Consider the following 57,671-nt stretch of genomic DNA (forward strand, 5'->3'; position numbering starts at 1 on the left):
GCGACGGGATGCGCATCGCCGGCGCCTGGGCCTGGCGCGTCCTCGTCGTGGTCGCGGCGCTCGCGGTGCTGGTGCTGCTCGTCATCGAGCTGCGGCTGATCGTCATCCCGCTCCTGCTCGCGATCGTGATCGCCGCCCTGCTCGTGCCGTTCTCGAGCTTCCTCCAGCGCCACCGCTGGCCCAAGTGGGCCGCCGTCGTCCTGGCGGAGCTGGGGATCGTCGTGGTGATCGGCGGGCTCCTCTTCCTCGTCGTCACCCAGGTCTACTCCGGCTTCGACGATCTCAGCCGGCAGACGGTGCAGTCCTACGACGACTTCAAGGCCTTCCTCCTCGAGTCGCCGCTCCACCTCACCGAGACCGACATCAACCAGTACGCGCAGCAGGCGCTCACGGCCCTGCAGCAGGACTCGGGGATGCTGGTCAGCGGCGCGCTCAGCGTCGGCTCGACCGTCGGCCATCTGCTGACGGGCGTGCTGCTCACCCTCTTCTCGACGCTGTTCATCCTCATCGACGGGCCGAACATCTGGAGCTGGGTCGTCCGCCTCTTCCCGCGCCGCGCCCGCGGAGCCGTCGACGGCGCCGGTCGCGCAGGGTGGGTGACGCTGACCAACTTCGTGAAGGTGCAGATCCTGGTCGCCTTCGTCGACGCGGTCGGCATCGGCCTCGGCTCCTTCCTCCTCGGCGTCCCGCTGGCCATCCCGATCGGCGTGCTCGTCTTCCTCGGCTCCTTCGTGCCGGTCATCGGCGCCGTGGTGACCGGGGCGCTGGCCGTCTTCATCGCGCTGGTCTACAACGGACCGCTGATCGCGCTCTTCCTGCTGATCGTCGTCCTCGCGGTGCAGCAGCTCGAGGGCCACATCCTCCAGCCGCTGATCATGGGGTCGGCGGTCAAGGTCCACCCGCTGGCCGTCGTGCTCGCGGTGGCCGGAGGCTCGATCATCGGCGGCATCGCGGGCGCCTTCTTCGCGGTGCCCGTCGTGGCCACGCTCAACGTCATGGTCAAGTACGTCGCGAGCGGAGCCTGGCGCTCGCCGACCCGAACCCCCGAGAGAGTTGCCGCAGAGCATGCAGACTAGCCGCGTCGTCGGACCCGCCCTCCACGAGTTCGAGGCGGCCCGCGCCGTCCTCGCCCCCGTCATCGCCGCCACCCCCATGGAGACGAGCACCTTCCTCGCGCAGGTCCTCGGCTCGCCCGTGTTCCTCAAGTGCGAGAACCTCCAGCGCACCGGCTCCTACAAGATCCGCGGAGCGGTGTTCCGGATGTCGCGGCTCACCCCGGAGGAGCGGGCCCGCGGAGTCGTGGCGGCCTCGGCCGGCAACCACGCGCAGGGCGTCGCCTACGCGGCGCGGGAGCTGGGGATCAAGGCCACGATCTTCATGCCGATCGGCGTCGCGCTGCCCAAGCTCGCAGCCACCCGCGACTACGGCGCGGACGTGGTGCTGAGCGGCCACATCTTCAACGAGGCGCTCGCGGCGGCGGCGGAGTTCGCCGAGCGCACGGGCGCGGTCTTCGTTCCTCCCTACGACCACCCCGACGTGATCACCGGCCAGGGCACGGTCGGCCTCGAGATCCTCGAGCAGGCCCCCGCCGTCGAGACCATCGTGGTGCCCATCGGCGGCGGCGGCCTCATCGCCGGGGTCGCCTCGGCGGCCAAGCAGAAGGCGGCCGAGGAGGGGCGCACGCTCCGCGTCATCGGCGTGCAGGCGGCCAACGCGGCGCCGTACCCCCTCTCGCTCGCGAGCGGCGAGCCGACCGCGATCACGATCTCTCCGACGATCGCCGACGGCATCGCCGTGGCGAAGCCGGGGCAGCTGAACTTCGCGATCGTCCGCGAGATGGTGGACGAGGTCGTCACCGTCGAGGACGACGACATCGCCCGGGCTCTGCTGGTGCTGCTGGAGCGGGCGAAGCTCGTGGTGGAGCCCGCGGGCGCGGTGGGCATCGCGGCGATCCTGACGGGGAAGATCCGCGACGCCGGAGCGACCGCGGTCATCCTGTCGGGCGGCAACATCGATCCGCTGATGATGGAGCGGGTGATCAGCCGGGGCCTGGCCGCGTCGGAGCGCTACCTCAAGATGAGCATCGGGCTGCCGGATCGTCCGGGGCAGCTGTCGCGCATCGCGGAGCTCATCTCGGAGGCGAATGCGAACGTGGTCGAGGTGCTGCACACCCGGCACGGCCGGGGCCTGCAGATCAGCGAGGTCGAGATCGAGATCAGCGTCGAGACCCGCGGCCCCGAGCACGCCGACCGGGTCATCAAGGTCCTCACCGACGCCGGCTACGCCCCCCGCATCTCCCGCAACTGACCGCCTGTGGGCGCCGCGGTGTTCTCCGCAGAGCGGAGGACAAAGCCGGTACCGGCGATCTCGCGCCCTCGCCGTCGCCGCGAAGCCGGCGCGGCGCGCCCGTTCGGAGAGGGCTGATCGTGCGTCGCGGCGTTCTCCGCAAGGCGGAGGAGGAAGCGGTACCGGCGGTGTCGCGCCCGACGCTGTCGCCGCGAAGCCGGCGCCCCCCGTCTGGAGAGGGCTGATCGTGTGTCGCGGCGTTCTCCGCAAGGCGGAGGAGGAAGCCGGTACCGGCGGTATCGCGCCCGACGCTGTCGCCGCGAAGCCGGCGCCCCCCCCGTCTGGAGAGGGCTGATCGTGCGTCGCGGCGTTCTCCGCAAGGCGGAGGAGGAAGCGGTACCGGCGGTATCGCGCCCGACGACAACGCCGCGGAGAGCGCCGCGACGTGCGATCAGTGGCCGGACCAGGTCTCGACGTTGGCGACGCGGACCTCGATCTCCCGCCCGTTGGGTGCCGTGAAGCGGGCGGTGTCGCCGACGTTCAGGCCCATGATCGCCGATCCGAGGGGGCTCTGGGGGCTGTAGACGTCGAGGTCGCTCTCGCCCGCCATCTCGCGGTTGCCGAGGAGGAAGCGGGACTCGTCGCCGGCGATCTCGGCGGTGATGATGGTGCCGGCCTCGACGACTCCGTGGCTCTCGGGGGGCGTGCCGATCTCGGCTTCGCGGAGGAGCGAGGTCAGCTGGCGGATGCGGGCCTCGATCTTGCCCTGCTCGTCCTTCGCGGCGTGGTAGCCGCCGTTCTCCTTCAGGTCGCCCTCCTCGCGGGCGACCTCGATGCGCTTGGCGATCTCCTCGCGTCCGTTGGTGGACAGCTCGGTGAGCTCCGCCTCGAGGCGGTCGTACGACTCCTGGGTCATCCAGGTCACCTGTGACTGGTCGGCCATGGTGGGCTCCTGCTCTGCGGGCCGCGCTCGCGGCGCCCGGCAGCACCGTGCGGAGGTGTCCGCGTCCGGCGGTGGGGACGGCCGGCGTCAGGCGGCGGTGGGAATGGCGAGGCCCCGACGAGTCCGTCAGGGCTTCGGGCAAGCCTACGGGAGCCAGCAGGAGGAGATCAAACCTGTGTTCGCGAGCTCGGTGGTGCGGACCGTCTCCGTGTAGGAGCGGAAGCGCTCCGTCGAGGCGGGGTACTCCACGACCAGCCAGCCGACCACGGCGGACTGCTCGTTGAGGGCCTGGACCGCGCAGGCGACCTCGCGGCCGACGGGCGCGGTGAGGTCGAAGGAGACGGTGACGGTGCGGTCGTCGACGACCTGGTGCGCGGTGTCCTGGACGTCCACTCCGCCGCGTGCTCCGTCGAGTCCGGCCCAGACGACCCAGGCGGCGAAGACGGCGACGAAGGCGAGCGCGACGCCGCCGAAGAGCCAGCGGTTGCCGCGGCGGGTGCGCGTCGTGCGGCCGTAGCGGGTGGCGAGGGGTCCGGCGGCGCGGACCGCGTCCGGATCGTGCGCGGGCGCGGCGGCTCCCTCGACGCTCTCGGACGTGCGGGCGGCCACGGAACTCCCTGGGTGATGCGTCTACTCTGGACGGGTGGCGCGCGTCCTTCGCGGACGGGAGCGCCGATCCCATTAAACCCCGAGGAATCGAGCGATCGTGTCCCAGGCCGTCGAGGTCTCCGTCGATTCGGAGGTGCGGGACACTCCGCGCCTCCTCGCCGTGCACGCCCATCCTGACGACGAGTCGAGCAAGGGCGCGGCGACGCTGGCCGCCTACGCCTCGCGGGGCGCCGAGGTCATGGTGGTCTCCTGCACCGGAGGCGAGGCCGGCTCCGTGCTGAACGAGGGCCTCGAGGCCCGCGCGCACGCCGAGCGCGACATCGGCGGCCTCCGCCGGTACGAGATGGCGGCCGCTCGCGAGGCGCTCGGCGTCGAGCACGCCTGGCTCGGCTTCGTCGACTCCGGCATGCCCGAGGACGGGAAGGTCGACGCCGCCTCGTTCGCGGGCCTGCCGCTCGCCACGGCCGCCGCTCCGCTCGTGCGCCTGGTCCGCCGGTTCCGGCCGCACGTGATCATCAGCTACGACGAGAACGGCGGCTACCCGCACCCCGACCACATCCGCGCCCACCAGGTCGCCGTCGAGGCGTACCGCGCGGCGGGCCTCGCCGAGGAGTACCGGGGCACGGGCGCTCCGTGGTCGATCTCGAAGCTGTACTACGACCGCGTCTTCAGTGGCCAGAAGCTGCGGGCGATCGCCGAGCACCTGCGCTCGATCGACCCGGAGGACCCGCGCCTGTCGGTCTTCGAGGAGATGAAGCGCTGGAACGAGGACACCCCGTACCTCGCGACGACGCGGGTCGTGATCTCCGGCTTCCACGATCGGCGCGATGCGGCCCTGCTGGCCCACGCCAGCCAGGTCGCTCCGGACAACGCCTTCTTCTTCCTCCCGCACGAGGCGATCGACGCCGCCTGGCCGACCGACGACTTCCAGCTCGTCGAGAGCCGGGTCGACGCGCCGACGCCCGAGACGGATCTCTTCGCCGGTCTCGACCTGGCCGAGCTCGCCCCGGGCCCGACCGCGGTCGTCCCGCCGATCGCTCCCGACCCCGAGCCCTCGGGGGACGCCCCGGTGTCCCCGGAGCCCGACGGCTCCGGCGTCGTCGTCGCCGACGAGGTGCGCGCGTGATCGCCGGGCTGCTCGAGGGCGCCCAGCGCGCCGTCGTCCTCGCCTCCACGACGGTGCCGACCCCGGGTCCCGAGTTCAACGAGGACACGGTCACGCCGGGCCTCTTCGGCTTCATCACGATGCTCGTGATCGCTCTGGCCGCCGTCCTCCTCGCGCTCGACATGGTCCGGCGCGTGCGGCGCACCACCTACACCGCCCAGGTGAAGGAGCGGCTCGACGCCGAGGAGGCGGAGCGCAGCGAGGGCTGAGCCCGGCCCGCACCGGTGGGCCCGGGCCCCGCTAGGCGTTGTAGGCGGGGTGGAGTGAGACGATCAGCGCCGCCGTCCAGTGGCAGAGGAACGCCACGGCCGTGAGCGCGTGGAAGATCTCGTGGAAGCCGAAGACGCCCGGGACCGGGTTGGGCTTCTTGATCCCGTAGATCACGGCTCCGGCGGAGTAGCAGAGCCCGCCGACGAGGACGAGCACCATCATCGTCGCGCTGGCCTCGAAGAGCGGACCGAGGTACATCACGGCCGCCCAGCCCAGCAGCAGGTAGAGCGGCACGTAGAGCCAGCGCGGCGCCCCGATCCAGAAGACGCGGAAGCCGATCCCGAGCAGCGCCCCCGCCCAGACCAGGACCAGCAGGAGCGTGCCCTGCGCGGGCGGCAGGGCGAGCACGGCCAGCGGCGTGTAGGTGCCGGCGATCAGCAGGAAGATGTTGGCGTGGTCGATCCGCTTGAGGATCATCTTCGTCCGCGGCTTCCAGTCGAAGCGGTGGTACAGAGCGGAGTTCCCGAAGAGCAGGAGCGACGTGGTCGCGAACACCGCGGCCGCCCACTTCGCCGCGGTCCCCTCCGCGACCACGATCAGCACCACTCCGGCGACGATCGCGAGCGGGAAGAGGCCGGCGTGGATCCAGCCGCGCCAGGTGGGCCGGACCTCCGCCGAGGAGTCGTGCTCGATCGCGTCCTCGACGAGGGGGAGGGCGGGCAGGTCCGGGCCGTCCGCTCCGACGGCGTCTCCGCCGCGGTCGGTGCGGGCGCGGGGATCGGACGGGGGAGGCGTCGGCCGCTGGCTCATGCCGGACAGACTACGACGCCGTCCCGGGCCGACGCCGAGCGCCGCCGGGCTTCGAGGAGCGCCCCGGGTCGACTACCGTGTCACTGTGCCGAAGCCGAGACTGCCTGTGGGAAGGGACCTCCTCTACGGCGTCTACAAGAAGCGCCTCCGCTCGAGCCTTCCCCCCGACTCCCTGCCGAACCACGTCGCGATGATCATCGACGGCAACCGGCGCTGGGCGCGGCAGCGGGCCCTCGAGACCGCCGCGCACGGCCACCGGGCCGGCGCCGCCAAGGTGCACGAGTTCCTGCAGTGGTGCGACGAGCTCGGCGTGCGCCATGTCACCCTCTACCTGCTCTCGCAGGACAACCTCGTCGGCCGCGACAGCAGCGAGCTGACCGAGCTGATCGCGATCATCGCCGACCTCGCCGAGGAGGTCTCGCAGCAGCCCGACTGGCGCGTGCAGCACGTCGGCTCCGACGAGGGCCTCCCGCCCTCGCTCGTGGCCGCGCTCGACACGGCGGAGGCGCGCACCGCCTCCCACACGGGCCTGCACGTCAACCTCGCGGTCGGCTACGGCGGGCGGCACGAGATCGCCCAGGCCGTGCGGAGCATCCTGGAGGAGCACGGCAAGCGCGGCTCCTCCATCGAGGACGTCGCGGGCCTGCTGACCCCGGAGCTCATCGGCGAGCACCTGTACACCAGCGGGCAGCCCGACCCCGATCTGGTCATCCGCACCTCGGGGGAGCAGCGCCTCTCCGACTTCATGCTCTGGCAGAGCGCGCACAGCGAGTTCTACTTCATGGAGGCGCTCGGCCCCGACATCCGCGAGGTCGACTTCCTCCGCGCGCTCCGCGACTACGCCGGACGGCACCGCCGCTTCGGCAGCTGACCTCGCGGCTCCTGCCGCACCACCGACCGGAAGGGCCGGCATGAGCTCGAACGAGGCCACCTCCACCACGACCGAGGACTACCTCGCCGGCTTCGGCGAGGAGACCGGGTACCTCGACTTCGGCCGGGTGGGCCCGCTCTCGGCGACCGTCGCCGCCGAGCAGGAGGCGGCCGTCGAGCTGCTGGTGCGCGCGCGCAGCGGCACCCTCGACGAGCTGTTCCGGCAGGACGAGCGCGTCCGGGAGGCGGCGGCGGCGCTCGTGCGCGTCCCCGCCGACAGCGTCGTCTTCCAGCCCAACACCTCGACCGGCCTCCTGCACGCGCTGTTCGGCGCCTCGGGCGCGGTGCTGCTGTCGGCCGCGGAGTTCCCGAGCCTGCCGTTCGCGGCGGTGCGCTCGGCGCAGGCTCTCGGCTCGGTGGAGCCCCGCTGGCTGCGGACCGAGCAGGGACGGGTGACGCCGGAGGCGGTCCGCGAGCAGCTCACGGACGACGTGACGACCGTCGCGGTGAGCCTGGTCGACTCCCGCACCGGCTACCTCGCGGACGTCGCGGCGATCCGCGACGTGATCGGCGACCGGATGCTCGTCCTCGACGCGATCCAGGGCTTCGGCATCGTCGACGCGCCCTACGAGCTGGCGGACGTGGTCGTCACCGGCGGCCAGAAGTGGCTCCGCGCCGGCTGGGGGACGGGCTTCCTCGCGCTCAGCGAGCGGGCGCTGTCGCGGCTGACCCCGGTGCTCTCCGGCTGGACGGGATCGGAGCAGGCGGAGCCGTGGGACGAGGTGGCTCCGCCGCGCGGCGACGCCCGCGCCTTCAGCATCAGCAACCCGGACCCGATCGCCCAGGCCCGGCTCGCGTCGGCGCTGGAGGAGGTCGCCGCGGTCGGGCAGTCGACGATCGCCGCGCTCGTGGCGGAGCGGGTCAGCGCGATCGTCGACCTCGCGGACGAGTTCGGACTGGCGGTCGTGGGCTCCCGCGGCGAGCACGAGCGCGCCGGCATCGTGGTCGTCGAGCCGGGGCCGGAGGAGCTGGCCCCGCTGGCAGCCTCCCTCGCCGCGCACGGCGTCACCGCGCGCGTGCGTCCGAGCACCGTCCGCTTCAGCGCGCACGCCGGCACCACCGACGCGACCCTCGCGCTGCTCCGCGCCGCCCTGATCTCGTCGGCCACGAGCATCGACTACTAGGCCGGATTCCGCGCGTTCACACACTGGTTACACATTCGTAGCGGTGAGAAGCACACGGATGTCATTCGCCGGGTTAGGTTCGAGTCATCAGGTACAGCGCCTGGTCGAGACGGCCACAGAAGTACGGCTCGACATCGCGCAGACGCCGAAGGGACACTGCGCGGTGCACGACACGCACCGATGAGACCGGCTCGAGGACATGAGCCGGGGGCTCCGGCCCCCGGAGTGTGGAGAGTCGTCGTGACAGTTCCCCAGGGCATGGATCCGCAGACCGGGACGCAGGGCGGCGTCCACCGCCGTGTCCAGCACGGCTCCTCGGATCCGGCCGATCAGCTCCTCCGCACCTACGTCCTGGACACCTCGGTGCTGCTGTCGGATCCGTCCTCGATGTTCCGGTTCGCGGAGCACGCCGTCGTGCTGCCGATCGTCGTCATCAGCGAGCTCGAGGGCAAGCGCAACGATCCCGAGATCGGCTACTTCGCCCGGCAGGCCCTGCGCCGCCTCGACGAGCTGCGCGTGCAGCACGAGCGCCTCGACTTCCCCATCGCCGTCGGCCGCGGCGGCACGCTCCGCGTCGAGCTCAACCACTCGAACATGTCGGTGCTGCCGAGCGGGCTCCAGATGGGCGATAACGACGCGAGGATCCTCGCCGTCGCGCTCAACCTGCAGAGCGAGGGCGCCGTGGTCACCGTCGTGTCCAAGGACATGCCGATGCGCGTGAAGGCCGCCTCCATCGGCCTCGCCGCGGAGGAGTACCTGGCCGAGCAGGCCCCCGAGTCCGGTTGGACCGGCATGGACGACGTGACGCTCGGCGGCGACGCGATGAGCGAGCTCTACGACCGCGAGCGGCTCTTCACGGACGTCGTGGCCGACATCCCGGTCAACACCGGGCTCGTCGTCCACTCCGACCGCGGCTCCGCTCTCGCGAGGGTCACCGGCAAGCGGCAGATCACGCTGGTCCGCGGCGACAAGGACGTGTTCGGCCTGCACGGGCGGTCGGCGGAGCAGCGGCTCGCGATCGACCTGCTGCTCGACCCGGAGGTCGGCATCGTCTCGCTCGGCGGCCGGGCCGGCACCGGCAAGTCGGCGCTGGCGCTCTGCGCGGGCCTGGAGGCGGTGCTGGAGAAGCGCCAGCACAAGAAGATCATGGTCTTCCGGCCGCTCTACGCGGTGGGCGGCCAGGACCTCGGCTTCCTGCCCGGCGACGCGGCCGAGAAGATGAACCCCTGGGCGCAGGCGGTCTTCGACACGCTCGGGGCGCTGGTGTCGCAGAACGTGCTCGACGAGGTGATCGAGCGCGGGATGCTCGAGGTGCTGCCGCTCACGCACATCCGCGGGCGCTCGCTGCACGACGCGTTCGTGATCGTCGACGAGGCGCAGTCGCTGGAGCGGAACGTCCTGCTCACGGTGCTCTCGCGGGTCGGGCAGAACTCCCGGGTGGTGCTGACCCACGACGTGGCGCAGCGCGACAACCTCCGGGTCGGCCGGCACGACGGGGTCGCCTCCGTGATCGAGACGCTGAAGGGCCACCCGCTGTTCGCGCACGTCACGCTGACCCGCTCCGAGCGCTCGGCGATCGCCGCTCTGGTCACCGAGATGCTGGAATCGAACGAGCTCGCCTGACGGGCTCGCTGTGCGTCCGGTCCGTGGGATCCGAGGATCCCCGGGCCGGGCGCGTCCCTGCAGGGCACCGGGGCGTAGCGTGGACGGGTGAGCATCCTCGACGACGCGCTCCTCGAGCGCTTCCGCACCCGCGCGGCCGACTACGACGAGCGCAACGCGTTCTGCGCGGACGACCTGGAGGAGCTGCGCTCGATCGGGTACCTGGCGCTGCTCGTCCCCGAGGAGCTCGGCGGTGCCGGCCTCGGCCTGGAGCAGGCGGCCGCCGAGCAGACGCGCCTCGCGACCGCCGCGCCCGCGACCGCGCTCGCCGTCAACATGCACCTGGTCTGGACCGGGATCGCGCGAATCCTGCTCGAGCGGGGCGACGACTCCCTCCGCTCGGTTCTCGTCGACGCCGCGACGGGTCACGTCTTCGCCTTCGGCAACAGCGAGGCGGGCAACGACCTGGTGCTCTCGGATTCGCTGACGCGGGCGGAGCCGCTCGGGGACGGCGGCTACCGCTTCACCGGCACGAAGGTCTTCACCTCCCTCGCGCCCGCTTGGACGCGGCTCGGCGTGTTCGGTCGCGACAACAGCGGGTCGGAGCCGCGGCTCGTGCACGGCTTCGTGCACCGTGAGCGCCCGGACTCGCCGGTCGCCGGGCTCGAGGTCCGCGACGACTGGGACACGCTCGGCATGCGGGCGACCCAGAGCCGCACGACGGTGCTCGACGGCGTCGTCGTCCCGGCCGAGCGGATGATCCGCTCGCTGCCCGTCGGACCGACCGCCGACCCCTTCGTCTTCGCCGTCTTCGCGGCCTTCGAGGTGCTGATCTCCTCGGTCTACCTCGGTGTCGCGCAGCGCGCGCTCGAGCTCGCCGTCGCCTCCGTCCGCCGACGGACCTCCCTCCGGGCGGGAGGGCGGCCACTGGCGGAGGACCCCGAGGTGCGGCACCGGGTGGCTGAGACCGGGATGCTGCTCGACGGGCTCGAGGCGCCCCTGCGCACGGCGGCGGCCGACGTGGACGCGCTCGTCGACCGCGGCGCGCGCTGGTTCCCCTCGCTGGTCGGGGTGAAGATCCGCACCACGGAGGGAGCGCTCCGCGTGGTCGAGAGCGCCGTCCGGATCGCGGGCGGCTCGGCGTACCAGCGCCGGTCGGAGCTCGGTCGCCTCTACCGCGACGTGCTCGCCGGGCAGTTCCACCCCTCCGACGACGCGTCGGCGCACGGCGCCTGGGCGTCGCTCCTGCTGGGACCGCTGCCGCCGCACGACTGAGGCCGGGATGGGACCCGCCGCCGCCCGAGCACGCCGCCGGGCCGCCCTGTGGAGAACTCCGACGCCCCGAGGGCGTCGCCCCCTAGTCTCGGCGGATGCTCCGCGGATCTCTGCTCGACCGGGCCGCCCTGCTCCTGGGCGCCCTGGCGCTCCTCCTGATCGGGGCCCCGCACCTCGGTCGGGCGCCCGGCCTCGTCCCGGTGGCGCTCGCGAGCGTGCCGCTGGTGCTGGCGGATGTGCGCGGGCACCGGCTCCCGAACGCGGTCACGCTCCCGCTGCTGGTGGTCGGAGCCGTCCTCGCGCCCACGGCGGGGACGCTTCTCGCCGTCCTCGCGACGGTGCTGTGCCTGGGCGTGCTGCATGCGGCGGGCGGGCTGGGCCTCGGCGAAGTGAAGCTCCAGGCGGCCCTCGCACCGCCGCTCGCGGCTCTCGGACCCGAGCAGGTCGTCGCCGCGCCCGCTGTCGGCTTCGCGGTGGCAGGGCTGTGGGTGCTCGTGCTGCGCGTCCGCGGACGGGTCGCGTTCGGACCGTTCCTGCTCACGGGGTTCTGGCTGGTGCTCTGACGGCCCGCCTCCGCGCCGAGCGCAGGGACGGGCCGTTGGAGGGCCGGGCTCAGCCGGGGTGGGTCATCGACATGACGTCGAGGGCGCTGTCGAGCTGCTCCTCCGTCACCTCGCCGCGCTCGACGAAGCCGAGGTCCACGACCGACTCGCGGACGGTGATCCCCTTGGCGACCGAGTTCTTCGCGACCTTGGCGGCGGCCTCGTAGCCGATCACCTTGTTGAGCGGCGTGACGATCGAGGGGGAGGACTCGGCGAGGGCGCGGGCGTGCTCGACGTCGGCCTCGAGGCCGTCGACGGTCTTGTCGGCGAGCAGCACGGCGGAGTTCGCGAGGAGGCGGATCGACTCCAGCAGCGCCGTCCCCATGACGGGGATCGCGACGTTGAGCTCGAAGGCACCCGAGGCGCCGGCCCAGGCGATGGTGGCGTCGTTGCCGATCACGCGCGCGCAGACCATGAGGACGGCCTCCGGGATCACCGGGTTCACCTTGCCGGGCATGATCGAGGATCCGGGCTGGAGGTCGGGGATCCGCAGCTCTCCGAGGCCGGTGTTGGGGCCGGAGCCCATCCAGCGGAGGTCGTTGTTGATCTTGGTCAGGCTCACCGCGAGCACGCGCAGCGCTCCGGAGGCCTCGACCAGCGAGTCCCGCGCGCCCTGGGCCTCGAAGTGGTTGCGGGCCTCGGTGACGGGAAGGCCCGTCTCCTCCGCGAGGCGCGCGATGACCTTCTGCGGGAAGCCGGCGGGGGTGTTGATCCCGGTGCCGACCGCGGTGCCGCCGAGCGGGACCTCGGCGACGCGGGGGAGCGCCGACCGCACGCGCTCGATGCCGAGGCGGATCTGCGCGGCGTAGCCGCCGAACTCCTGGCCGAGCGTGACGGGGGTGGCGTCCATCAGGTGGGTGCGGCCGGCCTTGACGACCTCGGCCCACTGCTCCGCCTTGACCTCGAGCGACTCGGCGAGCTGCTCGAGCGAGGGGATCAGCGACTCGATGAGCGCGCCGGTGACGGCGACGTGGACCGAGGTGGGGAACACGTCGTTGGAGGACTGCGAGGCGTTGACGTGGTCGTTCGGGTGCACGGTGCGGCCGAGGGCCGTGGTCGCCAGCGAGCCCAGCACCTCGTTCATGTTCATGTTCGAGGACGTGCCCGAGCCGGTCTGGTAGACGTCGATCGGGAAGTGCGCGTCGTAGCCGCCCCCGACGACGAGGTCGGCCGCGTCGGCGATCGCCGTGGCGATGTCGGCGTCGAGCACGCCCAGCTCGGCGTTGGCCAGCGCCGCCGCCTTCTTGATGCGCGCGAGGGCCGCGATCTGGGCCGGCTCGAGCCCCGCACCCGAGATCGGGAAGTTCTCGACCGCCCGCTGGGTCTGCGCGGCGTAGAGGGCGTCGCGGGGGACCCGCACCTCGCCCATCGTGTCGTGCTCGATGCGGAAGTCGCCGGAGTCGTCGGTCGGGGAGTGATCCACCACGCTGTGTTCGTCCTTGTCTGATCGGTTGGTGCTGTGCTGTCCGGAGCCGCTCACGCGGGATCCGATCCCACCGCGCTCGGAGCGGCGGCGGAGGAGGCCGAGCCGGAGTCGCGCTCCAGCTCGGAGACGTAGGGGCTGAGCTCGGGCGGATCGATGCCGAGCACGACATCGGACATCACGGTGCCGTCCGAGAGCCGGTAGTTGGCGCCCACGAGGGCGAGCCGCCCGGTCGCGACAGCGTCGGCGATCAGCGGGGAGCGCTGGAGCAGCTCGGCGACCGTGTCGCGCAGGTGCTCGCGGCCGACGGCCAGCGCGTCGGTCGCCGACGGGTCGACGAGCACGCGGCCGTCCGGCTGGGCGCCCACGAGGCGGCGCACCGCGGGGATGATCGGCTCGATCAGGTGCTCGATGTGCGGGGGGAGCCGCTCGGCGCCGGGCGCCTGCGACTGGATCGCCGCCCGGACCGCTCCGCACTCGTCGTGGCCGAGCACGAGCAGCACCTTCACGCCGAGGACGGCGACGCCGTACTCCAGCGAGCCGATGATGGAGTCGGCGATCACCTGGCCGGCGTTGCGGACGACGAAGAGGTCGCCGAGCCCCAGGTCGAAGATGATCTCGGCCGCGAGGCGGGAGTCGCTGCAGCCGAAAAGCGCGGCGAGCGGGGCCTGCGCGGCGGCGAGCTCGGCGCGGCGCTCGACGTCCTGGCGGGGGTGGCGGGGCTCGCCGGCGACGAAGCGCTGGTTGCCGCGGAGCATCTCCTTCCAGACCCACGCCGGCGGGCGGGACTCGCGGGGGACGGTGCTGCTGGTTCCGAGGCTCATCGGGACTCCTCCTGGCCGATCTGCGGGGTGATGGCGTCCACGACCAGGCGGATCTCGTCCGTCGGGGCCGTGCCGTAGACGAGGTAGGTGCTGGAGCCCTCCGTCGTCTCGAGTGCGTAGGGCGTGTTGCCGGTGTCGTCGCCGGAGTCGCGGTGGTCGTAGACGGTCCAGTCGCGGCCGTCGATCGTCTCGACGCCGGTCGCCGCCCGGCGGTCGAGCTGCGTCGCGACCCAGGCCGCGTCCGCGTCGAGCCCCTGGCTCAGGCCGATGTAGCCCGCCTTCGGGGTGATCAGGCCGACGTACCAGTAGTCGGTGCCGTTCTCGCGGCGGAGCTCGGCCGCGTTGGCCTTCCAGCCGTCGGGCAGGGAGGGCACGGCGAGCGTCTGCTCCTCGCCCAGCTGGACCTGTGCGGCGACGCGGGGGACGTCGACCGAGGAGAGCTCCACGGTGTCGCCGCGGGGGACGAGCAGGACGATGAGCGCCACGGCGCCGACGGTCGCGAGCAGCGAGAAGACGAGGTTGTTGACCGTCTTGCGCTGACGGTAGAGCCGGGAGTTCTCGGCCTTGCGTGCGGCCGTCTCGGCGGCCGTCTCCGGGCGCCCGAGCTCGGCGACGACCCGCGCGGGCTTCGCGCGGCTCATCCGGCGGCCGCCCCTCCGGAGCGGGCCGCGTCCAGCCGGGCGCGTGCTCCGATCAGCCACTCCTCGCAGCGGGCGGCGAGGGCCTCGCCGCGCTCCCACAGGGCGAGCGAGCGCTCGAGGGTGGAGCTGCCCTGCTCGAGCTCGGAGACGACGCGGACGAGCTCGTCGCGCGCCTGCTCGTAGGAGAATCCCGAGACGTCGGAGTCGGTCGCCGGGGCGTCGGGGGAGTCGGGCATGGGTCTGATCCTATCGATCGGGGCTGAGGGGGGACGGGTGGCGCGGCGGGCTCAGGACCGGCCGGCGGGATCGCCGGTGGGCCCCTCGGAGCGGGCGCCGACGGCCCCCTCCGCGAGCGTGAGGACGAGTGCGCCGCCGGCCGGCGCGTCACCGGGCGCCCGGACGACGTGCCCGGCCGCGTTCTGGACGATCGCGTAGCCGCGGTCGAGGGTGTGCTGGGGGGAGAGGGCGCGCAGGTGGCCGTGCAGGCGCTCGACCTCGAGGTGCGCGCGCTCGAGGCGGCGGTCCACCAGCTCGGCGCCGCGCGCGACCCAGCGGGTCAGCTCCTCGGCGTGCCGGTCGACCAGCACGTGCGGCTGGGCGAGCACCGGCCGCGAGCGCAGCTGCGAGAGCCGGTCGATCTCGTGCGAGACGAGCCCGCTCACGCGGCCGGTCATCCGCAGCCGGGCCTGCTGCACGCGCAGCAGCTCGTCGGAGACGTCGGGCACGACCCTCTTCGCGGCGTCGGTGGGAGTGGAGGCGCGCAGGTCGGCGACGTCGTCGAGCAGCGGGCGGTCGGCCTCGTGGCCGATCGCGCTGACGACCGGAGTGGAGCAGGCGGCGACGGCGCGCACGAGCGCCTCGTCGCTGAAGCCGAGCAGGTTCTGGAAGTCGCCGCCTCCGCGGGCGATCACGATCACGTCGATGCTGTCGTCGGCCTCGAGGGTCCGCAGGGCCGAGAGCACCTCCGGGACCGTCCGGTCGCCCTGCACGGCCGAGTGGACCACCCGGAAGCGCACGGCCGGCCAGCGCAGCTGCGCGTTCCGCAGCACGTCCTTCTCGGCGTCCGAGTCCTTGCCGGTGATGAGGCCCACGCCGTGCGGGAGGAACGGCAGCGGCTTCTTGCGGGAGGCGTCGAACAGCCCCTCCGACGCGAGCTGCCGGCGGAGCCGCTCGAGCTTCTCGAGCAGATCGCCCAGGCCGACGTGGCGCATCTCGAAGACCTGCATCGAGAGCGTGCCGCCCTTGACCCAGTAGTTGGGCTTCACCAGCGCGATGACCCGATCGCCCTGCTTGAGGTCGGCCGGGAGGCGGCTCCGCACCGACGACCAGACGGTGAAGCCGACCGTCGCGTCTCCGGACAGGTCCTTCAGCTTCCCGTAGACGTTGCCGCCGGACGCGCCCCACTGGGTGATCTCGCCCTCGACCCACGCGGTCCCGAGGCGCTCGATCCAGCCCTTGATCTTGCTGGCGAGCAGGCCGACCGGCCAGGGTGCGTCGGCGGTGGGTGGGGCGTCGGTCATCGCTGCCTCTGCTCGGAGGGACGGGGGGAGCGGGAGTGCCCTCCCGCGACGACAACGGTACGGGACGGGTCCGACACCGGGACGGCCCGGGCACAGGATGCACCACGTAGAATCAGGGGGTGAGCCAAGTCCCGATCAGCCTGCCCATGCCGCGCATGCCCCGCGCCACAGGGCGTCTGCGCGACGTCCCCGTCGAGGGCCGCAAGCGCGTCCTCCTCGCCGCGCCCCGCGGCTACTGCGCCGGAGTCGACCGCGCGGTCGTCGCCGTCGAGAAGGCCATCGAGCACTACGGTGCCCCGGTCTACGTGCGCAAGCAGATCGTGCACAACGTGCACGTCGTCTCCACGCTCGAGAGCCAGGGCGCCATCTTCGTCGACGAGGTCGACGAGGTGCCCGAGGGATCGCACATCGTCTTCAGCGCGCACGGCGTCTCACCGGCCGTCGTCCAGGGCGCGGCCGACCGCGGTCTCCAGGCGATCGACGCGACCTGCCCCCTGGTGACGAAGGTGCACCGCGAGGCCGTCCGCTTCGCGCGCGACGACTTCGAGATCCTCCTCATCGGCCACGAGGGCCACGAAGAGGTCGAGGGCACCGCGGGCGAGGCTCCCGATCACGTCACCCTCGTCGGCAGCCCCGACGACGTGCCGAACATCGTCGTGAAGGACCCGGACAAGGTCGTCTGGCTCTCGCAGACGACGCTCTCGGTCGACGAGACGATGGAGACGGTGCGCCGTCTCCGCGAGCGCTTCCCCAACCTGCAGGACCCGCCGAGCGACGACATCTGCTACGCCACGCAGAACCGCCAGGTCGCGATCAAGAAGGTCGCCGCGGGCGCCGAGCTGGTCATCGTTGTCGGCTCCGCGAACTCCTCCAACTCCGTACGCCTCGTCGAGGTCGCCCTCGAGTACGGCGCGAAGGCCGCCTACCGGGTCGACTACGCGAGCGAGATCAAGCAGGAGTGGCTCGAGGGCATCCGCACCGTCGGCGTCACCAGCGGCGCCTCGGTGCCCGAGGTGCTCGTCCAGGAGGTCCTCGACGACCTCGCCGCCGCCGGGTACGGCGATGTCGAGGAGGTCAAGACGGCGGAGGAGGACCTGATGTTCTCGCTCCCCAAGGAGCTGCGCAAGGACGTCGCCGGCAAGCGCGACGCCCGCGGCGTCGGTGGACGCATCAGCGCGGGAGCGGGCGCCTAGAGCGTTCCGGCCCGGACACGGAAGAGGCCGCCCTCCCTCGGGAGCGGCGGCCTCTTCCGTGTGCGGTGGAACGGGGATCGACGCTAGACGTCGGTGCCGGCGCCGCCCTGCGAGCCCGACATGCGCGTGACGTACTCCGCGAACGTCGGGTCGCCCAGGATGGCGATCGCCGCGACGATCAGAGAGAGCAGCACGGTCGCCGCGATCCCGAGGATCGGGACGAGCACGGCGCGCTTGCCGGCGCGGAGCCGCCGGATCGAGATCCACACCGCGAAGGCGACGATCAGCGACTGCGCGAGCGCCACCACGACGCCGAGGATCCGTGCGAGCTCCGGCGACGCGTAGGTGCCGATGCCCTGGGAGCGGTAGAGCTCCTGGAGGGTCGTCGCGAAGCTCGAGGGATCGAGCAGCGTCGGCACGGCGAAGAACACGCCGAGCGCGAGCAGCACGATCGTGAGCAGGCGGTCGACGGGATGCGCGACGGGCTTCGCGGCCGGAGCGGTCGCGGGCCTCGGATCGGTCTCCGACCCCCTCGGGTCGGGGACGACCACGGCGTCCTCCGGCGGCTGCCACGACCAGCCGGGCGGCGCGTACTCGCCGTACTGCGGCTCCGGACGCCTGTCGCCCGGCTGATCGTGTGCGTTCGTCACGGAGCGGTGCCCTACTTCCCGGAGTTCCCGGCCGAGCCGAGCTGACGGGTCGCCTCGGCGACGCGCGCGGCCATCGCGGTCTCGGCGATCTTGCCCCACGAGCGCGGGTCGTAGACCTTCTTGTTGCCGACCTCGCCGTCGACCTTGAGGAAGCCGTCGTAGTTCTTCAGCACGGTGTCCGCGACGGAGCGGCTGAACGCGTACTGCGTGTCGGTGTCGATGTTCATCTTGACGACGCCGTTGCGGACCGCCTCGGCGATCTCCTCGTCGGTCGAGCCCGAGCCGCCGTGGAAGACGAGGTCGAGGGGGAGCGCGCCGGTGCCGTACTTCGCCTGCAGGCCGTCCTGGATCTCGCGGAGCAGCTCCGGGCGCAGTCGCACGTTGCCCGGCTTGTAGACGCCGTGGACGTTGCCGAAGGTGAGGGCGGCCATGTAGCGGCCCTGCTCGCCGAAGCCGAGGGCCTCGACGGTCGCGATCGCGTCGTCGAGCGTGGTGTAGAGGTGCTCGTTGATGTCGTGCGAGACGCCGTCCTCCTCGCCGCCGACGACGCCGATCTCGACCTCGAGGATGGCGTTGATGTTCTTGACGCGCGGGAGGATCTCCTTCGCGATGGCGAGGTTCTCGTCGAGCGGGATCGCGGAGCCGTCCCACATGTGCGACTGGAACAGCGGCTCGCGACCGGCCTTGACCTCCTCCTCGGAGGCGGCGATCAGCGGGTAGACGAAGCCCTCGAGCGCGTTCTGCGGGCAGTGGTCGGTGTGGAGCGCGACCGTGACCGGGTAGTTCTTGGCGACCTCGGTCGCGAACCTCGCGAAGGCGATCGCGCCTGCCGCGCGGTTCTTCACGGTGTGGCCGGCGAAGTAGTCCGCGCCTCCGGTGGTGACCTGGATGATGCCGTCCGAGCCCGCCTCGGTGAGGCCCTGGAGGACCGCGTTGATCGTCTGCGACGACGAGACGTTGAACGCCGGGTAGGCGAAGCCGCCCGCCTTCGCCTTGTCGAGCATCTCTGCGTACTGGTCCGGGGTAGCGACGGGCATGGCATCTCCTTTGACGGATGAACGAAGGGGGGTCGGGCGAGGCCCGCGTCGCGGACGAGTCTAGCGAGGCGCCCCTCCGCGGTCCCTCCGCCCGTGGAGGGCCCTGGACTAGGCTTCGGGCAGGGATGGGGATCCGCTCCGCGGGTCCTGCGACGACGTGCACGAACTCGACGACGAAGGACTCCGCTCTGTGATCGACAACGACTCGCTCTACCTCCACCCCGACCGCAACCTCGGCATGGAGCTCGTCCGCGCCACCGAGGCCGCCGCGATCCGCGCCGTGCCCTTCATCGGCAAGGGCGACAAGAACGCCGCCGACGGCGCAGCGGTCGACGCCATGCGCACCTTCCTCGGGACCGTGAACTTCGACGGAGTCGTCGTGATCGGCGAGGGCGAGAAGGACAACGCGCCCATGCTCTTCAACGGCGAGCACGTCGGCAACGGCTCGGGGCCCGCCGCCGACATCGCCGTCGACCCGATCGACGGCACCTCGCTGACCGCGGCCGGGCGCCAGAACGCGCTCTCGATGATCGCCGTCGCCGACCGCGGCGCGATGTTCGACCCCTCCGCCGTGTTCTACATGGAGAAGATCGTCACCGGGCCCGAGGGCGTCGGGATCATCGACATCCAGCGCCCGATCGGCGAGAACATCCGCGCCCTGGCCCGCGCCAAGCGCAAGCCCGTCGAGGAGATGCGCATCGCGGTGCTGGACCGCCCGCGCCACGCTCAGCTGATCGAGGACATCCGCGCGGCCGGAGCCGGCACGCGCCTCCTGCTCGACGGCGACGTCGCGGGCGGCATCAACGCCGCTCGCCACGACTCCCGACTCGACATGTGCGTCGGCACCGGAGGCACGCCCGAGGGCATCATCACGGCCTGCGCCATCCGCGCGCTCGGCGGAGTGATCCAGGGCATCCTCCGCCCGAAGGACGACGACGAGCGCCAGCGCGCCATCGACGCCGGCCACGATCTCGATCGCGTCCTCCACGCCAACGACCTCGTCCGCAGCGACAACACCTACTTCGTCGCGACCGGAGTGACGAACGGCGGGCTCGTGAAGGGCGTGCGCAAGGAGGGCCACGTCATCACGACGGAGTCCATCGTGCTGCGCTCCCGCTCGGGCACCATCCGCCGCGTGACCGCCCAGCACCTCGCGGAGAAGTGGGTCTAGGCCGTCACCGTCTGTCCGAGACGCCGCCCCGCCGCTGAGGCGCCGCTCCGCTGACGGCGCTTCGGCGAGTGCGGCGGCGTTCCGGCGTGCAGGACGCGGAAGGACACCGGCCTCGGTCACCGAGGCGAGCGGGCGGGGCCGCGGCCGGTCTCGATACGCCTCGACGGCGCTCCTCCGCCGAGCCCCGGAGGCGGAGCGCCGTCGCGACCTGCGGTCGTCCGGGTGTCGAGCCGGATGGACGGCGCCGCTCGCGCGCGGCCTGCACACCCGGTGCTCGCTCAGCGGGGACCCGGGACCCTACGCGCTCCGCTCGGACTCGTCGTCCGCGGCGAGCAGCTCGACGGCGGTGAGGCGGCGCGGCGAGGAGGCGACTCCTCCGACCGGGGCGATGACGCGCGACTCGTCGAGGGAGTCGAACTGGCGCGCGGTGACCAGCACGCGGCTCTCGAGCGAGCCGGCGAAGGCGTTGTAGGAGTCGACCGTCTTCTCGAGCGAGCGGCGCAGGCCCTCGGCGTGGTCGGCGAGGGTGCCGAGACGGGCGTAGAGCGTCTTGCCGAGGTCGAGCAGGCGCTTGGCGTCGTCGGTGAGCACGTCCTGCTGCCAGGTGTAGGCGACGGTCTTCAGCACCGACCACAGGGTCACGGGCGAGGCGAGGGCGACGCGCTTGCGGAACGCGTACTCGAGCAGGCTCGGGTCGGCGTCGAGCGCGCTCGCGAGCAGCGGCTCGCTCGGCACGAACGCGATGACGAACTCGGGGCTCGCCGGGAGGCCGGTCCAGTAGGAGCGGGCGGCCAGCGCGTCCACGTGGCCGCGGAGGGCGCGGACGTGCGCGCGCAGGAGCCCCGCACGCCGCGCCTCCTCCTCTCCGCCGGCGCCCGCGGGGATCGCGCTCGCCTCCAGGTACGCGTCGAACGGCACTTTGGCGTCCACCGCGATCGCCTTGCCGCCGGGCAGGCGGACCACCATGTCGGCGCGGCCGCGGCCCGCCTCGCCATCGAGCCCGAACTGCACGTCGAAGTCGACCCGCTGGGTGAGCCCGGCGGCCTCTACGACGTTCCGCAGCTGCGTCTCGCCCCAGGCGCCGCGGCTCGTGGTGGAGCGGAGCGCGGACGCGAGGGTCTCGGTCGTCGAGCGCAGCTGCTCGCCCGCCGCCCGCTGTCCCTCGAGCTGCTCGGTGATCGCCCCGAACTGGGCGGCGCGCTCGCGCTCGAGCCGGCCGACCGCCTCCTGCATGCCGCGCAGGCTCTCGGCGACGGGGGAGAGGGTCTGCAGGATGCGCGCGTCGTGCCGCTCGCGCTCAGCGACGACGCGCAGCTGCTCCTGGAGCTCGCGGATCTGATTGCGGGCGGAGCCGAGGTGCTCGCGGTGCTGCTCGACGACGGCCTCGTGCCGCTCCTCCAGGCCCTCCGCGCGGGCGCGGGCCGTCGCGAGGTCGAGGGCGAGGGCGGCGTCTGGCGTGCGGGAGCGGGCGAGGAGGACGGCCACGACTCCCGCGAGGAGCGCGCCGACCACCAGGCCGAGGACGAAGGAGAGATCCATGCCGCCGATGACACCACGCACCTCCGACATCGAGCGATCGACGCGCCACGACCACCGAACGAGGGCCAGGACGCCCTGCGACCGCCTCGTAGACTTCGCGATCATGGGGAATCACTACCGCTCATCGCGCCTGCTCACGGCCGCGCTCGCTCTCGCCGTCGGGCTCGGCACCGCCCTCGTCCCGATCACCTCCGCCTCGGCCGCCGAGGACGCGCCGTCGACCGTCTCGGTCGAGACCGGCGCTCTCGACGCGTCCCTCGACCGCGCCGACCTCGGCGTCCCGGACCAGTCGACGCAGTACAGCGCCGAGGAGACGAAGAGCTTCCGCGCCGGCTTCATCGTCAGCGACGCCCAGTTCTTCGACGGCGACGCGCTGAGCACCGGTCAGGTGCAGTCGCTCCTGAACGAGAAGGGCAGCCGCTGCTCCACCGCCGGCACCGCCCCCTGCCTCAAGAACTTCTCGCAGGCGACTCCGTCGAAGGCGGCGGACGCGATGTGCAGCGCCTACCAGGGCTCCGGCAGCGAGTCGTCGGCCTCGATCTTCACGCGCGTCGGCCTGGCCTGCGGCATCAACCCGCTGGCCCTGGTCGTGCTCGTGCAGAAGGAGCGCAGCCTCGTCACCGACACGACGCCGAGCCCCGAGGACTACGCCAAGGCGACCGGCTACAACTGCCCGGACACCGCGGCGTGCGACCCCGGCTCGGCGGGCTTCTTCACGCAGGTCTACAGCGCGGCCCGCCAGTTCAAGCGCTACGCCAACCCGCCCGGCTCCGGCTCGAACTTCACCACCTACGCTCCGGGCACGACGCCGAACGTCGCCTACTACCCGAGCACCGCGTGCGGCTCCTCGCCGGTCACCATCCGCAACCAGGCCACGGCCGACCTCTACTACTACACGCCGTACCAGCCCAACGACTACGCGCTCACCGGCTCCGGCAACGCCAACTGCGCGACCTACGGCAACATCAACTTCTGGTACCTCTTCAGCGACTGGAACCCGAACGGCACCCTGGCCAACGCGGGGATCGCCCCCGCGGGCCGCGTCGACGCCCCGCGCATCTCGGGCAGCACGCTGAGCGTGTCCGGCTGGGCCGTCGACCCGACGACGCAGCAGGCCGCGCTGACCACGACGGTCACGGTGACCGGCCCCGACGGCACCCGCACGGTCCGCACGCAGACCGCGAACGGCGACCGCGGCGACATCCCGGGCGAGTACTCCGTCGCCGGCCGCGCCCACGGCTTCGGCGCCACCACGCCCGTCTCGGCACCCGGCACCTACCAGGTCTGCGTCTCCGCCGACTCCGTCGACTGGAACCGCTGGGTCGGCACGGGCGACTCCCGGGGCCCCGGCCGGAAGGATCTCGGCTGCTCGTCCGTGAGCACGTCGGCCGGGATCGACGTCTTGCGTCTGGCCGGCACCGACCGCCAGGGCACCGCCGTCGCGATCTCGAAGGCCGTCTTCGGCCCGAACGTCCCCGTCGTCTACATCGCGACCGGCGCGAACTTCCCCGACGCGCTGAGCGCCGCCCCGGTCGCGGCCAAGCAGAAGGGTCCGCTGCTCCTGGTCGACCGCGACTCGATGTCGCAGCCCGTTCGCGACGAGCTCAGCCGGCTCAAGCCGACGAGGATCGTCGTGGTCGGCTCCCCACTGAGCGTCGGCGACGGCCTGCTGAACCAGCTGAGGTCCTACTCGCCGACGGTGGACCGCATCGGAGGGAAGGACCGCTACGACACGTCCAGGCTCATCATCCAGAGCGCGTTCCCGAGCGGCTCGTCGCGCGCCTGGCTCGCCACGGGCGAGAAGTTCCCCGACGCGCTCGGCGCGAGCGCCGCGGCCGGCTCCGTCGACGCCCCCGTCGTCCTCGTGAACGGCACCGGCAGCACGGCCGACGCCGTGACGAAGGGCATCCTCTCGAAGCTCAAGGTGCAGAACCTCACCATCGCGGGCAGCCCCCTGTCGGTGAGCGAGGGGATCAAGAACTCGCTTCCGGTGCCGACGATCACCCGCATCGGCGGAGTCGACCGCTACGACACATCGGAGCAGCTGAACCGGGCCGCCTTCTCGAGGGCCGAGACCGTGTTCCTGGCGACGGGCGAGAATTTCCCCGACGCCCTCGCCGGAGCCACGGCGGCGGGCTACTCGAACAGCCCGCTGTTCGCCGTGCCGACGAACTGCGTGCCCCGCGCCGTCCTGACCGACATCGCGAAGTCGGGAGCTCAGCGGGTCGTCCTCCTCGGCGGTCCCACCACCCTCTCGGAGGACGTCGCGCGGCTCACCCCCTGCGGCTGATCGCCCGCGACCCCGCCACTAGCGTGGAGGGATGACCCCGACCGCACCGTCCCCGACCGGCCTCCGACGCCGGCGGGGCGGTGCGGTCGTCGTCGTCGCGGCGCTGGTGGCACTCCTGCTGGGAGGTTCCGTCGACGGCACGCGCCTCGCAGCGGTGCCGTCCGAGCCGCAGACCGTCCGGCTGTGGACCTTCCTCCAGCCGGGCCCCGTCGCGGCCGACTTCGACCCGGGCGACCTGATCTCCGACGAGGTCTTCTTCGACGGCGACGCGCTCGGACCGCTCACGGTGCAGGCGTTCCTCGACGCCCGCGTCCCCGACTGCGCGGGCGGGCCGGTGCCGTGCCTGCGCGACTACGCCGAGGACACCGCGGCGATCACGGCCGACGAGCAGTGCAACGCGCTGCCCGCCGGACGCGACGTCCAGGCCGCGGAGATCATCACCTCGGTCGCCGGCGCGTGCGGGCTGAATCCGGCCGTCCTCCTGGTGCTGCTGCAGAAGGAGCAGTCGCTCGTGACCGATCCGGAGCCGAGCGAGCGGCAGTTCCGCAGTGCCACGGGCTACGGCTGCCCGGACACCGCCGACTGCGACACGGACTCCTACGGCTTCGCGGCGCAGGTGTACGGAGCGGCGTGGCAGTTCCAGCGCTACCGGAATCCGGACTCGAGCTTCGACTGGTACCCGGTCGGCGCGGCCAGCGACGTCCGCTACTCCCCGGACGAGTCCTGCGGCACCGCCCCGGTGACGATCGCCAACGCGGCCACGGCGGGTCTCTACTACTACACGCCGTACCAGCCGAACGCGGCGGCGCTCGCGAACCTCTACGGCGAGGGCGACGACTGCTCGGCCTACGGGAACCGGAACTTCTGGCGCATCTTCAGCACCTGGTTCGGCGACCCCCGCGGCTGAGCCGATCGTCTCGAGCAGACTCGGCATGACGGACGTCAGGCGGCGGCGGGAGCCTTCGGGCGCAGGCGCTTCACGGAGACGCCGGCCAGCTCGCCGAGCTCGGCCATGCTCGCGGCGCCGTGCCGCCGGGCCGCGTGCACGACGATCGCGGCGCACGCCTCGGCATCGGCCGACGCGTCGTGGTGGCGGAAGTCCTCGAAGCCCGCGGCCATGGCGACGACGGGGAGGCGGTAGGAGTCGAGCTCGTACGTCTTGCGGGCGAGCTGCAGCGAGCAGAGGTAGTGGTACTCGGGGTGCTCGAGGGAGGTCGCCGCGCAGGCTGCGCGGATGACGCCCATGTCGAAGCCGGCGTTGTGCGCGACGAACACGTCCTCGCCGGCGAAGGCCGCCAGGTCGGCGAACTGGTCGACCCAGGAGGCGGCGGCGTGCACGTCGTGCTTGCGGATGCCGTGGATCCGCGTGTTCCACTCGAGGAAGTCGTCGTACCCCAACGGCGGGCGGATGAGCCAGCCGGCGCGGTCGACGACTCGGCCGTCGCGGACCTTCACGAGCCCGACGGAGCACGCGGAGGCCCCGTGCGAGTTGGCGGTCTCGAAGTCGATGGCGGTGAAGTCGATGGGCACGCTCCAGCCTCTCACGCACCTCCGACGCCGCAGGGAGCGTCGCGCGCGCGTCGCCCCGAGCGGGCGGGAGCACCCGCCGGCCGCGGGCGGGCGCCTCCCGTTCCTCCGCGCCCCGCCCGCCCGGCCCTTCCGCCGCCACGCCGTAGGATGGATGCCCGTGGCTCTCACTATCGCAATCGTCGGTCTCCCCAACGTCGGCAAGTCGACGCTCTTCAACGCACTGACCAAGAACACGGTGCTCGCGGCGAACTACCCGTTCGCGACGATCGAGCCGAACGTGGGTGTGGTGAACTTGCCCGACTCCCGCCTCGAGGTGCTCGCCGGGATCTTCGGCTCCGAGCGCATCCTCCCGGCGCCCGTCTCCTTCGTCGACATCGCCGGCATCGTGCGCGGCGCGTCCGAGGGCGAGGGCCTGGGCAACAAGTTCCTCGCGAACATCCGCGAGGCCGACGCCATCGCGCAGGTCATCCGCGGCTTCGAGGACTCCGACGTCGTCCACGTCGACGGCAAGGTCGACGCCGCCAGCGACATGGAGACGATCAACACCGAGCTGGTCCTCGCCGATCTCCAGACCCTCGAGAAGGCCGAGGCCCGCTACGAGAAGGAGCTCAAGGGCAGGAAGATCGAGCCGATCGTGGTCGAGACCGCGAAGAAGGCGCGCGAGTTCCTCGACCAGGGCAAGCCGCTGTCGGCCTCCTCGATCGATCTGGAGCCGATCCGCGAGCTGGGCCTGCTGACCGCCAAGCCCTTCATCTACGTCTTCAACGTCGACGAGGCCGTGCTGACCGACGACGCCCGGAAGGCAGAGCTCGCAGCCCTGGTCGCGCCGGCGAAGGCGATCTTCCTCGACGCGAAGATCGAGTCCGAGCTGATCGACCTCGACGAGGCCGACGCCGCCGAGATGCTCGAGTCGACCGGCCAGACGGAGTCGGGCCTCAACCAGCTCGCGACCATCGGCTTCGACACCCTGGGCCTCCAGACGTACCTCACGGCCGGCCCGAAGGAGACGCGCGCCTGGACCATCGGTAAGGGCTGGACCGCGCCCCAGGCCGCCGGTGTCATCCACACCGACTTCCAGAAGGGCTTCATCAAGGCCGAGATCATCTCGTTCGACGACCTCGTCGAGACCGGCTCGATCGCCGAGGCACGCGCGAAGGGCAAGGCCCGCATCGAGGGCAAGGACTACGTCATGCAGGACGGCGACGTCGTGGAGTTCCGCTTCAACGTGTAGGACGGCCGCGCTCGGCTCGAGGCGCCCGGTTCGCTCGGATCCCCGGATCCGCGAGCCGGGCGCTTCTGCACGGAGGTGCGGGATCGCCGACCCCGGGAGTCCGACACGAGGCCGGTCACGTCCGCGGACGTCCGCTCCGCCCGTCAGTTCAGCACGTCCCCGATCAGCCAGCTCGACAGCCCGACGAGGGTGCAGACGCCGACGACCACCCAGGCGACGGTCCGGCGGACCGAGCGGGAGACCGCCTCGGAGCTGCGGGGAGTGGGACGCATCGGTGCGGTGTACGCGGGCGGGACGGAGTAGGTCCGAGCCGGCGGGAGGAGTCGGGGGAGCGTGACCGGGCGGCCGTCGACCCACTCGGCGGGCAGGTCCGCGGCCTTCGCGGCCTGCAGCGTGAGCTCGACCTTCAGCGGCGATCCGCGGAGGGAGGCGTAGGCGGCGGCGACGAGGCCGAGGCTCGCGAGATGGCGGAGGGTCGGGGTGAAGTCTGCCGACAGGGTCGGTGAGAGCTCGCCGACCCGTTCGCCGTCCAGTCGGAGTTCGACGAGGTCGCCCGTGGTGTGCAGGGTCAGCAGCAGCAGGCCGCGGCCGCTCGCCGGGACCACCGTCGACAGGCGGGCGAAGTGCTCGTCCTCGCGCAGGACCGGCAGGCCCCGCGACCAGGGGAGGATCGAGTGGCGCTCGACGGGCGGCTCGTTGAGCGGCACGAGCAGCTCCGGGGCGACGAGGGCGACGCGGAGGACGGCCCGCAGCCCCTCCTCGCCGCGCTCGACCCGGAGGCGCGCGGTCGTGACCGGGACGGCTCCGCTCGCCACGACCCGGTCGAGGGCGGCACGGTGCGCAGTGGCGTTCGGCAGGTAGCCGAGGACGCGGCCGCCGGCCCGGACCGAGACGGCGTCGAGGCCGGTGGGGTGGTCGGGCTCGGGGATCAGATCGACCTCGAGGGTCCGCTCGTCGATGTCGCCCGCCTTGAGCGTGCGGTCGATCAGATCGGCGATCTCCTCGATCCGCTCGGCCTCGGCGAGGGCGTCGACGCTCGGGGCGCCGTCGGCGTTCGGGAGGCGGTAGACGACGCGCTCCGTGACGGGGGTGACGGGTGCGTCCCGCACCACCGCGGCACTGTCCTGCGCGGAGCGGCGCGCCCCGGTGAACCGCCTGCCGTCCCACCAGCGCATCTCGGCCGCATGGGCCTCGTCGCGGTACCAGCCCGCCGGCGCACCCTCGTCCATCGACCCCCCCGTTCCTCCGGCGAACGAGTCTACGAGGAGGGCGGGAGCGTCAGAGACCCGGGTCCGTGGCGGCGGGATCCTCGGGGGCGAGCGCGGCCGCGGGCTCTCCCGAAGCGGGGCCGCTCCACGCACCGGACTCCTGCGCCCGAGGGCCGGCGATCCACTCCAGAGCCTCGCGGACGAGCATCCGGACGTGACGCGCGTGGCCGATGGTGACGGGGGCGGGATCCTCGAGGACCTCGAGCAGGCGCTGCAGCACGGCACGGCTCTGCAGTCGTGTCATGGGCCTCACGGTAGGGGCCCGGTCGCTCGGACGGTAGTGCCGATCCGCGACAGCGCACCCGTCTAGGCTCGCCACATGACTCGTCTCGACGGTGCCGTCGTCCTCGTCCTCGGAGCCTCGGGCGGCCTCGGCCGCCTCCTGGCCGATTCGCTGGAGGCGCGCGGTGCCGTCGCGGTGCGCTCGGGGCGCGACTCCGCGGCGCTCGGCGAGGCACCCCTGGTCGCCGACCTGCGCGGGGAGGACGAGCCCCGGCGCGTGGTCGCCGAGGTGCTCGAGCGGCACGGGCGCCTCGACGGCGTCGTCGTGGCCGCGGGCGTCGTGGCCTTCGGGCCCTCCGCCGAGCTCGATCCGGCCGTTCTGGAGGAGCTCGTCGAGGTGAACGCGCTGGCGCCGATCCGGGTGCTGACCGCCGCGCTGCCGTCGCTCGTCGCGTCGGCGGGCGAGGGGCGCGAGCCGTTCGCGCTGACCATCAGCGGCGTGGTGGCGGAGGCTCCGACCGCGGGACTCGCCGCGTACTCCGCCTCGAAGGCGGCACTGCACTCCTTCGTGAAGGCCTCGGCCCGCGAGTACAAGCGGGCGGGCGTCCTCCTGCTCGACGCGCGCCCCGGCCATACCGAGACCGACCTGTCCCGGCACCCGCTCGCGGGAGACGCGCCCCGCTTCGGCGCGGGTCTGGCGCCGCAGGACGTGGTCGACCGGCTGCTCGACGCGGTCGAGGACGGCGAGACCGACCTGCCTCCTGCGGCGTTCACCGGCTGACGCCGTCCCGAGACGAGGCGGAGCCGGTCGATCCTCGCGGGAACGCACCGGATCGAGCACTGCAGCCTCGGTCGCGTACAGCCGCCGTGATCAGCCTGCGCATCCGGCGGCCGGGACCGCGATCGGCGCGGCAGCCCGTCCGACCGTCCTCCCCGCAGACGCGGGGATACCCGCCGTTCACCGGAGCGTCGCACGGGCGCACTAGCGTCCCTCCGTGCCCGACACCGCCGATGACGCCCTCCGTCCCACTCCCGAGCTGCTCCGCACGCTCACACCCGCCGACGCGCGGGACCTCGTCGTGCTGGACGAGGACGACGACGATCCGGTGCTCCTGCGCCGCGACGGCACGCAGGTCGACACCTGGCGCGAGGGCTACCCCTACGACGAGCGGATGTCGCGCGAGGAGTACGAGGCGGGCAAGCGCCTCCTCCAGATCGAGCTGCTGAAGCTGCAGAACTGGATCAAGAAGCACGGGCGCCGACTCGTGGTCGTGTTCGAGGGGCGCGACGCCGCGGGCAAGGGCGGCACCATCAAGCGCTTCACCGAGCACCTCAACCCGCGCGGAGCCCGCGTGGTCGCGCTCGAGAAGCCGACCGAGCGCGAGGCCGGTCAGTGGTACTTCCAGCGCTACGTCTCGCACCTGCCGGCCGCCGGCGAGATCGTCCTCTTCGACCGCTCCTGGTACAACCGGGCCGGCGTGGAGCGCGTGATGGGCTTCTGCACGCCGGCGCAGTACGACGAGTTCATCCGCCAGACGCCGCTGTTCGAGCGGATGCTCGTCGGCGACGGCATCGATCTGGTGAAGCTGTGGTTCTCGGTCTCGGCGGAGGAGCAGCGCACCCGGTTCACGATCCGCATGATCGACCCCGTGCGCCAGTGGAAGCTCTCGCCGATGGACCTCGCCTCGCTCGACAAGTGGGGCGACTACACCGCGGCCAAGGAGGCGATGATGGCGGCGACCGACACCGCCGACGCTCCCTGGACCATCGTGAAGAGCAACGACAAGAAGCGCGCCCGGCTCGAGGCCATGCGCTACGTCCTGAGCCTCTACGACTACGACGGACGCGACGAGGAGGTCGTGGGCCCGCTGGGTCCGGACCCGCTGATCGTCGGATCGGCCGCGGACGTGTACGAGCGCGGCGAGCACGCCGCAACGAGCTGACCGGGGGGACGGACATGGGGGAGTCGGGGATCGGCGCGGAGCTGCCGGGGGTGCACCTGCGCTGGCTGGCGCTCGACGAGCAGACGCTGGACGCCGAGCGGCTGCTGCCGCTGCTGAGCGACGAGGAGCGCGAGCGCTACACCGGCACGGTCGCCGCGTCGGCGGCCGAGCGCTTCGTCTTCGGGCGGGTGCTCCTGCGGATGCTCGCGGCCGAGCTCACGGGGACGCGCGCGTCGGAGGTCCGGGTCGTCGCGTGCTGCCCGCGCTGCGGGGGCGCGCACGGCCGGCCGCGGCTGGAGGGACGCGGGATCGCGCTCGAGCTGCTGTCGGTGAGCATCGCGCACTGCGCGGGCGCCGTCGTGGTCGCGGCGAGCAGCGCCGGTGCGGTCGGCGTCGATGTGGAGCCGACGCTGGGCACGCCCGAGCGCGGGGAGCGGATCACGCGCATCGCCGGGGCGCCCTTCGCCACGGGCGGGATGCGCCCCGCCGACCCCGTCCTGCACTGGACCCGGATCGAGGCCGCGCTGAAGGCGGACGGCCGCGGGCTCGAGCTCGACCCGCGCCGGGTGCACGTGCACGAGTCGCACCACGCGGCGGAGGCGCGGATCGACGGCGTCCGCTTCCGGCTGGCCGAGCCGCAGCTGGACCCCGCGCTGCGGGTCAGCGTCGCCCTCGGGCCGATGGGGGACGCGGGCGCCGGGCCCATCATCGGCTGGCGGCGCGAGCACGGCGACGCGCTCGCGGACTCGCTGGTGTCAGCGCCGGGACGGTAGCGGCGGCAGCTCCTCGTCGAGGAGCCAGGTGTCGAGCAGGTCGTCCACGCCCTCGCCGAGGACCTCGGTGCAGAGCTCGCGGAACTCCTCGTCGGTGACGGCGGCGGAGGAGTAGCGGGACGTCCACTCCCGCAGCAGCCGGAGGAAGGGCTCGTCGCCGACGGTGAGCCGCAGCGCGTGCAGGGTGAGCGCGCCGCGCTTGTAGACGCGGTCGTCGAAGAGTGCGACCGGCCCCGGATCGGCGAGCACGAGATCCTGCGCCGCAGCCCGCAGCACCGCGTGGTGGCGGCGGGCGCAGGCGTCGGCGGTGGCGCGGCCCGACTCCTCCGACCACAGCCACTCCGCGTAGCAGGCGAACCCCTCGTTGAGCCAGATGTGGCGCCACCGGGCGATGCCCACGCTGTTGCCGAACCACTGGTGCGCGAGCTCGTGCGCGATGAGGCGCTCCGAGCCGCCGCGGCCGTCGGCGTGGTTGGCGCCGAACACCGCCATCGCCTGCGCCTCGAGCGGGATCTCCAGCTCGTCCGCCGTGACGACGACGCAGTAGCGGGCGAAGGGGTAGGGCCCGAACAGCCGCATGAACAGGGCGAGCATGCGCTCGAGCGAAGCGAAGTCGTGCGCGACCCGAGCGGCCAGGGCGGCGGGGCGGGCGAGGGTCACCGCGACGCCGGCGAGCACGCACTCCTCGATCGCGTAGCGGCCGATCTGCACCGAGGCGAGGTACGCGGCGCTGGGCTCGCGCTGCTCGTAGAGCCAGGTGCGGCGGCCGGAGCGGGCGCTCGAGTCGATGAGCACCCCGTTCGCGAGCACGGCGTAGCCCTCCTCGGCGGTGACGCGCAGGCGGTACGGAGCCTTCTCGGCGACGTCGTCGTTGCAGGGGAACCAGGTGGAGGAGCCGGAGGGCTGCGAGGCGACGAGCACCCCGTCCTCCAGCTCCTCCCAGCCGAGCTCGCCCCAGTGGGTGGCGCGGGGGGCGGGGTGGCCGCTGTACTCGATCTCGACGTCGACGCTCTCGCCGGCGGCCAGCGGCTCGGCGGGGGACACCCGCAGCTTGTGCGGCGCCTGCTCGTGGCGGGCGCGGCGTCCGTCGATCCGGACGCGGGCCACGCGGAGCCGGGAGAGGTCGAGGGAGAACCGCCGGAGCGGCTGCAGCGCGACGATCCGCAGCACGGCCCGGCCGGCCAGGCGGTTCGAGGCGACGCGGTAGTCGAGGTCGAGGTCGTAGGACTCGACGCGGTAGCCGGTGTTCCCGATGCCGGGGACGTAGGGGTCGCCGGCGGTCTCGAGCCCGGTCAGCGCGGGGCTCACGCGACGGGCGCGTGGTAGTCGGCGACGCGCACCTCGCGCCACGGGCCGATCGGGTTGCCGCTCCAGCGGCTGCCCGCGGGCACGAGCTCCCCCCGCATGACGAGCGAGGCCGGGCCGACCGTGCCGTGCTCGGCGATCCGCGCGGCGGGGAGGATCACGCTGTGCGGGCCCAGGGTGGCGCCGGCGTCGAGGCTCACGAGATCCATGCTCATGATTCGATCATGGAACAGGTGCGTCTGCACGACGCAGCCCCGGTTCACGGTCGCTCCGTCGCCGAGCGAGATCAGATCGGCCTCGGGGAGCCAGTAGCTCTCGCACCAGACGCCGCGTCCGATCCGGGCGCCGAGGCTCCGCAGCCACCAGACCAGCGCCGGAGTGCCCGCGGCGGCGTGGGCGAACCAGGGCGCGGCGACCATCTCGGTGAAGGCGTCGGCCAGCTCGCTCCGCCAGACGAACGAGGACCACAGCGGCTGCTCGCTCGGCTCGACCCGCTGGATCAGGATCCACTTCGCGGCGGTGGAGACGGCCGCGGCGACCGCCCCGGCGGCCAGCAGCACGACGCCTCCCGCGAGCGCGGCGAGCACCGCCCCGAGCGTCTGGATCAGCGCGAGCAGTCCGGCGACCACGCCGAGGCCGATCGCGACCGAGACGACCACCGGGACGAAGCGGCCGAGCTCCCACGCGATGCGGGCCGCGCGGAGTCGGCGGGCCGGGCGGAAGGTGCGCGCCGACTCCGCCTCGACGACGGTGCGCCGCAGCCGCACGGGAGGTGAGCCCAGCCACGACGAGCCCGCCTTCGACTTGCGGGGCGCGGAGGAGAGGACGGCGACGAGTCCGCCGGCGGGCACGGTGTGGCCGGGCGCGGCCATGCCGGAGTTGCCGAGGAACGCGCGCTCGCCGATCTCCGCGCGGGCGAGCCGCATCCAGCCGCCGCCGAGCGCGTAGGAGGCGACGAGCGTGTCGTCGGCGAGGAACGCGCCGTCGCGGATGGTCGTCATCGCGGGCAGGAGCAGCACCGTCGAGGCCTCGACGTCGCGTCCGACCTTCGCGCCGAGGAGCCGCAGCCAGACCGGGGTGAACAGGCCCGAGTAGAGCGGGAAGAGCAGGACCCGCGCGGAGTCGAGCAGCCGCTCCGTCGACCAGACCTGCCAGCCGATCCGACCGCGCACAGGGTGGGTGCCCGGCTCGACGCCCCGGCCGAGCAGGCGCACCAGGACGACGACGAGGGCGGCGAGGACGACTCCGGAGACGGCGACGGCGGGCACGAGGGCGACGAGAGCCGGCCCGAGCGCGGCGCCGAGGCCGGCCGAGCCGCGCACGGCGGCGGCCACGACGGCGAGCCCGGCCGCGAGGGCGAGGACCGGGACCGCCGCGAGGCCGACCGCGGACGCTCCGTACGCCCAGACCCAGCCCGGGCGGCGCGCCGGGCGCTCCGAGGGGAACCCGGCGTTCGCCCTGCCGAGCCGCTGGGCGGGGGATCCTCCCCAGCGCTGCCCGGCCGGCACTCGCCCGAAGACGGCCGATCCCGGCTCGATCTGCGCGTGCTTGCCGATCCGGGCGCCGGGGAGGAGCGTGCTGCGCGCGCCCACCGTGCTGCCGGCGCCGACCCGGACGGCGCCGACGCGCAGGACGTCGCCGTCGATCCAGTAGCCGGAGAGGTCGACCTCCGGCTCGATCGCGGCGCCGCGCCCGAGCGTGAGCATCCCGGTCAGCGGAGGGAGGGAGTGCAGGTCGACGTCGTCGGCGATGCGGGCGCCGAGCGCGCGGGCGTAATAGGCGACCCAGGGCGCGCCCGCGAGGCTCACGGCCTTGAGCTGGAACGCGATCTGCTCGGCCAGCCAGAGCCGGAGGTGCACGCTCCCGCCGCGCGGGTGGTCTCCGGCTCGGATCCCGCGCAGCAGGGTGCGCGCGGCGAGGACGGTGAGCCCCATCCGCCCGAACGGCGTGAGGAAGAGCGCGAACGCGGGGATCAGCGCGGCGAGCGGAGCGGTGGGCAGCCAGCCGAACCCCGGCACCAGGTCGAGCACCGCGGTGACGGTGAGGATCGCAGTGACCCAGCGGGCGCTGCCGAGCACGAGCAGCGGTGCGCCGAGGAGGGTCTGCAGCACCCGCATCCTGAGGGGGACCGGCGCGATGCGGTGAGCGGACACCTCCGCAGTGCCGGTCGAGCGGCTCTGGATCTCGGCGGCCATCGCCGCGAGACGCGGGTGGGCGTAGACGTCGGCGACCGTGAACTCGGGGTCGCGCTCGCGGATCCGCGCGACCAGCTGGGCGGCGGCGAGGGAGCCGCCGCCGAGGTCGAAGAAGTTCGCCCGCTCGTCGACCGGCACGCCGAGCACGTCGCGCCAGAGGGCGGCGAGCCACGCCTCCTCGGGGTCGAGGGAGGCGTCCTCGGTCGTGCCCACGGCGAGCGGCCAGGGGAGTGCGGCGCGGTCGACCTTGCCGGAGACGCGGGTCGGCAGCTCCTCGACCACGGCCAGCAGCGGCACGAGGGATGCGGGCAGCTCCTCACGCAGGCGGGCGAGCGCCGCATCGCGGTCGAGCTCCCGGCCGCCGGCGAGGGCCAGGTAGCCGACGAGGACCTGGTTGCCGGCCGCCGTGGTGCGGACCGCGGCCGCCGCCCCCGAGACTCCGGGGAGCGCCTGCAGCGCCGCCTCGACCTCGCCGAGCTCGATCCGCCGACCGCCGAGCTTCACCTGGTCGTCCGCGCGCCCCTGGAAGACCAGGCCGGCGCTCTCGAAGCGCACCAGGTCGCCGGAGCGGTAGGCCCGCTCCCAGCCCAGGAGCGGTGCCGGCGCGTACTTCTCGGCGTCCTTGACCGGGTCGAGGTAGCGCGCGAGCCCGACCCCGCCGATGACCAGCTCGCCGACGTCGCCCTCGCCGACCCGCTGCCCGTCCGCATCCACGACGGCGAGCCGCCAGCCGTCCAGCGGCAGCCCGATGCGCACCGGGGGAGGCCCGCCGAGGGGCGCGGCGCAGGCGACGACGGTGGCCTCGGTCGGCCCGTAGGTGTTCCAGACCTCGCGGCCCTCGACGGCCAGGCGCTCGCCGAGCTCCGGCGGGCACGCCTCGCCGCCGAAGATCAGCAGGCGGACGTTCTCGAGCGACTCCGCGGGCCAGAGCGCCGCGAGGGTCGGCACGGTCGAGACCACGGTGATGCCGTGCGTGGTCAGCCAGGGGCCGAGGTCCATGCCGCTGCGGACCAGCGAGCGGGGAGCGGGGACGAGGCAGGCGCCGTGCCGCCAGGCGAGCCACATCTCCTCGCAGGACGCGTCGAACGCGACGGAGAGACCGGCCAGCACGCGGTCCCCGGGGCCGAGCGGCTCCGCCTGGAGGAACAGGCGCGCCTCGGCGTCGACGAAGGCGGCGGCGGAGCGGTGGCTGACCGCCACTCCCTTGGGGGTTCCGGTGGAGCCGGAGGTGAAGATGATCCAGGCGTCGTCCTCGAGCGAGGGCGGCTGCAGCAGCGGGATCGACGCCGTGCTCGGGTGCGGCGCGCTCGCGGTGAACAGGCGCGCGGCCGGCTCGTCGGCGCCGGTGCGCTCGAAGCGGCCGGAGCCGGTGATCACGCCGCGGACGGCGGCCTCGCCGAAGACGAGGCGCGCCCGCTCCTCGGGGTCGTCCGCGTCCACCGGGACGTACGCGGCTCCCGCGGCGAGGACGGCCAGGATCGCGAGGTAGAGCTCGCGGGAGCCGCTGGGCATGCGGATCCCGACGCGGTCGCCGCGTCGGACCCCTGCGGTGGTGAGCTCGCCCGCGAGCTGCACCGTGCGGGCCAGCAGCTCCCGGTAGCTGAGCGCGCCGGCCGGGTCCTCCAGGGCGGAGGCGTCCGGGTGGCGCTCCGCGGTGTCGCGGAGGACGTCGACCAGCGTGCGGGGAGGCGGGGTGGCCGCTCCGGCGTCGAGCACGTCCTGGGGGCCGGCCGTCTCGGTCACGTCTCGTCTCCGTCCCGGCCGCGCGATCGGGAGCGCGGCGGCCGGGGCGACACCGTAGGGAGGCGGAGTGACGCGGAGGTGAACAGGCGGGGTCGGCCCGCCCGGCTCAGTGCGCCATCGGGAGCGGCGCGTCCGACTCCGCCGGGCGGCGGACGAAGAACGCGGCCACGATCGCGACCGTCGCGATCGACGCGCCCCACAGGAACGCGGAGTGGATGCCCCCGGCGTAGGAGGCGACCTCGTCGGCTCCGCCCTGCGCGAGCTCCGCCGACCGGATCGAGAGGACGGTGACGAACAGCGCCGTGCCCGCCGCGCCGCCCAGCTGCTGCACGGTGCCGATGATCGCGCTGCCGTGCGAGTAGAGCGAGGGGCGCACCGAGCCGAGGCCGGCGGTGAACAGCGGCGTGAAGACGAAGGCGAGGCCCAGGCTGAGGGTCACGTGCAGCGAGAGGACGAACCAGGGCGACGAGTCCGCCGCGAGCAGGGTGTACCCCCACAGCGCGCCGGCGACGACGATGGAGCCGGGCACGAGCAGCACGCGCGGGCCGAAGCGGTCGTAGCCGCGGCCGACGAACGGCGCGAGCAGGCCCATCAGCAGGCCGCCGGGGAGCAGGAGCAGCCCGGTCTCCAGCGGAGTGAGGCCCAGCACGTTCTGCGTGTAGAGGGGCAGCAGGATCAGGGTGCCGAAGAGCGCCGACATGCTGACCGCCATCATCGCGATGACGATGGTGAAGTTCGCGGAGGTGAAGGTCCGGAGGTCCAGCAGGGCCCGGTCGGTGCGCTGCAGCAGCAGCTGGCGCGCGATGAAGCCCGCGAGGCCGAGGCCCGCGACGACGAACGGGATCCACGGCGCGACGACAGCGCCTCCGCCCTCGCCGAGGCTCGACAGTCCGTAGACGAGGCCGCCGAAGCCGAAGACCGAGAGGACGACCGAGAGCGAGTCGATCGGGATGGAGCGGGGCTCGGTGACGTTCTCGACCTTGCGCAGGCCCAGGAGCAGCGCGCCGATCGCGATCGGCAGCACGATCCAGAACATCCAGCGCCAGCCGAGGAAGTTGAGGATGACGCCCGAGATCGTCGGTCCGACGGCCGGAGCCACCGAGATGACGATCGAGATGTTGCCCATCATCCGGCCGCGGATCGCCGGGGGCACCAGCGTCATCACGGTCGTCATCAGCAGCGGCATCATGATGGCCGTGCCGCCGGCCTGCACCACGCGGGCCGCCAGGAGGACCGCGAAGGTCGGGGCGAGCGCGGCGGTGAGGGTGCCGAGGCTGAAGAGGATCATCGCGGCGGCGAAGAGCGTGCGGGTGTGCAGCCGCTGGATCAGGTAGCCCGTGATCGGGATGACGACGGCCATCGTGAGCATGAAGGCGGTCGAGAGCCACTGGCCCACGTGCGCCTCGACGTCGAAGTCGCGCATGAGGTCGGGCAGCGCCACGCTCATGATCGTCTCGTTGAGGATCACGACGAACGCCGACACCAGCAGGAGGCTGATGACCAGGCGGCTGCGCGGTTCGAGGGTCGTGGCGGCGGCGGGTGCGGCGGGCCGCGCGGCGGGAAGGGTGCTGCGCTCGGTCACAGGTGTTCTCCGGTCGTGAGGGGGATCGGTGTGAGGGGCGCATCGACGGCTCGACTCGCGGGCGCGGATGCGGGGTACGGACGGAGAACAGCGGCGGACGCCCCGGACATTCCCGATCGACGGGGATCCGCTGCGAGAGGTCTCAGGTGAGGACCGCGGAGAGCGCGGAGGACGCGGCCTCGGCCTCCTCGAGCGTGGCGCCCTCGCCGAAGCTGAACCGCACGGCGGTCCGGGCGACGTCGGGGTCGAGGCCGAGGGCCAGCAGCGCGGGCGAGGGCTCGTCGCGCCCGGCGGCGCACGCCGAGCCGCTCGAGACGACGACGCCGCGCTCCTCCAGCTCGAGGAGCGTCGACTCGCCGCTGCGCCCGGGGACGGCGTAGGCGGCGATCGAGGGGAGCCGGTGCGCCGCGGAGCCCAGCGGCACGGCCCGGGGCGCCAGGGCCGCGACCCGCTCGGCGAACGCGTCCCGGACGGCTCCGACCCGCGCCGCGCGGTCCGGGTCGAGCAGGCGCACCGCGGTGCCGAGCGCGACCGCGAAGGCCACGTTCTCGGTGCCCGAGCGCCGCTCCCGCTCCTGGCCGCCGCCGTGCAGCAGGGGCTCGAACGGGAGCCGGCTGCGCAGCAGCAGCGCCCCCACGCCCTTCGGCGCCCCGAGCTTGTGCCCGGAGACCGAGACCGCGTCGGCGCCCCAGCCCGCGACGTCCAGCCAGCCGGCGGCCTGGACGGCGTCCACGTGCAGCGGCACGCCCCGCGATCGGCAGAGCGCCGCTATCGCCGGAACGTCCTGCACCGTCCCGATCTCGTTGCTCGCCGCGATCACCGAGACCAGCGCGGTGTCCGGCCGGACCAGCGCGGCGAGCGCGTCGAGGTCGAGCAGGCCGGTCGCGTCGACGGGGGCCGTCGACACCTCGAAGCCGTGCAGGCGCCGGAGGTGGTCGGCCGACTCGACGGTCGCCTCGTGCTCGAGCGCCGAGATCACCAGGTGCCGTCCGCGCGGCGACCCCAGCGCGAGGCCCTTGACCGCCGTGTTGATCGACTCCGTGCCGCCGGAGGTGAAGAGCGTCTCGGAGGCGCGGCCGCCGAGGAAGCGGGCCACGTGAGCGCGCGCCGCCTCCAGCGCGCGCGCCGCGGCGTCGCCGAGCGAGTGGCTGCTCGACGGATTGCCGTACTCGGCGGTGAGGAACGGCCACATGGCCTCCAGCACCTCGCGGCGCACGGGCGAGGTCGCGGCGTGGTCGAGGTAGATCACTCGACCGCGATGTCCAGGCCGAGGTCGAGCGAGCGGACGCTGTGGGTGAGCGCGCCGACGGAGATCACGTCGACCCCCGCCTCCGCGATCGCGCGCACGGTCGAGAGGTCGACGCCGCCGCTCGCCTCGACCACGGCCCGCCCGCCGATGAGGGCGACGCCCTGGCGGAGCAGCTCGGGGGTGAAGTTGTCGAGCATGATCGTGTCCGCGCCTCCCGCCAGCGCGGGCTCGATCTGGTCGAGCCGGTCGACCTCGACCTCGAGGTGCGCCGTGTGCGGGATCGAGGCGCGCGCCGCCCGCAGGGCCGCGGTCAGGTCGATCCCGCGCGCGGCGAGCACCGCGAGGTGGTTGTCCTTCGCCAGCACCGCGTCCGAGAGCGAGAAGCGGTGGTTGCGGCCGCCGCCGCTGCGGACGGCGTGCCTCTCGAGCGCGCGCAGGCCCGGCGTGGTCTTGCGGGTGTCGACGATGCGGGCGCGCGTCCCCTCCACCGCGGCGACGTACTGCGCCGTCAGGGTGGCGATGCCGCTCATCCGCTGCACGAGGTTGAGCGCGACCCGCTCGCCGCGGAGCACGCCGCCCGCGGGGCCCTCGATCCGGGCGAGGGTCTGCCCGGCCTCGAAGACCGCGCCGTCCTCCACGAGCACCGAGCAGCGGATCCGGGAGTCGACCTGCCGCATCGTGCCGACGAGGACGGCGCCGCCGCTGAAGACGCCGGGCTCGCGGGCCACGAGGGCTGCGCTCGCGGTGGCGTCCGCGGGGAGGAGGGTGTCGGAGGTCAGGTCGCCCCAGGGCGCGTCCTCCTCGAGGGCGAGGGTGACGACGCGGTCGATGCTCTGGCGGGTCAGCACGGAAGGGCCGCCTCTCTGGTGGGGGCGGCGGCGCTCGCCGTCGCGGGGTCGGGGGAGTCGGTGCGGTGGTGGGCGCCGACGGAGTGCGTGCGCGCGGTCGCGGCGTCGATGAGAGCGAGGGCGCAGGTCAGCAGGTTCGCGTCCTCGAGCGTCCTCAGTCCGAGCGGAGCGGGCGAGGCGGAGGCGACGAGCGCGTCGCGCGCCGCTGTGAGCCCCGCCGCGTCCCGGGAGAGGCCGGCTCCCGCCCACATCGCGTCCTGGAGAGCGGTGCGGTCGAGCGTCATCGGGACGACGGCGCGGGGAGGCGCGACCGGGCCGCCGCTCCAGGAGAGGGAGTCGAGGGCGAGCGCCGCGCGGCGCGCGAACACGACGCCCTCGAGCAGGCTGTTGGAGGCGAGGCGGTTCGCGCCGTGGACGCCGGTGCGGGCGACCTCGCCCACTGCGAGCAGCCCGGGGAGGCTGGTGCGCCCGTCCAGGTCGGTCGCGATCCCGCCCATCCAGTAGTGCGCGGCCGGAGTCACGGGCAGCAGGTCGTCGGCGAGCGAGAGCCCGTTCTCGCGGCAGGCCGCCGAGATCGTCGGGAACCTCTTCGCCAGCACCTCGGGGTCGATCGCCCGGGCGTCCAGGTGCACGGGCAGCCCGCCCTGCAGCCGCATCCGCTCCGCGATCGCGCGCGCCACGACGTCGCGCGGCGCCAGCTCGGCCTCGGGGTGCACCCCGACCAGGAACCGCTCGCCCGCGGCGTCGCGCAGCACCGCGCCCTCGCCGCGCACCGCCTCCGAGACGAGGAAGCCGCCCGGCAGCGCGAGCGTGGTCGGGTGGAACTGGTAGAACTCCAGGTCCGCCGTCTCCGCTCCCGCCCGCAGTGCGGCGGCCAGCCCGTCCCCGGTCGCGACGGACGGATTGGTGGTGTGCCGGTAGAGCTGCCCGGCGCCTCCCGTGGCCAGCACGACCGCGTCGGCCGTCAGGCGCTCGAGCACGCCGTCGTGCAGGACGTCGGCGCCCGTGACCGAGCCGCCCTCCCGCACCAGGTCGACCAGGGCGGCGTGCTCGCGCACCTCGACGGACGAGCCCCGCACCGCCGCCACGAGCGCGGCCTCGATCGCGGCGCCCGTCGCGTCGCCGCCGGCGTGCAGGATCCGCGGACGCGAGTGGGCGCCCTCGAGTCCCCGCGCCAGCTCGCCGCCCTCGCGGTCGAAGCCGACGCCCCACTCCTGCAGCACCGCGACCGCCTCCGGCCCCTCGGCGCAGAGCACCTCGACCGCCGAGCGCACGGCGAGGCCCGCACCGGCGGTGAGCGTGTCCTCCACGTGCAGCGCCACGGAGTCGCCCGGCGCCGTGACCGCGGCGATCCCGCCCTGCGCGGCGCGCGTCGACGACTCCGCCAGCGCGCCCTTGGTGACGAGCAGCACCTCGTGGCGGCGCTGCGCCGTCAGCGCGGCGACCAGCCCGGCGATGCCGCTGCCGACGACGACGACCCGCGCCATGTCAGACCGCCGCCGGCCCGGCGGGCGGAACGGCCGCGAGCATCCGCTCGAGGGCGATGCGCGCCTCGGCCTGCACCGACTCCGCGACCTCGATCCGGTTGAGCACCGTCCCCGCGACCAGTCCCTCGAGCACCCAGGCGAGGTAGCCGGGGTGGATGCGGTACATGGTCGAGCAGGGGCAGACCACGTCGTCGAGGCAGAAGATCGTGTGCTGCGGGTACTGGACGGCGAGGCGCTGCACCAGGTTGATCTCGGTGCCGATCGCGAAGGTCGATCCCGCGGGTGCCGCCTGGATCGCCTTCACGATGTAGTCGGTCGAGCCGTACTCGTCGGCCGCGTCGACGACCGCCATCGGGCACTCCGGGTGCACGATCACGCGCACGCCCGGGTGCTCGGCGCGCGCCTTCGCGATCTGGGCCGTCGTGAAGCGCTTGTGCACCGAGCAGAATCCGTGCCAGAGGATCACCTGCGCGTCCAGGAGCGTCGCGGTGTCGGAGCCGCCCTGCGGCTTCCGCGGGTTCCACATCGGCATCCGCTCCAGCGGCACGCCCATCGCCTTGGCGGTGTTGCGGCCGAGGTGCTGGTCGGGGAAGAACAGCACCCGCTGCCCGCGCGCGAACGCGTCCTCGAGCACGGTCGCCGCGTTCGAGGAGGTGCAGACCACGCCTCCGTTGCGGCCGCAGAACGCCTTCAGCGCGGCGGAGGAGTTCATGTACGTGACCGGGACGAGCGGCACGCGGCCGTCGGCGTCCGGCTCGGTGCCGTAGAGCTCGGTGAGCTCGGCCCAGGCGTCCTCGACGGAGTCGATGTCGGCCATGTCCGCCATCGAGCAGCCGGCCGCCAGGTTCGGGAGGATCACGGCCTGCTCCGGACCGGAGAGGATGTCGGCCGTCTCCGCCATGAAGTGCACGCCGCAGAAGACGATCGCCTCGGCGTCGGGCCGGCTCGTCGCCGCCTTCGCCAGCTGGAACGAGTCGCCCACGTAGTCGGCGTACTGCACCACCTCGTCCCGCTGGTAGAAGTGCCCGAGCACGACGACCCGCTCGCCGAGCGTCTCCTTCGCCGCGAGGATGCGGTGGTGCAGCTCGTCGGCGCTCGCCGTCGTGTACTCCTCCGGCAGACGTCCCTGGACCGGGGCGTCGGCCGGGATCGGGTCGGCCTGGGAGGCGCCGGGCCCGTAGGCGGGCAGGCCGAGGTCGAACGACCAGGGGGCCTCCGCGAGCTCGGGCGCGCAGGTGGCGCCGGGCGCGGAGCCGCCCTCGATGAGCCGGATGGTGCTGTCGACGGATGTCACGGTGTTCTCCTCGTGAGGCGGGTGGGGGAGTCGGGCGGCGCGCTCAGACGGGCAGCGGGCCGTTGTCGACGAGCGCCGCCGACTCGTCGTAGCGGTAGAGGCGCGGGGGACGGTGGCGGGTGCCCGTCAGGCGCTCCCCGGTGGGCACCACGGTGCCGGAGCTCTCGATCGTCCGGCGGAAGTTGGCCGGGTCGAGGGGCTTCTGCAGGACGGCCTCGTGGACCTCCCGCAGTTGGGACAGGGTGAAGGCGCCGCCGAGGAAGGCCTGCGCGATGCGGGAGTACTCCATCTTGTTGCGCAGGCGCCAGAGGGCGTAGTCGACGATCAGTCCGTGGTCGAAGGCGAGCTCGAGCGGCAGATCGGTGCAGAGCCAGGCGACGTTCTCTCCCACGATGGCCTCGTCGGCCTCGGCGGAGCGCACGAGCGCCCAGTAGACGATCGACACGACGCGGTCCTCGCCGGGGGAGCGGTCGGTGCCGCCGACGGCGTAGAGCTGCTCGAGGTAGCGCGGAGCCAGGCCCGTGGTCTCGCGGAGAGTGCGGCGGGCCGACTCGGCGAGGTCCTCGTCCGGATGCAGCGGTCCGCCGGGCAGTGCCCAGAGTCCCTCGAACGGCTCGCGGATGCGCCGGACGACGGGGATCCAGACGGTGCTCGCTCCGGTCTCCGGGTGCGGCCGCAGGGCGAAGATCACCGTCGACACGGCGAGCTGCACGTCCGGCATCCGGTGCCCCCTACTAAGAGTCGCACCGACTGTAAGTGCTGAGATCACCTTAGTGTCACGAACACCTGAACACCTAGCGGAAGAGGCGACACGCCGCGCAGGGTCCGCCCTCACCGCTAGGCTGACCGCAGAACCGAATACCGGGCCGCAATACGCGACGCGGGAGAGCCGACTCCGGTCGGCACCGAAGGAGCAAGCCTCCCCGCCAATCTCTCAGGTCTTGTACCGCGTCGAACTGGCCACTCTGGAAAGCGATCCGCTCGGATCCGCCCATGGTGAAAGCGCTCGACCCCTCGGGGCGGCGCGAATCTCTCAGGCTCCACGACAGAGGGGGAGTTCCCACGGCACTGCTGTGCTCTGCCGCGAACGCGGCGCGAGTCCAGCACTGCGACGAAATGGAGAACTCATGTCCGAGACCCCGACGACCAGCCCCGAAGCCCGCTACTCGCCCCTGCACGAGGTGCACGTCGCCGCCGGCGCGTCCTTCACCGACTTCGCCGGGTGGCAGATGCCGGTCCGCTACTCCGGCGATCTCGCCGAGCACCACGCCGTGCGCACCGCCGCCGGCCTCTTCGACCTCTCGCACATGGCCGAGATCCTCGTCGTCGGCCCCGAGGCGGTCGACGCCCTCGACTACGCGCTGGCGAGCGACATCTCGGCCGTCGCCGCCGGCCGCGCGAAGTACACCCTTCTCCTGGAGCGCACGGGCGGCGTGATCGACGACCTCGTCGTCTACCGCACGGGCGAGGACCGCTTCATGGTCGTCGCGAACGCGGCCAACCGGCACATCGTCGTCGAGACGCTCCGCGACCGCACCGCGATGTTCGAGTGCGAGCTGTTCGACGAGAGCGACGACGTCGCCCTCATCGCGCTGCAGGGCCCGCGCTCGCTCGAGATCCTGCAGAACGTCCAGGGCCTCGCCGTCGAGACCGAGCGGGGAGCGGAGTCGGTGCTCGACACGGACGACGCCGCCCGCCTGCTCGCGGAGCTGCGCTACTACCGCGCCGTGCCCGCGACCTTCGAGGCGCACCCGATCCTGATCGCGCGCACCGGGTACACAGGCGAGGACGGCTTCGAGATCTACGTCTCGCCCGACTCCGCTCCCACGCTCTGGCAGGCTCTCGCCGAGACCGGCGCCGGAGCGGGCCTCGTCCCCGCCGGCCTCGCCGCCCGCGACACCCTCCGCCTCGAGGCGGGCATGCCGCTCTACGGCCACGAACTCTCCCGCGACGTCTTCCCCGCACAGGCCGGCCTCGGCCGCGTCGTCGCCTTCGGGAAGCCGATCGACTTCGTCGGCCGCGCGGCCAGCGAGGAGGGTCCCTCCGGAGACGCTCCCGTGCTCGTCGGGCTCGTCGGCGAGGGCCGCCGCGCCGCCCGTGCCGACTACACCGTCCTCTCCGGCGACGACGAGGTCGGAGTGGTCACCAGCGGCGTCCTCTCGCCGACCCTGGGCGTCCCGATCGCGATGGCCTACGTCGCCCCCGCCTCCGCGCAGCCCGGGACGGCGCTCGCCGTCGACATCCGCGGCACGCGCCTCCCGATGACCGTCACCGAGCTCCCCTTCTACTCGAGAAAGAAGAACTGACATGGCCGTGCCCACCGAGCTGCAGTACACCTCCGACCACGAGTGGATCCGGGTCGACGGAGAGGTCGCGACCGTCGGCATCACCGCCTACGCCGCGGACAAGCTGGGCGACGTCGTCTTCGTCGAGCTCCCCGAGGCGGGAGCCCGCGTCGAGGGCGGCAGCGTCGTCGGCGAGATCGAGTCGACCAAGTCGGTGGGCGAGCTGTTCGCCCCCGTCGACGGCGAGGTCCTCGAGGCCAACACGGCCGTCGTCGACAGCCCCGAGCTCGTCAACTCCGACCCGTTCGGCGAGGGGTGGCTGATCCGGGTCCGCTTCGACGCCCTGCCCGACGGCCTCCTCGACTCCGCCGCCTACACCGAGCTGGTCGGCGAGTAGATGGCGGCCACCAGGACCCCCGGCGCCTTCGAGTCCCGCCACATCGGGACCGACGCCGACGCGCAGCGCACCATGCTCGCGGCTCTCGGGTACGACTCCGTGGAGGAGCTCGTCACCGCCGCCGTCCCCGAGTCGATCCACGTCCGCGACCTCCCGCAGGTGCTGCCCGCTCCGGCCACCGAGACGGAGGCGCTCGCCGAGCTGCGCGCCCTCGCCGCGAGGAACACGGTGCGTCGGCCGATGATCGGCCTCGGCTACTACGGTACGCACACCCCCGCCGTGATCAAGCGCAACGTGCTCGAGAACCCCAGCTGGTACACGGCCTACACGCCGTACCAGCCCGAGATCTCGCAGGGGCGCCTGGAGGCGCTGATCAACTTCCAGACGATGGTCTCCGACCTCACCGGCCTCGACACGGCCGGCGCGTCGATGCTCGACGAGGGTACGGCCGTCGTCGAGGCGATGCTGCTCGCGCGCCGCGCCTCGAAGGCGCGCACCGACGTCTTCGTCGTCGACTCCGACGCTCTCCCGCAGACCCTCGCGCTGCTGCGCGGCCGGGCGGAGGCCGTCGGCATCCGCATCGTCGAGCTCCCGCTCTCGCGCACCGCCGCGGAGGAGGTGCCGGAGTGCTTCGGCGCCCTCGTGCAGTACCCCGGCGCGTCCGGGCACCTCTGGGACCCGTCGGCGGTGCTCGCCGCGGTGAAGGCCCACGGCGGCCTGGCCGTCGTCGCCGCCGACCTGCTCGCGCTGACCCTGGTGCGCTCGCCGGGCGAGCTCGGCGCGGACGTCGCGGTCGGCACCACGCAGCGCTTCGGCGTCCCGCTGGGCTTCGGAGGACCGCACGCCGGCTACCTCGCCGTCCGCAAGGGACTCGAGCGCCAGCTGCCCGGCCGCCTCGTCGGCGTCAGCCAGGACGCGGACGGCCACCCCGCCTACCGCCTGTCCCTCCAGGCCCGCGAGCAGCACATCCGCCGCGAGAAGGCGACCTCGAACATCTGCACCGCGCAGGTCCTCCTGGCGGTCATGGCGGCGATGTACGCGGTCTACCACGGGCCGGACGGGCTCGCCGCGATCGCCGAGCGCGTGCACGGCCGGGCCGCGCTCCTCGCGCGCCTCCTCCTCGACCGGGGCCACTCCCTCCGGCACGCCGACTTCTTCGACACCGTCTCGGTCGTCGTGCCCGGCGGCGCGGAGGCGGCGGTCGCCCGCGCCCGCCAGGCAGGCTTCGACGTGCGCCTGGTCGACGCCGACACGGTCTCGGTGTCGATCGACGAGACGGTCACCGACCTCGAGGTGATCGCCGTCGCGACCGCCGTCGGGCAGCTGGACTCGTCGTTCGGCTTCCTCAGCGGCTCCGCGCGGAGCATCCCCGCCGAGCTCGACCGCCGCACGCCGTTCCTCGTGCACCCGGTCTTCAGCAGCCACCACAGCGAGACCTCGATGATGCGCTACCTCAAGCGCCTCGCCGACTCGGACTACGCGCTGGACCGTGGCATGATCCCGCTCGGCTCCTGCACCATGAAGCTCAACGCCGCCACCGAGATGGAGGCGGTCAGCTGGCCCCAGTTCGCGGACCTGCACCCGTTCGCCCCCGAGGCGGACGTGCAGGGCTCCCTGGCGCTGATCGACCAGCTGGAGGGGTGGCTCGCCCACCTCACCGGCTACGACTCCGTGTCGCTCCAGCCCAACGCCGGCTCGCAGGGCGAGCTCGCGGGCCTGCTGGCGATCCGCGGCTGGCACCGGTCGAACGGCGACGAGGACCGCACGGTCTGCCTGATCCCCTCGAGCGCCCACGGCACCAACGCCGCGAGCGCGGTCCTCGCCGGCATGCGCGTCGTCGTCGTGGCCTGCGACGAGCTCGGCAACGTCGACCTGGACGACCTCCGGGCGAAGATCGCCGAGCACGCGGGCTCCCTCGCCGCGCTGATGATCACCTACCCGTCGACCCACGGCGTCTACGAGCACGAGGTCGCCGAGATCTGCCGCCTCGTCCACGAGGCCGGCGGACAGGTGTACGTGGACGGCGCGAACCTCAACGCGCTTCTGGGCTTCGCCCGCTTCGGAGACTTCGGCGGCGACGTCTCGCACCTCAACCTGCACAAGACGTTCTGCATCCCGCACGGCGGAGGCGGTCCCGGCGTCGGTCCCGTCGCCGCGAAGGCGCACCTCGCGCCGTTCCTGCCCGGTCACCCGCTCGCGCAGCGGCTCGAGCACGGCGTGGGCACGCAGGGCGAGCGGATCGTCCACGGCGGCGCACCGGTGTCGGCAGCGCCCTACGGCAGCCCCGGCATCCTGCCGATCTCGTGGGCGTACGCCCGGATGATGGGCGAGGAGGGCCTGCGGGCCGCGACCGGGGCGGCCGTCCTCTCGGCCAACTACGTCGCCGCGCGCCTCCGCGAGCACTACCCGGTGCTCTACACGGGGGACAACGGGCTCGTCGCCCACGAGTGCATCCTCGACATCCGCCCGCTGACGGCGGCGACAGGAGTGACCGTGGACGACGTCGCCAAGCGCCTCGTCGACTACGGCTTCCACGCCCCGACCATGAGCTTCCCCGTCGCCGGGACCCTGATGGTCGAGCCGACGGAGAGCGAGGACCTCGCCGAGATCGACCGCTTCATCGACGCGATGATCGGGATCCGGGCCGAGGCCGACCGCGTCGGCGCGGGGGAGTGGCCGGTGGACGACAACCCGCTGCGCGGCGCCCCGCACACCGCCGAGTGCCTGACGGCCGAGGAGTGGACGCACCCCTACAGCCGCGAGCAGGCCGTCTACCCGGTCCGCTCGCTGGTGCGCGGCAAGTACTGGCCGCCGGTCCGCCGGATCGACCAGGCCTACGGCGACCGCAACCTCGTCTGCGCCTGCCCGCCCATCGAGGCCTTCGCCTGATCCGCCCGCACGCGCTCGTCCGCAACCGAGGGTGAGAGAGCAGGAACGGAGCCTCGAGCCCGTCCTGTCATCTCCCACCCTCGGCTGCGGACACCGTCGGTCCCGCACAGGCGCGGAGTGGGGCGCAGTTCTCCCGATCCGGGGGGAACGGCGCACGGCGACTCCGATGCACGAGGGAGCCCGACCGTGTGGAACGCGTGGTGGAGGTGCCGGCAGGGCTCGACGGAGTCGCGACGAGCGAGCAGCTCCACCGTGCGGGCGTCACGCCGCGGCAGTGGAGAGCCGCGGCGCGGTCCTGCGGCTCCTCGGATGCGATCGGTCCGACGTCACGTCCGCGGAGCCGGCGGCGCGAACAGCTCGGGCCAGAGGGCGACGGCCAGCGGGTACCCGACGAACGAGACGATGTCGATGATCGAGTGGGCGATCACCAGGGGCAGGGTGCGGCCGAAGCGCTGGTAGAACAGTCCGAACACCAGGCCCATGACCACGTTCCCGATGAAGGGCCCGATGCCCTGGTACAGGTGGTAGCTGCCCCGGAGCAGCGCACTGGTCACCAGGATCCGCCACCGCCCCCAGCCCAGATCGCCCAGGCGGGCGAAGAGGTACCCGATCACGACGACCTCCTCCTGCACTCCCGCCCGGATCGCGGAGAGCACGAGCACCGGCACCGTCCACCAGTACGCGTCCAGCGGCGAGGCCACCACCGCCACGGTGATGCCCAGCGCGCGTCCGACGGCGTATAGCGCGATGCCCGGCGCGCCGATCGCCACCGCGAGGACGGTCCCGGTCCCCAGGTCCGCGAACGGCCGGCGCAGGTCGAGCCCCAGGCGCCCGAGCGGACGGCCCGAGCTCTGCCAGAGCAGGAACGCGCAGAGGGCCACCGGCACCAGGTCGAAGAAGAGCGCGAGCAGCTGGTAGACGAGGTCGAAGCCCGGGCGGTCGCTGAGGGCGCCGTTGATCGTCGCGGTCTGGTCGGCCAGTGCGGTCGAGCGGGTGAGCCGGTTGGCGATGGAGACCACCGAGTAGACCGCGGAGGCGCCCAGCGAGAGCCCGAGGACCAGCAGGATCTCGATGCGGATCCGGCGCCGTCCGGGCGCGGATCCTGACAGGTCGGTGGACACTCCGTGCGTCTCCTCTGAAGTCGATGTGTTGCGCGACGGCCGCCCGGTACGCACGTTTCGTGCAGAACAGCGCAAGGATTCCACCTCCCGGTTACCGCTGTGTAACGGTTGCCACATGCTTTTGTGCAGATAGCGGGCGAATACATAGTCTCGTTGAAGGCATCCGCGCGACGGCCACCAGTCTCGTGCGCCGCCGCCGTCGCCACGCGCACGGCACTCCACGCGTCAGGGAAACCACTTCTCGCGCGCCCCCACATCACTGGAGGAATAGTGAACATCAGACGTTACGGATTCGGGGCTCTGGCGCTCGTCGCCGCGAGCACGCTGGTCCTGGCCGGCTGCAGCAGCTCGAACGACTCGGGCGGAGGTGCATCGGGAGGCGACGCCGCCGCGATCATCTCCACGAACGGCTCCGAGCCGCAGAACCCGCTGATCCCGACGAACACCAACGAGGTGGGCGGCGGCAAGATCCTCGACGAGATCTTCGCGGGCCTGGTCTACTACGACGCCAAGGGCGCCCCCGAGAACGACGTCGCCGAGTCCATCGAGTCGGACGACGCGCAGAACTACACGATCAAAATCAAGTCGGGCCTGACCTTCACGAACGGCGACCCGGTCACCTCCAGCTCGTTCATCGACGCCTGGAACTACGGCGCCAAGCTGTCGAACAACCAGCTCAGCGCGTCGTTCTTCTCGAACTTCGAGGGCTTCAGCGACACCGAGGACAGCGAGCTCACCGGCCTCAAGGCCGTGGACGACACCACCTTCACCGTCGCGCTCAAGTCCCCCCAGTCGGACTTCCCGATCAGCCTCGGCTACTCGGCGTACTACCCGCTGCCCGCCGCCGCGTTCGACGACATGGCCGCCTTCGGCGAGAACCCGATCGGCAACGGCCCGTACAAGCTCGACGGCGACGACGCGTGGCAGCACGACGTCCAGATCGAGCTCGTCAAGAACGACGAGTACACCGGCCCCCGCGAGGCCCAGAACGGCGGCCTGAAGATCGTCTTCTACGCCACCCAGGACGCCTCCTACGCCGACCTCCTCGGCGGCAACGTCGACGTGATCGACCAGATCCCGGACTCCGCCTTCGGCACCTTCGAGAGCGACCTCGGCGACCGCGCCGTGAACCAGCCCTCGGCCGTGTTCCAGTCCTTCACCATCCCGGGCCGTCTCCCGCACTTCGACGGCGAGGAGGGCCAGCTCCGCCGCCAGGCGATCTCGATGTCCTTCGACCGCAAGGAGATCACCGACGTGATCTTCGAGGGCACCCGCACCCCGGCCTCCGACTTCACCTCCCCGGTGATCGACGGCTACAGCGACGCCCTCTCCGGCGCCGACGTGCTCGAGTACAACCCCGACGAGGCCAAGGCGCTGTGGGCTCAGGCCGACGCGATCAGCCCGTGGGACGGCACCTTCAAGATCGCCTACAACGCCGACGGCGGCCACCAGGGCTGGGTCGACGCTGTGACCAACTCGATCAAGAACACGCTGGGCATCGACGCCGAGGGCGACGCGTACCCGACCTTCGCCGAGGCGCGCACCAAGATCGTCGACCGCTCGATCGAGACCGCGTTCCGCACCGGATGGCAGGCCGACTACCCGAGCCTCTACAACTTCCTCGGACCGCTCTACGTGACCGGCGCCTCGTCCAACGACGGCGACTACTCGAACCCCGAGTTCGACACCCTCCTCCAGCAGGGCCTGTCGGACGCCGACGCCGACGCTGCGAACAAGACGTTCCAGCAGGCCCAGGAGATCCTCCTGAAGGACCTCCCGTCGCTGCCCCTGTGGTACGCGAACGTGACCGGCGGCTACGGCGAGGGCGTGTCGAACGTCGAGTTCGGCTGGAACTCGGTGCCGCTCTACTACGAGATCACCAAGAACTAAGCTCGAACCACTGGGGCGCTTCGCCCGTGCCGTCGGCCACCAGGTCACGGCACGGGCGGAGCGCCCTGTTTCGGTCACAATCGAATGAGGTCCCCATCCATGCGACTCCGGAACCGGCTGGGCTGACATGCTCGCCTACATCGTCCGACGCATCCTGCAAGCCGTCCCCGTGCTCATCGGCACCACGTTCCTCATCTACTTCATGGTCTTCTCCATGCCGGGGAACCCGCTCCTGTCGCTCTTCGGCGACAAGACGCCGAGCCCCGCACTCCTCGCCCGCCTCGAGGAGCAGTACCACCTGAACGAGCCCTTCTTCGTCCAGTACCTGTACTACCTGGGAGGCGTCGTCCGCGGCGACTTCGGCATCTCGTTCTCCGGCCAGTCCGTCAACGAGATCCTCGCCCGCACCTTCCCGGTCACCCTGACGCTCGCCATGATGGCGATCGTCATCGAGATCGTCGTCGCGCTGACCATCGGTCTCATCAGCGGTCTGCGCAAGGGCAGCTTCTTCGACGCGAGCGCGCTGGTCGTCAGCCTCCTGCTCGTGTCGGTGCCGATCTTCGTGCTCTGCTTCATCGCGCAGTCCTTCTTCGCGATCCAGCTGGGATGGTTCCCTCCGACCGTCGGAGCCGACGCGTCGTTCCAGAGGCTGCTGCTGCCCGCGATCGTGCTCGCCCTCTTCGTGGTCGCCTCGGCCATCCGCCTCACGCGCGGCTCGGTCATCGAGACGGCCGGCTCGGACTTCGTCCGCACCGCGTACAGCAAGGGGCTCTCGCGACGCCGCGTCATCCCCGTGCACGTCCTGCGCAACTCGCTCATCCCGGTCACGACGCAGTTCGGAGCCGACTTCGGCCTCCTGATCGTCGGCGCGACCGTGACCGAGGGCATCTTCAACGTTCCCGGAGTCGGGAACACGCTCTATCAGGCGATCATCCGAGGTGAGCGGCCGACCGTCGTCTCCTTCGTCACGGTCATGGTGCTGTTCTACCTCGTGGTGAACATCCTCGTCGACCTGCTCTACGCCGTACTCGACCCGAGGATCCGCTATGCCAAATGAGTCCACCGGCGGCGCGCAGAAGGCCCGCCGCATCGACCACTTCGTGGCCCCGCTCGAGGAGACGCCGATCGCGTCGGTCGACGCCGTCAGCCTCGACGAGAAGCCCAGCAACCTCTGGACCGACGCGTGGCGCGACCTGCGCAAGCGGCCCATGTTCTGGATCTCGGGCGTCCTGATCCTCGTCATCATCGCCGTCGCGCTGTTCCCGGGCCTGTTCACCTCGGTGGACCCCCGCCAGTGCGCGCTCTCGTTCAGCAACCAGGGCCCCGGCGACGGCAGTCTGCTCGGCTACACCAAGCAGGGGTGCGACGTCTTCTCGCGGATCATCCACGGCACGTCCACGTCGCTGACCGTCGGCCTCATCGTGATCGTGATCACGACGGTCTCCGGCGTCATTGGCGGCGCTCTGGCCGGCTTCTTCGGCGGCTGGGTCGACACCGTGATCATGCGCCTCGGCGACATCTTCTTCTCGATCCCCTACATCCTCGCCGCGGTCGTCATCATGTCCGTCTTCTCGGCCTACCGGAACGTGTTCGTCATCGCCCTGGCGATCGGCGCGTTCGCCTGGCCGACGACGGCGCGCGTCCTGCGCTCCGAGGTCCTCCGCGTGAAGCAGGCCGACTTCGTCGGCGCCGCCACCGCGACCGGCCTCTCCCGCATGGCGATCCTGTTCCGGCACGTGCTGCCGAACTCGATCGCTCCCGTCATCGTCGTCACGACGATCTCGCTCGGCGCGGCCATCACCGCGGAGGCGACGCTGTCGTTCCTCGGCGTCGGCCTGCCCGGCTCGGTCATGTCGTGGGGCAACGACATCAGCCAGGCCCAGCGCGATCTGCGCACCAACCCGCAGACGCTGATCTACCCGTCGATCGCCCTGACGGTCACGGTGCTGAGCTTCATCCTCCTCGGCGAATCGCTCCGCGACGCGCTCGACCCGAAGGCGAGGGCCCTCCGATGACCGCCACGACACCGAACGCACCGCACGGGCCGCTGCTCGAGGTCACCGACCTCGAGGTCGGCTTCCAGACCGGCAGCGGACTGGTCCCCGCCCTCCGCGGCGTGAGCCTCACGATCGAGCACGGCCAGACCGTCGCGATCGTGGGGGAGTCGGGCTCCGGCAAGTCGACGACCGCCGCCGCGATCATCGGCCTGCTCCCCGGCACCGGCCAGGTCACCGCCGGCTCCGTGCTGTTCGACGGCAAGGACCTCGCGAAGGCGACGAGGACCGAGCTCGAGGACATCCGCGGCCGCCGGATCGGCTACGTCCCGCAGGACCCGATGTCGAACCTGAACCCCGTCTGGTCGGTCGGCTTCCAGGTCGAGGAGACCATCAAGGCCAACGGCCTCGCGACCGGTCGCAAGGAGGTGCGCGCCAAGGCGATCGAGGTCCTGCAGAACGCGGGCCTCGCCGACGCGGAGAAGCGCCTCAAGCAGTTCCCGCACCAGTTCTCGGGCGGCATGCGCCAGCGCGTGCTGATCGGCATCGGCCTGGCCGCGGCTCCCCAGCTGCTGATCGCCGACGAGCCCACCTCGGCGCTCGACGTCACAGTCCAGCGCCGGATCCTCGACCACCTCGAGACGCTGACGAAGACCGACGGCACCGCGCTGCTCTTCATCACGCACGACCTGGGCCTCGCCGCCGAGCGCGCCGAGAAGCTCATCGTCATGTACAAGGGCCGCATCGTCGAGTCCGGCGCCTCGGTGGAGGTGCTGCAGAACCCGCAGCACCCCTACACGCAGCGCCTGATCGCGGCGGCGCCCAGCCTCGCGTCGCGCCGCATCCAGTCGACGGCCGGCCGGGCCGTGGAGTCGGTCTCCGGCGAGTCGGAGGCCGTGCGCGAGGTCGACCTGGTCGGCGCGGGCGCCGCGCACCACGCCGGCGCGGTCGCCTCGGGCGCCCCGATGATCGAGGTCGACGGCCTCACGAAGGTCTTCAAGATCCGCCGCGGCGGCCTGAAGGCCGAGGACTTCACCGCCGTCGACAACGTGTCGTTCTCGATCCCGAAGGGCACCACCACGGCGCTCGTGGGCGAGTCCGGATCGGGCAAGTCGACGATCGCCCGCCTGGTGCTGGGCCTCGAGACGGCGACGTCCGGAGCGATCTCGATCGCCGGTCGCCGGACCGAGAAGCTCAAGGGCCGCGACATGCTGGCGCTCCGGCGCTCCATGCAGCCGGTGTTCCAGGACCCGTACGGCTCGCTCGACCCGCTGCACAACATCGGCAACACCATCTCGGAGCCGCTGCGAGTGCACAAGGTCGGCGACCGGACGTCGCAGCGCGAGCGCGTCCTCGAGCTGCTCGACCAGGTGTCCCTCCCGCGCGTGATCGCGAGCCGGTACCCGAACGAGCTCTCCGGCGGCCAGCGCCAGCGCGTGGCGATCGCCCGCGCGCTCGCGCTGAAGCCGGAGATCGTGGTGCTCGACGAGGCCGTGTCGGCTCTGGACGTCCTCGTCCAGGCGCAGATCCTCCGCCTCCTCGCCGACCTGCAGGCCGAGCTCGGGCTGACCTACCTGTTCATCACGCACGACCTGGCGGTGGTCCGCGTGATCGCCGACGACGTCTGCGTGATGCAGAAGGGCAGGATCGTCGAGCACGCCCCGACGGACACCGTGTTCGACTCGCCGCAGCAGGAGTACACCCGCGAGCTGCTCGACGCCATCCCCGGCGCCGGCATCGAGTTCGCGGTCTGACCGACCGTCACCAGGGCCCCGGCCCCGCCTGGAGCGCTCCTCGGAGCCCTCCAGAGCGGGGATCCGGGGCCCTTCGCCGTGCGGACGCCTCGCTGCGGTACGATGGATGGTCCCCCTTTTGCACGAGAACACGAGACGAGTCCGTATCCATGGCAAGTGCCACCCGCTCCGACCTGCGCAACGTCGCGATCGTCGCCCACGTCGACCATGGCAAGACCACGCTGGTCGACGCCATGCTCAAGCAGACGAACTCCTTCGACGCGCACGCCCACGTGGACGAGCGCGCGATGGACTCCAACGAGCTCGAGCGCGAGAAGGGCATCACGATCCTCGCGAAGAACACCGCTGTCTCGTACAGCGGCAAGCACGCGAGCGACGGTCCCATCACCATCAACGTCATCGACACCCCGGGCCACGCCGACTTCGGCGGCGAGGTCGAGCGCGGCCTGTCGATGGTCGACGGCGTCTGCCTCCTCGTCGACGCGTCCGAGGGCCCGCTGCCCCAGACCCGCTTCGTGCTGCGCAAGGCGCTCGAGGCGAAGCTCCCCGTCATCCTCCTGGTCAACAAGACCGACCGCCCCGACGCGCGCATCGACGAGGTCGTCGCCGAGAGCCAGGACCTGCTCCTCGGCCTCGCCTCCGACATGGCCGACGACGTGCCGGACCTCGACCTCGACGCGATCCTCGACGTCCCCGTGGTCTACGCCTCCGGCAAGGCCGGCCGCGCCTCGGCGAACAAGCCCGAGGACGGCACGCTGCCGGACGCCGAGGACCTGGAGCCGCTGTTCGAGGCGATCCTCAAGCACATCCCCGCGCCGACCTACGACGACGACGCGCCCCTCCAGGCCCACGTCACCAACCTCGACGCGTCGCCGTTCCTCGGCCGCCTCGCCCTCCTCCGCGTCTTCAACGGCACGATCAAGAAGGGGCAGACGGTCGCCTGGGTCCACCACGACGGCACCCACACCAACGCGCGCATCACCGAGCTGCTGATCACCAAGGCGCTCGACCGCTACCCGGCCGAGTCCGCGGGCCCCGGCGACATCGTCGCGATCGCGGGCTTCCCCGAGATCACCATCGGCGAGACCATCGCCGACCCCGAGGACATCCGCCCGCTGCCGGCCATCACGGTCGACGACCCGGCGATCTCGATGACGATCGGCACCAACACCTCGCCGCTGGTCGGCAAGGTGAAGGGCCACAAGCTCACGGCGCGCATGGTCAAGGACCGCCTCGACCGCGAGCTCATCGGAAACGTGTCGCTCAAGATCGTCGACATCGGACGCCCCGACTCGTGGGAGGTCCAGGGCCGCGGCGAGCTCGCGCTGGCCATCCTCGTCGAGCAGATGCGCCGCGAGGGCTACGAGCTGACCGTCGGCAAGCCCCAGGTGGTCACCCGCCAGGTCGACGGCAAGACGCACGAGCCCTTCGAGCACCTCACGATCGACGCCCCGGAGGAGTACCTCGGTGCGATCACGCAGCTCCTCGCCGCCCGCAAGGGCCGCATGGACGGCATGTCGAACCACGGCACCGGCTGGGTCCGCATGGAGTTCATCGTTCCGTCGCGCGGCCTGATCGGCTTCCGCACCGAGTTCCTCACCACCACGCGCGGCACCGGCATCGCGAACGCGATCCTGCACGGCTACGAGCCGTGGGCCGGCGCGATCGTCACCCGCAACAACGGGTCGATCGTCGCGGACCGCAACGGCGTCGTGACCCCGTTCGCCATCATCGCGCTCCAGGAGCGGATGACCTTCTTCGTGAACCCCACCGAGGAGGTCTACGAGGGCATGGTGATCGGCGAGAACTCGCGCAACGACGACATGGACGTGAACATCACCAAGGAGAAGAAGCTGACCAACATGCGTCAGTCCACCTCCGACACCTTCGAGTCGATGACGCCGTCGCGTCAGCTGACGCTCGAGGAGTGCCTCGAGTTCGCCCGCGAGGACGAGTGCGTCGAGGTCACCCCCGAGGTCGTCCGCATCCGCAAGGTGGAGCTCGATGCGAACGCCCGCGCGCGCATGACGAGCCGCCTCAAGAAGCAGGGCTGAGCCCCGGGCGCCTCGGCGCCCGCCCACGACGAGACCGGCCGGAGCGATGCTCCGGCCGGTCTCGTCGTCTCCGCCCGGTGCTGCAGCGTGCAGCGCCGATCCCGTCCCTCGCGGTCCGGATCAGCCCGCCGGACTCGGAGAGGGAGAGGGGGTCGAGGACTCCGCCTCGAGCGTCGAGGTGACGAAGGAGACGAACGCCGCCGCGTCGTCCGGCTTCCCCGTGTACTGCTCGCCGTTCACCAGCACGGTGGGCGTCGACTCGAGCTTCGGCAGCGAGGAGTTAGCGAGGGGGAGCGAGGTGGCCCGCTCGGTCGCGGCCTTCACCCAGGGCCGGAACTCGCCCGCGGTCATGCAGGCGAGGACGTCGTCGTCGGTGACGCCCGCTCCGGTCACCAGCGCCCGCAGAGCGTCGTCGTCGAGGCCCGTCGTCCCCTCCGCCGGCTGCTGCGCGAAGAGCGCCGCGTTCACGGCGAGGAAGCGGTCCGGATCCTCGTCGGCGACGCACGCCGCGGCGTTCGCGGCCCGACTGGAGTACTCGGAGCCGGCCGAGGAGGAGTCGAGGATCGCCACCGGGTGGATCTCGAGCGTGATCGCCTCCTTCGTCAGCCACGACTGCAGCTGCTCGGCGTTCGCCTTCTCGAACTGCCCGCAGTACGGGCAGAGGTAGTCGACGTAGAGGTCGACGGCGACGACTCCGCCCGCCCGTGTGGCGCTCTCGTCGGTCGGGACGGGGGAGGCTCCCGGAGCGAGTGCCGCGGTCGTCGTCGCCGTCA

49 protein-coding genes and 1 riboswitch (1 of these 50 running past the window's edge) are annotated in these 57,671 nt (G+C 72.4%); of the genes, 25 read left to right on the forward strand and 24 right to left on the reverse strand.

What is annotated here, in order from left to right; translation table 11 throughout:
• Positions 1 to 8 precede the first annotated feature (8 nt).
• Both C5C56_RS02980 and ilvA read left to right on the forward strand, forming a co-directional pair.
• Complete coding sequence (locus C5C56_RS02980; protein WP_258059301.1) at positions 9 to 1,076, forward strand: AI-2E family transporter; 1,068 nt, start codon at positions 9 to 11, stop codon at positions 1,074 to 1,076.
• Positions 1,066 to 2,307 carry a threonine ammonia-lyase gene (gene ilvA / locus C5C56_RS02985; protein WP_104246633.1) on the forward strand — a complete coding sequence of 414 codons (1,242 nt, stop codon included), beginning with the start codon at positions 1,066 to 1,068 and terminating at the stop codon, positions 2,305 to 2,307. Before C5C56_RS02980 ends, ilvA begins: the two co-directional genes overlap by 11 nt.
• Before the next feature lie 430 nt (positions 2,308 to 2,737).
• On the opposite strand, the gene greA is transcribed toward ilvA, so the two are convergent.
• Positions 2,738 to 3,229: a transcription elongation factor GreA gene (gene greA, locus C5C56_RS02990; protein WP_104225519.1), complete on the reverse strand. Its 492-nt coding sequence runs from the start codon at positions 3,227 to 3,229 to the stop codon at positions 2,738 to 2,740.
• Positions 3,230 to 3,373: 144 nt separating this feature from the next.
• Positions 3,374 to 3,838 (reverse strand): DUF4307 domain-containing protein, encoded by a 465-nt coding sequence (locus C5C56_RS02995; protein ID WP_104319088.1) that lies wholly within the window; start codon positions 3,836 to 3,838, stop codon positions 3,374 to 3,376.
• 97 nt (positions 3,839 to 3,935) lie between these two features.
• Between C5C56_RS02995 and mca the strand changes: the two genes are divergently transcribed.
• Together mca and C5C56_RS03005 are read left to right on the forward strand one after the other, a co-directional pair.
• Entirely contained in the window at positions 3,936 to 4,964 is a 1,029-nt protein-coding gene (gene mca, locus C5C56_RS03000) for a mycothiol conjugate amidase Mca (protein WP_244229458.1), read from the forward strand.
• Complete coding sequence (locus C5C56_RS03005) at positions 4,961 to 5,212, forward strand: hypothetical protein (RefSeq protein WP_244230611.1); 252 nt, start codon at positions 4,961 to 4,963, stop codon at positions 5,210 to 5,212. Before mca ends, C5C56_RS03005 begins: the two co-directional genes overlap by 4 nt.
• 31 nt (positions 5,213 to 5,243) lie before the next feature.
• Here the strand turns inward: C5C56_RS03005 and C5C56_RS03010 are convergent, their stop codons facing one another.
• Entirely contained in the window at positions 5,244 to 6,023 is a 780-nt protein-coding gene (locus C5C56_RS03010) for a hemolysin III family protein (RefSeq protein WP_104268443.1), read from the reverse strand.
• 106 nt (positions 6,024 to 6,129) lie between these two features.
• Between C5C56_RS03010 and C5C56_RS03015 the strand changes: the two genes are divergently transcribed.
• From C5C56_RS03015 to C5C56_RS03035, 5 genes are all read left to right on the forward strand, one after another.
• Positions 6,130 to 6,894, forward strand: a complete 765-nt coding sequence (locus tag C5C56_RS03015; protein WP_279630826.1) for an isoprenyl transferase — start codon at positions 6,130 to 6,132, stop codon at positions 6,892 to 6,894.
• Positions 6,895 to 6,934: 40 nt separating this feature from the next.
• The gene (locus C5C56_RS03020; protein ID WP_104262468.1) at positions 6,935 to 8,077 is read left to right on the forward strand and encodes an aminotransferase class V-fold PLP-dependent enzyme; all 1,143 of its coding nucleotides are present in this window, start codon (positions 6,935 to 6,937) and stop codon (positions 8,075 to 8,077) included.
• Between the two features lie 258 nt (positions 8,078 to 8,335).
• Positions 8,336 to 9,700 (forward strand): PhoH family protein, encoded by a 1,365-nt coding sequence (locus tag C5C56_RS03025; RefSeq protein WP_104266924.1) that lies wholly within the window; start codon positions 8,336 to 8,338, stop codon positions 9,698 to 9,700.
• Between the two features lie 87 nt (positions 9,701 to 9,787).
• On the forward strand, positions 9,788 to 10,954 hold the full coding sequence (locus C5C56_RS03030) for an acyl-CoA dehydrogenase family protein (protein ID WP_104319089.1): 1,167 nt from the start codon (positions 9,788 to 9,790) through the stop codon (positions 10,952 to 10,954).
• A 95-nt stretch (positions 10,955 to 11,049) separates the two neighbouring features.
• On the forward strand, positions 11,050 to 11,517 hold the full coding sequence (locus C5C56_RS03035; protein ID WP_104319090.1) for a prepilin peptidase: 468 nt from the start codon (positions 11,050 to 11,052) through the stop codon (positions 11,515 to 11,517).
• A 49-nt stretch (positions 11,518 to 11,566) separates the two neighbouring features.
• Here the strand turns inward: C5C56_RS03035 and C5C56_RS03040 are convergent, their stop codons facing one another.
• From C5C56_RS03040 to xseA, 5 genes are read right to left on the reverse strand one after another with little or no spacing between them, the layout of a single operon-like run.
• On the reverse strand, positions 11,567 to 12,982 hold the full coding sequence (locus C5C56_RS03040; protein ID WP_104319091.1) for an aspartate ammonia-lyase: 1,416 nt from the start codon (positions 12,980 to 12,982) through the stop codon (positions 11,567 to 11,569).
• Between the two features lie 50 nt (positions 12,983 to 13,032).
• A complete protein-coding gene (locus C5C56_RS03045; RefSeq protein WP_208543312.1) occupies positions 13,033 to 13,803 on the reverse strand; it encodes a carbonic anhydrase in 771 nt (256 codons plus the stop codon).
• Complete coding sequence (locus C5C56_RS03050) at positions 13,800 to 14,444, reverse strand: DUF4245 domain-containing protein (protein ID WP_104232761.1); 645 nt, start codon at positions 14,442 to 14,444, stop codon at positions 13,800 to 13,802. Before C5C56_RS03050 ends, C5C56_RS03045 begins: the two co-directional genes overlap by 4 nt.
• Entirely contained in the window at positions 14,441 to 14,680 is a 240-nt protein-coding gene (locus C5C56_RS03055) for an exodeoxyribonuclease VII small subunit (RefSeq protein WP_104224418.1), read from the reverse strand. The genes C5C56_RS03050 and C5C56_RS03055 overlap by 4 nt, the downstream gene beginning before the upstream one ends.
• 51 nt (positions 14,681 to 14,731) lie before the next feature.
• The gene (xseA, locus tag C5C56_RS03060; protein WP_104260146.1) at positions 14,732 to 15,964 is read right to left on the reverse strand and encodes an exodeoxyribonuclease VII large subunit; all 1,233 of its coding nucleotides are present in this window, start codon (positions 15,962 to 15,964) and stop codon (positions 14,732 to 14,734) included.
• Between the two features lie 146 nt (positions 15,965 to 16,110).
• On the opposite strand from xseA, the gene C5C56_RS03065 reads away from it, so the two are divergent.
• Positions 16,111 to 17,157, forward strand: a complete 1,047-nt coding sequence (locus C5C56_RS03065; protein WP_104225527.1) for a 4-hydroxy-3-methylbut-2-enyl diphosphate reductase — start codon at positions 16,111 to 16,113, stop codon at positions 17,155 to 17,157.
• Positions 17,158 to 17,240: 83 nt separating this feature from the next.
• On the opposite strand, the gene C5C56_RS03070 is transcribed toward C5C56_RS03065, so the two are convergent.
• Positions 17,241 to 17,807 (reverse strand): DUF6264 family protein, encoded by a 567-nt coding sequence (locus tag C5C56_RS03070; protein ID WP_104224415.1) that lies wholly within the window; start codon positions 17,805 to 17,807, stop codon positions 17,241 to 17,243.
• A gap of 11 nt (positions 17,808 to 17,818) precedes the next feature.
• Positions 17,819 to 18,844, reverse strand: a complete 1,026-nt coding sequence (gene fbaA, locus C5C56_RS03075) for a class II fructose-bisphosphate aldolase (RefSeq protein WP_104224414.1) — start codon at positions 18,842 to 18,844, stop codon at positions 17,819 to 17,821.
• A 238-nt stretch (positions 18,845 to 19,082) separates the two neighbouring features.
• Here fbaA and glpX point away from each other — a divergent pair, with 238 nt between their 5' ends.
• The gene (glpX, locus tag C5C56_RS03080; protein WP_097165697.1) at positions 19,083 to 20,015 is read left to right on the forward strand and encodes a class II fructose-bisphosphatase; all 933 of its coding nucleotides are present in this window, start codon (positions 19,083 to 19,085) and stop codon (positions 20,013 to 20,015) included.
• Positions 20,016 to 20,312: 297 nt separating this feature from the next.
• Here the strand turns inward: glpX and C5C56_RS03085 are convergent, their stop codons facing one another.
• Entirely contained in the window at positions 20,313 to 21,554 is a 1,242-nt protein-coding gene (locus C5C56_RS03085; RefSeq protein WP_104319141.1) for a DNA recombination protein RmuC, read from the reverse strand.
• A 103-nt stretch (positions 21,555 to 21,657) separates the two neighbouring features.
• Here C5C56_RS03085 and C5C56_RS03090 point away from each other — a divergent pair, with 103 nt between their 5' ends.
• A complete protein-coding gene (locus tag C5C56_RS03090; protein WP_104319092.1) occupies positions 21,658 to 23,844 on the forward strand; it encodes a cell wall-binding repeat-containing protein in 2,187 nt (728 codons plus the stop codon).
• A gap of 31 nt (positions 23,845 to 23,875) precedes the next feature.
• On the forward strand, positions 23,876 to 24,751 hold the full coding sequence (locus tag C5C56_RS03095) for a hemagglutinin (RefSeq protein WP_104319093.1): 876 nt from the start codon (positions 23,876 to 23,878) through the stop codon (positions 24,749 to 24,751).
• Positions 24,752 to 24,786: 35 nt separating this feature from the next.
• Here C5C56_RS03095 and C5C56_RS03100 read toward each other — a convergent pair whose 3' ends face one another.
• On the reverse strand, positions 24,787 to 25,374 hold the full coding sequence (locus C5C56_RS03100; RefSeq protein WP_104272615.1) for an exonuclease domain-containing protein: 588 nt from the start codon (positions 25,372 to 25,374) through the stop codon (positions 24,787 to 24,789).
• Between the two features lie 157 nt (positions 25,375 to 25,531).
• On the opposite strand from C5C56_RS03100, the gene ychF reads away from it, so the two are divergent.
• Positions 25,532 to 26,605, forward strand: coding sequence for a redox-regulated ATPase YchF (ychF, locus tag C5C56_RS03105; protein WP_104222958.1), 1,074 nt, complete (start codon positions 25,532 to 25,534; stop codon positions 26,603 to 26,605).
• Between the two features lie 143 nt (positions 26,606 to 26,748).
• On the opposite strand, the gene C5C56_RS17460 is transcribed toward ychF, so the two are convergent.
• On the reverse strand, positions 26,749 to 27,834 hold the full coding sequence (locus C5C56_RS17460) for a DUF2510 domain-containing protein (protein WP_146086439.1): 1,086 nt from the start codon (positions 27,832 to 27,834) through the stop codon (positions 26,749 to 26,751).
• A 49-nt stretch (positions 27,835 to 27,883) separates the two neighbouring features.
• The gene (locus C5C56_RS03115; protein WP_104345335.1) at positions 27,884 to 28,117 is read right to left on the reverse strand and encodes a hypothetical protein; all 234 of its coding nucleotides are present in this window, start codon (positions 28,115 to 28,117) and stop codon (positions 27,884 to 27,886) included.
• 75 nt (positions 28,118 to 28,192) lie between these two features.
• On the opposite strand from C5C56_RS03115, the gene C5C56_RS03120 reads away from it, so the two are divergent.
• The 3 genes from C5C56_RS03120 to C5C56_RS03130 all read left to right on the forward strand — a co-directional run bounded on the left by C5C56_RS03120 (position 28,193) and on the right by C5C56_RS03130 (position 30,811).
• Positions 28,193 to 28,876 (forward strand): SDR family oxidoreductase, encoded by a 684-nt coding sequence (locus C5C56_RS03120; protein WP_104272618.1) that lies wholly within the window; start codon positions 28,193 to 28,195, stop codon positions 28,874 to 28,876.
• 301 nt (positions 28,877 to 29,177) lie between these two features.
• A complete protein-coding gene (gene ppk2, locus C5C56_RS03125) occupies positions 29,178 to 30,038 on the forward strand; it encodes a polyphosphate kinase 2 (protein WP_244230712.1) in 861 nt (286 codons plus the stop codon).
• Between the two features lie 14 nt (positions 30,039 to 30,052).
• Positions 30,053 to 30,811, forward strand: coding sequence for a 4'-phosphopantetheinyl transferase superfamily protein (locus C5C56_RS03130; protein ID WP_104319094.1), 759 nt, complete (start codon positions 30,053 to 30,055; stop codon positions 30,809 to 30,811).
• Here the strand turns inward: C5C56_RS03130 and C5C56_RS03135 are convergent.
• From C5C56_RS03135 to C5C56_RS03170, 8 genes are all read right to left on the reverse strand, one after another.
• Positions 30,794 to 32,119 (reverse strand): M1 family metallopeptidase, encoded by a 1,326-nt coding sequence (locus tag C5C56_RS03135; protein ID WP_258065553.1) that lies wholly within the window; start codon positions 32,117 to 32,119, stop codon positions 30,794 to 30,796. The genes C5C56_RS03130 and C5C56_RS03135 overlap by 18 nt on opposite strands.
• The gene (locus C5C56_RS03140; protein WP_181137552.1) at positions 32,116 to 36,054 is read right to left on the reverse strand and encodes a Pls/PosA family non-ribosomal peptide synthetase; all 3,939 of its coding nucleotides are present in this window, start codon (positions 36,052 to 36,054) and stop codon (positions 32,116 to 32,118) included. Before C5C56_RS03140 ends, C5C56_RS03135 begins: the two co-directional genes overlap by 4 nt.
• Positions 36,055 to 36,160: 106 nt before the next feature.
• On the reverse strand, positions 36,161 to 37,636 hold the full coding sequence (locus tag C5C56_RS03145) for an MDR family MFS transporter (RefSeq protein ID WP_104319096.1): 1,476 nt from the start codon (positions 37,634 to 37,636) through the stop codon (positions 36,161 to 36,163).
• A 142-nt stretch (positions 37,637 to 37,778) separates the two neighbouring features.
• On the reverse strand, positions 37,779 to 38,885 hold the full coding sequence (locus tag C5C56_RS03150; RefSeq protein WP_104319097.1) for a cysteine desulfurase family protein: 1,107 nt from the start codon (positions 38,883 to 38,885) through the stop codon (positions 37,779 to 37,781).
• Positions 38,882 to 39,733 carry a carboxylating nicotinate-nucleotide diphosphorylase gene (nadC, locus tag C5C56_RS03155; protein ID WP_104266935.1) on the reverse strand — a complete coding sequence of 284 codons (852 nt, stop codon included), beginning with the start codon at positions 39,731 to 39,733 and terminating at the stop codon, positions 38,882 to 38,884. Before nadC ends, C5C56_RS03150 begins: the two co-directional genes overlap by 4 nt.
• On the reverse strand, positions 39,727 to 41,220 hold the full coding sequence (gene nadB, locus C5C56_RS03160) for an L-aspartate oxidase (protein ID WP_104309072.1): 1,494 nt from the start codon (positions 41,218 to 41,220) through the stop codon (positions 39,727 to 39,729). Before nadB ends, nadC begins: the two co-directional genes overlap by 7 nt.
• Position 41,221: 1 nt before the next feature.
• Entirely contained in the window at positions 41,222 to 42,514 is a 1,293-nt protein-coding gene (nadA, locus tag C5C56_RS03165; protein ID WP_104222968.1) for a quinolinate synthase NadA, read from the reverse strand.
• A 43-nt stretch (positions 42,515 to 42,557) separates the two neighbouring features.
• On the reverse strand, positions 42,558 to 43,235 hold the full coding sequence (locus C5C56_RS03170) for an NUDIX domain-containing protein (RefSeq protein ID WP_104222969.1): 678 nt from the start codon (positions 43,233 to 43,235) through the stop codon (positions 42,558 to 42,560).
• Positions 43,236 to 43,385: 150 nt separating this feature from the next.
• A riboswitch (glycine riboswitch) is annotated at positions 43,386 to 43,473 on the forward strand.
• Positions 43,474 to 43,641: 168 nt separating this feature from the next.
• On the opposite strand from C5C56_RS03170, the gene gcvT reads away from it, so the two are divergent.
• The 3 genes from gcvT to gcvP are packed head-to-tail and all read left to right on the forward strand — an operon-like array spanning position 43,642 to position 48,085.
• Positions 43,642 to 44,820, forward strand: a complete 1,179-nt coding sequence (gene gcvT / locus C5C56_RS03175) for a glycine cleavage system aminomethyltransferase GcvT (protein WP_104222970.1) — start codon at positions 43,642 to 43,644, stop codon at positions 44,818 to 44,820.
• Between the two features lies 1 nt (position 44,821).
• Complete coding sequence (gene gcvH / locus C5C56_RS03180; RefSeq protein WP_104237541.1) at positions 44,822 to 45,196, forward strand: glycine cleavage system protein GcvH; 375 nt, start codon at positions 44,822 to 44,824, stop codon at positions 45,194 to 45,196.
• On the forward strand, positions 45,197 to 48,085 hold the full coding sequence (gene gcvP / locus C5C56_RS03185) for an aminomethyl-transferring glycine dehydrogenase (RefSeq protein WP_104319098.1): 2,889 nt from the start codon (positions 45,197 to 45,199) through the stop codon (positions 48,083 to 48,085). It begins immediately after the preceding gene.
• Between the two features lie 326 nt (positions 48,086 to 48,411).
• Here the strand turns inward: gcvP and C5C56_RS03190 are convergent, their stop codons facing one another.
• On the reverse strand, positions 48,412 to 49,206 hold the full coding sequence (locus C5C56_RS03190) for a CPBP family intramembrane glutamic endopeptidase (RefSeq protein ID WP_258059269.1): 795 nt from the start codon (positions 49,204 to 49,206) through the stop codon (positions 48,412 to 48,414).
• Positions 49,207 to 49,476: 270 nt separating this feature from the next.
• On the opposite strand from C5C56_RS03190, the gene C5C56_RS03195 reads away from it, so the two are divergent.
• From C5C56_RS03195 to typA, 5 genes are all read left to right on the forward strand, one after another.
• Positions 49,477 to 51,096: an ABC transporter substrate-binding protein gene (locus C5C56_RS03195; RefSeq protein ID WP_104232745.1), complete on the forward strand. Its 1,620-nt coding sequence runs from the start codon at positions 49,477 to 49,479 to the stop codon at positions 51,094 to 51,096.
• Positions 51,097 to 51,223: 127 nt separating this feature from the next.
• Positions 51,224 to 52,153, forward strand: a complete 930-nt coding sequence (locus tag C5C56_RS03200; protein WP_104222975.1) for an ABC transporter permease — start codon at positions 51,224 to 51,226, stop codon at positions 52,151 to 52,153.
• Positions 52,143 to 53,111, forward strand: a complete 969-nt coding sequence (locus tag C5C56_RS03205) for an ABC transporter permease (RefSeq protein ID WP_104222976.1) — start codon at positions 52,143 to 52,145, stop codon at positions 53,109 to 53,111. The genes C5C56_RS03200 and C5C56_RS03205 overlap by 11 nt, the downstream gene beginning before the upstream one ends.
• Positions 53,108 to 54,844 (forward strand): ABC transporter ATP-binding protein, encoded by a 1,737-nt coding sequence (locus C5C56_RS03210; protein ID WP_104260189.1) that lies wholly within the window; start codon positions 53,108 to 53,110, stop codon positions 54,842 to 54,844. The genes C5C56_RS03205 and C5C56_RS03210 overlap by 4 nt, the downstream gene beginning before the upstream one ends.
• A gap of 149 nt (positions 54,845 to 54,993) precedes the next feature.
• The gene (typA, locus tag C5C56_RS03215; RefSeq protein ID WP_104222978.1) at positions 54,994 to 56,898 is read left to right on the forward strand and encodes a translational GTPase TypA; all 1,905 of its coding nucleotides are present in this window, start codon (positions 54,994 to 54,996) and stop codon (positions 56,896 to 56,898) included.
• Positions 56,899 to 57,018: 120 nt separating this feature from the next.
• On the opposite strand, the gene C5C56_RS03220 is transcribed toward typA, so the two are convergent.
• Positions 57,019 to 57,671 carry the 3' portion of a thioredoxin domain-containing protein gene (locus C5C56_RS03220; RefSeq protein ID WP_104319099.1) on the reverse strand. It continues 262 nt past the right edge of the window, so 653 of the gene's 915 nt are visible here — the last part of the coding sequence; its start codon lies off the right edge, out of view — the gene reads right to left on this strand; the stop codon is at positions 57,019 to 57,021.

It is taken from the genome of Rathayibacter sp. AY1D1 (assembly GCF_002932635.1).
Taxonomy (GTDB): domain Bacteria; phylum Actinomycetota; class Actinomycetes; order Actinomycetales; family Microbacteriaceae; genus Rathayibacter.

Coding starts and splice junctions, on each gene's coding strand:
- C5C56_RS02980 (WP_258059301.1), top strand. CDS start 9: ATGCGCATCGCCGGCGCCTGGGCCTGGCGCGTCCTCGTCGTGGTCGCG.
- ilvA (WP_104246633.1), top strand. CDS start 1,066: ATGCAGACTAGCCGCGTCGTCGGACCCGCCCTCCACGAGTTCGAGGCG.
- greA (WP_104225519.1), bottom strand. CDS start 3,229: ATGGCCGACCAGTCACAGGTGACCTGGATGACCCAGGAGTCGTACGAC.
- C5C56_RS03010 (WP_104268443.1), bottom strand. CDS start 6,023: ATGAGCCAGCGGCCGACGCCTCCCCCGTCCGATCCCCGCGCCCGCACC.
- C5C56_RS03020 (WP_104262468.1), top strand. CDS start 6,935: ATGAGCTCGAACGAGGCCACCTCCACCACGACCGAGGACTACCTCGCC.
- C5C56_RS03025 (WP_104266924.1), top strand. CDS start 8,336: ATGGATCCGCAGACCGGGACGCAGGGCGGCGTCCACCGCCGTGTCCAG.
- C5C56_RS03035 (WP_104319090.1), top strand. CDS start 11,050: ATGCTCCGCGGATCTCTGCTCGACCGGGCCGCCCTGCTCCTGGGCGCC.
- C5C56_RS03045 (WP_208543312.1), bottom strand. CDS start 13,803: ATGAGCCTCGGAACCAGCAGCACCGTCCCCCGCGAGTCCCGCCCGCCG.
- C5C56_RS03050 (WP_104232761.1), bottom strand. CDS start 14,444: ATGAGCCGCGCGAAGCCCGCGCGGGTCGTCGCCGAGCTCGGGCGCCCG.
- C5C56_RS03055 (WP_104224418.1), bottom strand. CDS start 14,680: ATGCCCGACTCCCCCGACGCCCCGGCGACCGACTCCGACGTCTCGGGA.
- xseA (WP_104260146.1), bottom strand. CDS start 15,964: ATGACCGACGCCCCACCCACCGCCGACGCACCCTGGCCGGTCGGCCTG.
- C5C56_RS03065 (WP_104225527.1), top strand. CDS start 16,111: ATGCCGCGCATGCCCCGCGCCACAGGGCGTCTGCGCGACGTCCCCGTC.
- fbaA (WP_104224414.1), bottom strand. CDS start 18,844: ATGCCCGTCGCTACCCCGGACCAGTACGCAGAGATGCTCGACAAGGCG.
- glpX (WP_097165697.1), top strand. CDS start 19,083: ATGGAGCTCGTCCGCGCCACCGAGGCCGCCGCGATCCGCGCCGTGCCC.
- C5C56_RS03085 (WP_104319141.1), bottom strand. CDS start 21,554: ATGGATCTCTCCTTCGTCCTCGGCCTGGTGGTCGGCGCGCTCCTCGCG.
- C5C56_RS03090 (WP_104319092.1), top strand. CDS start 21,658: ATGGGGAATCACTACCGCTCATCGCGCCTGCTCACGGCCGCGCTCGCT.
- C5C56_RS03095 (WP_104319093.1), top strand. CDS start 23,876: ATGACCCCGACCGCACCGTCCCCGACCGGCCTCCGACGCCGGCGGGGC.
- C5C56_RS17460 (WP_146086439.1), bottom strand. CDS start 27,834: ATGGACGAGGGTGCGCCGGCGGGCTGGTACCGCGACGAGGCCCATGCG.
- C5C56_RS03115 (WP_104345335.1), bottom strand. CDS start 28,117: ATGACACGACTGCAGAGCCGTGCCGTGCTGCAGCGCCTGCTCGAGGTC.
- C5C56_RS03120 (WP_104272618.1), top strand. CDS start 28,193: ATGACTCGTCTCGACGGTGCCGTCGTCCTCGTCCTCGGAGCCTCGGGC.
- C5C56_RS03130 (WP_104319094.1), top strand. CDS start 30,053: ATGGGGGAGTCGGGGATCGGCGCGGAGCTGCCGGGGGTGCACCTGCGC.
- nadB (WP_104309072.1), bottom strand. CDS start 41,220: ATGGCGCGGGTCGTCGTCGTCGGCAGCGGCATCGCCGGGCTGGTCGCC.
- C5C56_RS03170 (WP_104222969.1), bottom strand. CDS start 43,235: ATGCCGGACGTGCAGCTCGCCGTGTCGACGGTGATCTTCGCCCTGCGG.
- gcvT (WP_104222970.1), top strand. CDS start 43,642: ATGTCCGAGACCCCGACGACCAGCCCCGAAGCCCGCTACTCGCCCCTG.
- gcvH (WP_104237541.1), top strand. CDS start 44,822: ATGGCCGTGCCCACCGAGCTGCAGTACACCTCCGACCACGAGTGGATC.
- gcvP (WP_104319098.1), top strand. CDS start 45,197: ATGGCGGCCACCAGGACCCCCGGCGCCTTCGAGTCCCGCCACATCGGG.
- C5C56_RS03200 (WP_104222975.1), top strand. CDS start 51,224: ATGCTCGCCTACATCGTCCGACGCATCCTGCAAGCCGTCCCCGTGCTC.
- C5C56_RS03205 (WP_104222976.1), top strand. CDS start 52,143: ATGCCAAATGAGTCCACCGGCGGCGCGCAGAAGGCCCGCCGCATCGAC.
- C5C56_RS03210 (WP_104260189.1), top strand. CDS start 53,108: ATGACCGCCACGACACCGAACGCACCGCACGGGCCGCTGCTCGAGGTC.
- typA (WP_104222978.1), top strand. CDS start 54,994: ATGGCAAGTGCCACCCGCTCCGACCTGCGCAACGTCGCGATCGTCGCC.